Origin of the sequence: Amycolatopsis sp. DSM 110486, assembly GCF_019468465.1 — a bacterium.
Lineage (GTDB): Bacteria > Actinomycetota > Actinomycetes > Mycobacteriales > Pseudonocardiaceae > Amycolatopsis.
The window spans coordinates 561,892-619,562 of record NZ_CP080519.1; the positions used below are offsets into that span (position 1 = coordinate 561,892).

Sequence of the window (57,671 nt, forward strand, 5' to 3'; positions counted from 1 at the left end):
GCCGTGGGAGCTCGAGGAGGCCGCGCGCGTCGACGGCTGCACGAAGGCGGCGGCCTTCCGGCTGGTCATCTTGCCGCTCGCGGTGCCCGGTGTGTTCACCACCGCGATCCTCGTGTTCATCTCGGCGTGGAACGAGTTCATGATCGCGAACTCGATGTCCCAGACCCCGGCCTCCCAGCCGGTGACTGTCGCCATCGCCCAGTTTTCGGGGATCTCGCAGTACGACCAGCCCTACGGCACGCAGATGGCCGCCGGCGTGATCGTCACTGTCCCCTTGATCGTCCTGGTGCTGATCTTCCAGCGCCGGATCGTGAGCGGGCTGACCGCAGGAGGAGTCAAGTGACCGCGTTGAAAGTGTTGTTCATCGGTGGCACCGGGATCATCAGCTCCGCCTGTGCCCGGCTCGCGCTGGAGCGCGGTGTCGACCTGCACCTGCTCAAGCGCAGCGCCACGTCGGCCCGGCCGGCCCCGCCGGGTGCCGTGGTGCACCTCGGCGACATCCGCCGGCCCGACACGGTGCGCGAGGTGCTCCGGGAGCACGAGTTCGACGTGGTCGTGAACTGGGTGGCCTTCACCCGGGAACACGTGGCCGCCGACGTGAAGCTGTTCTCGGGCCGCACGAACCAATACGTCTTCATCAGTTCCGCGTCGGCCTACCAGACGCCGCCGGCCCGGCTGCCCGTCACCGAGTCCACCCCGCTGCGCAACCCGTACTGGGCCTACTCCCGGCGAAAGATCGAATGCGAGGAACTGCTGACCGCGGAGTACCGGGAGACCGGGTTCCCGGTGACCGTGGTCCGCCCTTCACACACCTACGACCCCACCATGGTGCCGTTCGACGGCGGCTGGACCGTCATCGACCGGATGCGCCGCGGCAAGGGAGTCGTCGTACCCGGCGACGGGACGTCCTTGTGGACGATCACCCACCACGCGGATTTCGCACGCGGGTTCGTCGGGCTGCTGGGCCGGCACGAGGCGATCGGCGAGGCATTCCACATCACCTCGGACGAGTCGCCGACCTGGAACCACATCTACACGGCGATGGCACGAGCGGCGGGTGTGACGCCGGACCTCGTGCACGTACCGTCCGACGCGGTCATGGCCGTGGACGAGGAGTGGGGCTCGGCACTGCTTGGCGACAAAGCCAACTCCATGGTCTTCGACAACTCGAAGATCCGCCGCCTCGTCCCCGATTTCGCCGGCTTCATCCCGTTCGATCACGGCGCGCGGGAAATCATCGACTGGTACGACAGCAACCCCGAGCACCAGGTCGTCGACGAGCGCATGGACGCGCTCATGGACAGGCTCGTCGACGCCTATCGTCCCCGGCCACTCTGAACTGCGGAGTCACGAAGAAATGAAGTACACCACGCTCGGTCGTTCCGGTGCCGTCGTATCCACCTGCTCGCTCGGCACCATGACGTTCGGTGCCGAGACCCCGTCGGAGGTGGCGCACCAACAGCTGGACACCTACTTCGAGGCGGGCGGGACGTTCGTCGAAACCGCGGACGTCTACAGCGGCGGCGAGGCGGAGCGGATCATCGGCGACTGGCTGGCCAAGCGATCTCCGGCGGTGCGGGAGAACGTGTTCCTCGCCGGCAAGGGCCGCTTCCCTGTGGGTGTCGAGCCCCGCGACGCCGGCCTTTCCCGGCGGCACTTGTCCCGGGCGCTCGACGCTTCGCTGCGACGGCTGGGCTGCGAGCACATCGACCTCTACCAGCTGCACGCGTGGGACCCGCTGACCCCGCTGAACGAAAGCCTCGGCTTCCTCGAGGACGCGGTCCGATCGGGCAAGATCTCCTACGGCGGGCTGTCGAACTTCACCGGCTGGCAAATCGCGCTGGCGGCCGCTCACGCCCAGGACCGGTTCCCGCTGATCTCGATGCAACCGCAGTACAGCCTGCTGGTGCGCGAGGTGGAATGGGAGATCGTCCCCGCCTGCCTGGCCACGGGTCTCGGCGTCCTGCCGTGGTCGCCGCTGGGCGGGGGCTGGCTGACGGGCAAGTACCGGCGTGACCAGCGCCCATCCGGCGCCACCCGGCTGGGCGAGGACCCGAACCGCGGGGTGGAGGCGTACGACCTGCGCAGCACCCAGGAGCGGACTTGGCGCACGCTGGACGCGGTAGCAGCCGTCGCGAACGGACGCGAGGCGACGATGTCCCAGGTGTCCCTCGCGTGGCTGAGCGCCCAGCCGGGAGTCACGTCGATTGTGCTCGGTGCCCGCACGGTGGAGCAACTCGAGGACAACCTCGGTGCAGCCGGGCTTGAGCTGAGCGAGGACGAGCTGGCGATCTTGTCCGAGGCCAGCGATCCGGGCGCCGCGCAGTACCCCTACGGCCCGGCCGGCCTGGCGCAGCGAAGCCGATCCCTTGACTGACCGCAGGGAGACCTGCGGGCGGGCAGACGAGAAGTTCGAGCCGGTCCGCGCCGCCTTCACCCGCGTGCTCGCCGGCAATCCGGGCGGGATGCAGCTGAGCATCTACGAACACGGCCGTGAAGTGGTCGACCTGTGGGGCGGCGAGCACTTCGCCGCGGAGTCCCTCGTCCGCACGGCATCGTGCACCAAAGGCGTCACCGCGGTTTGCGCACTCGTGCTGGCCGAACGCGGACTACTCGACCTGGATGCCCCCGTCGCCGACTACTGGCCCGAGTTCGCCGTGGGCGGCAAGGCGGGGATCCCGGTGCGCTGGCTGCTCACGCACCAGGCCGGCCTCGCGCTGTTCGACCCCGCCGCCGAGGTCCGCGCCGCCGACTTGCTCGACTGGAACGCGATCGTTTCCCTCCTGGCGGCTCAGCGTCCTTTGTGGACGCCGGGGACGCGGTGCGGCTACCACGCGCTCACGTTCGGGTTCCTCGTAGGCGAGGTGATCCGCCGCGTCAGCGGGCTGACAGTGGGCCGGTTCCTGGCCGAGAACGTGACCGGGCCGCTGGCCGCGGACTTCTGGATCGGGCTGCCGGAGCAGCACGAGCACCGGCTGCGCCCAGACGTCGCTCCTGCCGGCGGCATCGACCTCGCGAGCGTGTACCGCGATCACGGCCTGGAACCGACGACGCCCCTCGCCCGCGCGATGCTCCGCTCGCCGCAGTACGATCCGGGACCCGGCGATCCGGTGTGGCGCACCCGCGCATTCCACGCCGCCGAGATCCCGGCGGCCAACGGCGTCGGCAACGCCCGCGCGCTCGCCCGGATCTACGCCGCGTGCATCGGCGAGGTCGACGAAGTGCGGCTGCTGTCGGCGCAGACGGTCGAGTCCGCGCGCACACCGCGGACCGACGCCGTGGCGACGCCACCGGAACTGGCTGTGCTGACCACCGAGCCACCCCGGTTCGGCCTCGGGTTCCAGCTGCCGAGAACAGGAATCGACGCGATGCTCGGACCCGGCTCGTTCGGCCACACCGGCGCGGGCGGGCGGCTGAGCTTCGCCCATCCCGAAAGCGGCATCGCGTTCGCGTTCACGTGCGACACCTTTCTCTGGGACGGCCTGACCGGACCCGACCCCCGCTGGACACCCCTGCTGGGCGCTCTCATGGACTCCTTGGACTGATGACGAACACGAACTCCCCCCAGCTCATCACCTACGCCGACCGTCTCGCCGGGACGCTTCCCGGACTGCGGGCCCTGCTCGACGGCCGTCTCGCCGGGATGTTCGGCGGTGTGCACGTCCTGCCGTTCTTCCATCCGTTCGACGGCGCGGACGCGGGTTTCGACCCGGAGGACCACACCGAAATCGACGCTCGTCTGGGCACCTGGGACGACCTGAGGGACCTGTCCCGCGAGCACGCGGTCATGGCCGACGTGATCGTCAACCACGTGTCGAGCCGATCTCCGCAGTTCCGGGACGTCGTGGCGCGCGGAGCCGAATCGCCCTACGCCGGCATGTTCCTGACGATGGGCGCAGTGTTCCCCGAAGGGGCCACCGAGGACGATCTCCTGCGGATCTACCGGCCGCGTCCGGGGCTGCCGTTCACGTCCATGCGCCTGGGTGAGCAACGGCGGTTGATGTGGACCACGTTCACCGAACGGCAGGTCGACCTGGACATCAGCGATCCGGTCGCGTGGGAGTACCTCACCGCGGTCGTCGACCGGCTCACCGACGCCGGTGTCCGGCTGCTGCGGCTGGACGCGGTCGGCTACGCGGCGAAGGAAGCCGGCACCGACTGCTTCCTGACGGCCGCGTGCCTGGCGTTCATCAAACGCATCGGGGCCTACGCGCACGAACGGGGCGCCGAGATCCTCGTTGAGGTGCATGGTCACTACAGCCAGCAGATCGAGATCGCCGGGATCGCCGACTACGTCTACGACTTCGCCTTGCCGCCACTCGTACTGCACGCTCTGCACGCACGGGACCCGCTCCCCTTCCACAACTGGTTGTCCGTGCGGCCGCACAACGCCGTCACCGTGCTCGACACCCACGACGGGATCGGCATCATCGATGTCGGGCCGAACGCCCTGGTGCCTGGTGCGGACGGACTGCTCACCGGCGACCAGATCGACGAACTCGTGGAGTCGGTGCACTCCGCCAGCGGCGGAACCAGCAGGCTCGCGACCGGGACCGCCGCCTCGAACCTCGACCTGTACCAGGTCAACTGCACCTTCTACGACGCGCTCGGCGCCGACGACACCCGGTACCTGCTCGCGCGCCTGATCCAGCTGTTCGTCCCCGGCACACCACAGATCTACTACGTCGGACTGCTCGCCGGACGCAACGACCTCGCGCTGCTGAGCCGTACCGGCGTCGGCCGGGACGTCAACCGCCACCACTACACGCCCGCCGAGGTCGCGGCGGACCTGCGCCGGCCGGTGGTGCGCTCCCTCCTGGCCGCGCTGCGCTTCCGCACCGACCACCCTGCGTTCGACGGAACCTTCCACCACCAGGTCGACGGCACGGAAGTGGAACTGTCGTGGCGGCACGGCGAGCACGAAGCGACGCTGCGCGCCGACGTCGCGACCGCGGCCCACACGGTGACCGCGAGCACGCGAGGAGGTGCCCCGGCACCGCTGAACTTCTGAACCGCTTCGCAACGTCCCAGGCCCGGCGCTTCGACCACCGGCCGGTGCCGAAGGGAGCCCTCCCTGCCGGCTCCTGTCCAGCGGCGCGCGACCGTGAAGATCCCGTCGATCATGTCGGTGGACGGCGAGCACGAGGACGCGACAGCCTCGAATACGGACGCACCGGTTACCGGCTACGAATACGTTCGCATCCGGACAACCTGGCGGTTCCTCGGCGAGTGCGACACGCTTTGACCAGGTAGAACACGCAGTTGCGCAGGTTTGCAGGCTCGGGTTGCTCCCCGCTGGGGCGGAGGGACGGGGCTTCAGTCGTCAGATGGCGATGATCCGGCGATGGCCCCAGACCCGGGCCCGATCGCCCGTCGAGACCGTAAATGCGGTACCCGCGACACCAGCTTCGCCCGCTCCCCCGGATACAACACCGCCGGGGACCGCAGCCAGCGCTACTCCAGCGCTTGGAATAGATTCTTCCGCTTGTTCACCGTCCACGGTGGTCGGTGGCGCGCCCGAGCTGTGCCCGAGCTGTCGCGTTGCCGTCGGGATGATCTTGGCGGTGGCTTCAGCCGCGGCGAGTGCGGCTTCGGGTAGCACGGTCGTGTAGGTGTCAACGGTCACGATGATCGACGAATGCCTCAGAATTTCTGCACGACCTTCATGTCTGCCCCCGCCGCGAGCGCCACGCTCGCGGCGGTGGGGCGCAGATCGTGTAGCCAGATCGGCGGTAACCCTGCCCGCCACAACGGCTTTCCTGATCGTCGCGTAGCCCCCGCCCTGTGCGCGCACAGCACGAAGCCGTGCGCGCACGGTACGACTTCGGCCCGCGAGACCGGCGAAATCGCCGAAACCCGGGGCGCTCCCGCGCAGGGTCGTTCCGGATTGCGCGCTGATCGTCAGTTGTTGTCGGCGTCAGCGATCAATTCGGCCGGCACCGGGAGGCCGAGGTGCTCGAGGAGGGCGGCCAGCTCGGCGTCGAGTTCTCGCCCGACCTGGGCGATGCGCGGATCGTGAAAGCTGTCGAATCGGGTGCTGGGCTGATCGATCGTGAACCAGGTGCGGTCGTCGTGGTCCACGTAGATCGCGGTGCGCAATGGCGCATAGAGCATCACCGAGGGGTCGTGCCGGAACATGCGCTGGGCGTAGACGTGGTTGCCCATCAGGTATTCCGCGCACGGACGCGATTCGGCGGCCAGTTCCATCAGAGAGCCGACATCGGTGCCCCAGTATCGAATGAAGCTGTGCGGGGCGTTTTCCTCGGCAGCCTCCCGGACGACGTCCCAGCTGGCCCGTTCCCTCTTGAACTGCTCGATTCGAGCAGCGTCGAGCACCGGCACCGCGCGTTCGTAATCTTCTCGGAATTCCGAAAAGGTTGTCGTGACGGGGATGGTCAGGCGGAGCACCTCGTGTGCGAAAGTCTGGATGGAAGGGGAATCACTGGCGGGCATGGCGTTGCCGTCCTTCGATGGTCATGGCTGTTGCTCGACGGGGGTCGGGGGAACCGGTGAGACAAGCGAGGATGGCGGCCACGGTGCCGATCGCCGACGGCACCGTGGCGGCCTGTCAGTCGCGGAGGAAGTCCAGCACCTGCTGTACGAACAGCTCGTGGTACTGGAAGATCCCGCCATGGCCCGCGTCCGGGTAGATGCTCAATGTGGCGTTGGGAAGCAGCCGCGCGAGGTTGAACGAGCTGATCGTCGGCACCAGGATGTCGTTGTCGCCGTTGACGACCAGGACGGGCTTGTCCACGTCGGCCAGACCGGCGGGTGAGGTGCTCTGCTCCCATTTCGTGGCCGCGGTCAGCTGGGCACCGATCGTCTCGTCCGTCACGGGCGTGTCGCGGTCCTCGGTACGCTCGTCCAGGCGAGCGATGAAGGCATCCGCAGCTGCCTGGCTGCGGGGCGTCGGCGAGAAGAAGAGAAAGTGCTTGGGGTGCTTGCCTTCAGTGGCCGACTTCCCGAAAGCGCTTTGCAGCACGGCGCCCCAGCCGGCAGGCCCTTCGTCACCGGCGGGCGAGGTGCCGGCCAGGACGATCCGCCGGACCAGATCGGGTCGCTGCTGGGCGACCGCCTGGGCCACCATGCCGCCCAGGGAAAAGCCCAGCAGATCGGCCGTGTCCAGCCCGAGAGCCTCCAGGAAGGCCACCGTGTCGGCGGCCATCGCCTCGATGCTGTCGGGGGTGGTGCCGCCGGAGGCTCCGACGCCCCGGAGATCCACCACGATGACGCGTCGCTCGGCCGCGAAGCCGTCGACCACGGCGGGGTCCCAGTCGTCCAGCACTGCGGTGATGTGGTTCAGCAACACCAGCGGCACGCCTGCGGCCGGGCCCAACTCGCGGTACGCGAACGGCGTTCCGCCGACGTCCACCGTCTCGGCCGGTGCTTGCACAAAACTCGCTGCCATGTCTTGCCTAATCGGTAGTAGGAGTAGTTCTTCCGGCTCGTGATCGAGCCGGTTGGTGCTGGTCCGCCGGCGGGCGATGCCTAGGTTTTCCGGTCGTTCGACGACTTAAGAAAGAACGGCGCGTCTGCCGGTGGGCCGGTGCTTGTGGTGGTGGGATGTCGTGGCGCGAGTCCGCCGCAGGAGGTGACCTCTCGGTGTGTTCCCGAGCCGCGAGCTCTTCGGCAGAACGAGGTTCCTGCGGTGTGCTGGAGTCACGAACGGCTACTGAGATGACGGACCATCGAGTCCCGCGATTAGGGCGCTGCGTGACTCTGCCTGGACCCGTGAGCAGCCGCAATAGCGAAGGAGGCGTGACGGTTTGACACTGTTCTGCGGCATCGACTGGGCCGAATCCCACCACGATGTCGCCATCGTCAACGACACCGGAACCGTGGTCGCGAAAGCCCGCATCGGCGACGACGCGACCGGGTTCGCCCACCTGCTCGACCTGCTGGCCGAGGGCGGCGACACCGCCGGAAACCCGATCCCGGTCGGGATCGAGACCGACCACGGACTGCTCGTCTCTGCGCTGCGCGCCACCGGACGCACCATCTACGCGATCAACCCGCTCTCCGCATCGCGGTACCGGACCCGGCACCAGGTCTCGGGCGCGAAGTCCGACGCCGCGGACGCGGTGATGCTGGCCAACATCGTGCGCACCGACGCCGACGCACACCGCCCACTGCCGGCCGACACCGATCTCGCCCAGGCGGTGCGGGTGCTCGCGCGGGCCCAGCAGGACGCGGTCTGGGCCCGCCAGCAGCTGGGCAACCAGCTCCGATCGCTGCTCAAGCAGTTCTACCCCGCCGCGCTCGACGCGTTCGCCGGCCAGCCCGAGGGCGGCCTGGCCCGTCGCGACGCCCGCACCGTCCTCGCCGCCGCACCCACACCCGCGCTCGCAGCGAAACTCACCCGAGCACGTCTGCGGACACTGCTGGCCAAGGCCGGGCGCCGCCGCAACGTCGATACCGACGTTGATCGCCTCCACGGTGTGTTCCGGTCTGATCGGTTGCGGCAGCCACCGATCGTGGAGAACGCGATGGGCATCCAGTTTTCGGCTTTGCTGAGCCAATTCGAGGCCGCCTGCGCCGCCGCTGACAGTCTGGCGGAAGCGGCACGAACCCATTTTGAGCAGCACCCGGACGCCACGATCATCACCAGCTTCCCCGGCCTGGGACTGCTGGCCGGCGCCCGGGTGCTCGCCGAAATCGGAGACGACCGCACCCGCTTCACCGACCCCCGCGGCCTCAAGGCCTACGCCGGATCCGCCCCCATCACCCGCGCCAGCGGCCGAAAAACCGTGATCACGCACCGACACATCAAAAACCGGCGCCTGGCCGCGGTCGGCCCGATCTGGGCACTGGCCTCGCTGCGCGCCAGCCCCGGCGCCAGACGCCACTTCGACACCCGCCGCGCCGCCGGAGACTGGAACCACCAAGCCCAACGACACCTGTTCAACAAGTTCCTCGGACAGCTTCACCACTGCCTCCAAACAGGACAACTCTTCGACGAACATCAGGCCTTCCCACCTCCACTCACCGCTGCGGCTTGACTCTTAAGAACCTGAGATGTCTTTCTTGCGCGGTGGTCCGCGCTCTTCGATGGGAATCCGCCTCCTGGCGCTGTCCGACAGCCTCGCCGGGATCGGCGGGGAGCCGCTTCGGTCGGAAGACCACCGCCGGGCAGCGCGTCACTTCGCACCAGGCAGTCATTCCTCCGTGCCGCCGCTTTATGTGAAGGTCGGTGCAGCCAGGACGAGGTGACGAAATCAGGTTTCACGATGATCTTCACGCGCGCTGAACCGATTGAGATCCCACAGGGCCGGCGATCGACGGAAATCCCCGTGCCCGTTACCGTGCAATCGGCACTGGCTGCGCATTTCGCGTGCTCAGGGCCGGATCAATGAGCCACAGTCTCGCTGACAGTCATTCGACCTATGCGAATGGATTCCGTCATGCCGACACTGATGGGACAGCCTGGTGTGGGCTGGTGATGGCGAGCCGGCCTCCACCGTTCTAGGTCGCCGCTCCGCTTCCATGATCTGCCGAAGAGTAACGAGGAGCACCATGTCACAGATCGTCCTTGTTACCGGGGCTTCCAGTGACCTCGGAGCTGCCACCGCCAATGCGCTGGTCGGTTCAGGCCACACCGCGTACGCGGGGATCAGCCCGGCTGTCGTCCACCCAGCCGGCCGCCTTGCCGAGCCGAGCGGGCGCGGGACCCGCCTGCGCCCCATTTCGTTGGACGTAGCCGACCAGCGCTCGGTCTCAACAGCGGTCGATCACATCTTGACGGAAGCCGGAAGAATCGACGCAGTGGTCCACGCCGTCGGCCCGGTGCCCCGGGGGCCGCTCGAATCCTTCACCCCTTACCAGCTGGCGCAGATCTACGACGCGCATGTGCTGTCCACCCAGCGCGTCAACCGTTGCGTGCTGCCGCAGATGCGCGAGCGGCAGGATGGCCTGCTGGTATGGGTGGTGCCTGCGAACCACGATGCCGAGGGCGCTCCCTACCTTGCGCTGCACTCCGAAGCGGTCACGATGATCGACCATCTCGCATCGAGTTACGCCCAGGAGCTGACCGAATTCGGGGTCGAGACCACGATCGTCGTCCCGGGTTTCCTGGTCCCCGAGAGCGGCCCGCACGTACGCACCGTCCGCCCGGACGACGCCGAGACCGTTCAGGCGTACGAAGGCCGATACCCCGGCCTGGTCCACCGGGTGGACTCGAGGCTGGCCGCGCAGGCGCTCACCGGCGCGGAGGTCGCCCTCGCGGCCCAGGCCATCGCGGCTGCCGTCGGCAGCCCCAAGGGCACCCGTCCACTGAGGATCGTTCCTGGCCGGCCCGGCACCGCATCCGACCAGGGCGCCGTGTGGTAAGGCGGCGTCCACCTGGTCCGGCCGACGAGAGGTCCGGCGATGCGTCGCGCATCACTGTGGCGGTGTCATTTCTCCAGGGCCTCGAGCGCGTCGCGAAGTGCGGCTCTGGAGGTGATCCCGAGCTTGGGAAAGATCTGGTACAGGTGTGCGCCGATGGTCCGGTGCGAGAGGTACAGGCGCTCGGCGATCTGCTTGTTGCTCAAGCCGGACGCCGCGAGATCCGCGATCTCCCGCTCCTGGGGTGTGAGTACTTCTCCGCTCGCCGTGGTTCTCGGTGCGCCCCATCCGGTCGCACGCAGCTCCTTGGCCGCACGGTCCGCCCAGGGACTGGCGCCGAGCAGCGTGAAGGCGTCGTAGGCCAGACGCAGTGGCTCTCGGGAGTCGGCGTTCGCGCGGGCACGTCGCAGTCGTTCCCCATACGACAGGTGAACGCGGGCCAGGTCGAAAGGCCACCTTTCGACGCCCGGCAATTCCAGCGCCTCCTCGAACAGGCGCACCGCCTCGTCGTCGTCGGTGGCGCACAACGCCGCCGAACCCGCGGCGAGCAGGCTGAGCCGCGGGGACAGCGCGGCGATGTCGGCCTCCCGCATGGCGCGCACGTGAGCGACGGCGGCGGTCTGCCGGTCGGTCCGCACCGCGGCTTCGACGACGTCCAACGCCACCCACAATGCATGCGGCACGTGGGACGCGAACGTGCCCGCTGGGCTGATCGCCGTCGCGTTCCGGTAAGCGCTTTCGAAGTCACCGCGGCCGGATTCGGCGACTGTGCGGACGTGCCGGGCGTAGTGCAGTGCTACCCCCACTCCCCTGGGCGTGGCCCAGCGGATGATCTGGTCAGTCAGGCGGTCGACGGCTTCGTCGTCACCGCGGGCCGCGGCGACGACGGCTCGGCAGTACCAGAAGTACCAAGTGAAGAAGTGGTACCCGGAGTCCTCGCACACCTGGGCTCCTTCGTCGGCCAGTTCCAGGCATTCGTCCCACCTGCCGGTGAGGTAATCGTCCAGGCACAGGTGCATCAGCGCGCCGACGTGCCGGCGCGGCGGACCGCCGTCCCGCCCTTGGAAGACAACTCGCCACGACGGCTCGCGGACATCTGCCAGGCGATCGAGGTAGAGCGAGCCGGTGCCGGCGCGAACGATCCGGCCGGGGTCGGATTCCTTCTGCAGGTCGCTGAGAACGGATTCCAGCTGATCCAGAGCCCCGGCACCGGAACGGACTGGGTCGGAGAAGGTCTTGGCAGCCACCGACAGCAGGGCGGGCGGCTCCGGTCGCAGACGCCGGAGCGTCGCATACAAAGGTTCCCACAGTTCCGCGCGGCCACTGAAGAAACAGAGGAGCAGCAGCAGGTGGAGCGCCTCGATGAGGGCGCCGTCCGTTGCTTCGTAGCGGTGCGTGCCGGACTCGATGGCGCCGGTCAGCAGTCGGTGGGCGGTGTCGATGTCCCCGTCGCCGTTGATGATCAGGAAGACGGCGGCGGCCGCGAAGTGGAGAGAGCCGATCAGCTCCGGGTCGGCCAAGCGGGCACCTTCGAGCAGTTCCGAGGCGTTGCGGAGTTGCCCGGTCGCGTCGGCGCCGATGTAGGCGGCCTCGGCGAGCCGGCGAGCGCGATTCGAGCTGTGCGGGCTCAGATCGGCCGCCCGTACCAGCGCCGCGACCGCTCCGACGGCGTCTCCGCGGGCCGCGATGCTGCGTGCCGCCTGGTCCAACAGACCGGCCACCTGCTCATCCGGCTCGACGGAAGCCTCGCCGAGGTGCCAGGCCCGCCGCTCGGGCTGGCTCACCAGCACGTGGGCCAACGCTCGATGGGCCGCCCGGCGCTCGGCACTCGTGCAGGCATCCACCACCGCCGACCGGATCAAGGGGTGCCGGAAAACGAGCCGGCGCGTGCCTTCGTCGAAAGCCACCAGCCCATCCTGCTCGGCCGAAGCGAGGTCCTCGAGGTCGGATTCGTAGCCGGCCTCGCGCGCCGTCGCCTGCAGGACCGCGAGATTGCCGGTTCCTTCCAGCGTCGCGAGCAGCAACAGCCGCCGTGCGGCGAGGGAGAGGACGGACACCCGAGAGACGAACAACGCCTGAAGCCGTAGGCTGAGCGGAAGTATTACGGGAAGGCTCTCCAGGGCCACACGCTGCTCCCCGCTCAGCACCGTGGGCAACTCGAGCAAAGCCAGCGGGTTCCCTTCGGCCACCGACAGCAGTCGCTGACGCACTCGAGCGGCCAGCGTCGGGAATCGAGTGTTGAGCAGGAGGTGTGAGGACTCTTCGTCCAACGGCGGCACCTCGTACTCGGGCAGGCCACCGCGGTTGAAGAAGGTCTCACTACCCGAGCGCATGGCGCCGAGGAAGGTGACGCGGGTGCCGTTGAGCCTGCGGGCGACGAAGCCCAGCACGGCGGCGCTGGCCCGATCAAGCCACGGCAGGTCGTCGACGATCAGGAGCAGCGGGCCGGCTTTGGCCACGTGACGCAGGAGCATGAGAGTCGCGTTCGACACGACGAGCCGTTCCGGCGGTACTCCGCTCCCGAAGCCAAGGGCGACTTGCAACGCATCGGCGTGTGCCGTGTCGAGTTCGCCGAACGCCTCGTAGAGGGGGAAGAGGACCTGGTTCAGCCCGGAATAGCTGACGTCGGCCTCGAACTCGACGCCGGCGGCACGCAGGACCCGTGAGCCACTCGCGACCGCGGTTTCGGCAACGGCATCGAGCAGGACGGTCTTGCCCACCCCCGCCGCGCCCGACAACAGGAGCGCCCCGCCGCGATCTGTGGCGGCCAGGAAGCCGCGGATCCTCTCGAGTGCCACGCCGCGCCCCACCAGGGAATCGACACCACCGTGGTCGAAAAGGCCGTTGTCGCCCACCGGATCACGCTCCCCCGCCTGCGCGGCCCGTCGAGACTTCCCGGCCCGGGGCCCGACCTCGCGGGCCGGACTGTCCACAAGCGATTCGCCGGTGTGCACTTCTGGCTGTCAACGTCGGGATCCTTCACTCCTACCGCGCGGAGTGCTGACGTCAGCCGTTGTGCAGACGTGGCGCTAAAGCAGTGGTTCCGCGTTCGGGTGGTCAATAATTTTGGACGATGCTCCACAGCATCGCGTGAAACTTCGCGTGGTCACGGGCGGGAATCGAGGACAGGCGACGCATGATCGCCGTATCGCGGGCGATGGCGACCTGGTCTTTCACCTCGACGCCTTTCGCGGTTGCCCTCGGAATGCGCACACGCCGGTCACGGGCGGAGAGTTCGCGGACGACGAGCCCGTCGCGCTCCATCCGGTCGAGAATCGACACCAATGTGGTCTTGTCGACACCGAGTTCCGTGGCGATCTCCAACTGCGTCCGCTCCGGACCGTTGCTGATCAGCTCGAGAACGAGCCAGTCGCGCAGATCGGCCAGCCCCGCATCCCGCGAGACCTCGTTGAACGCGTCGCCGAGCGCTGCCGCCGCGCGGTGAGCCAGCCAGGTCAGGTCGCCGATCGCCGAGGCGGCGTCGGGTGGCGGCAACTCGTCGCGACGCCCGCTCTTCGGAGACACTGCGCGACCGTATCATCCGCAGCTGGATCATCCGACCTCGGATCGATTTTCCTCAGATGATCCGATGACATACGGTCCACTTGGCAGACATGATGGGGTGCCTCCTCCGTCGGGAGCGCCGGGTCCGTTCGGGCGGAACCACTCGCGCACTCAGCGTCGCAGCCTAAAAGGAGGACGGAGCGAAAACATGGCTCAAGATCCGGAAGACTTTGCCGATTCACCACAGCCGCCGGCTTACGGCGAGCACGATGCGCTCTCGGACGTGTTGCAGGCGATTCACCTGCAGGGTGGCGAGGTGCGCCGCCGATCGAGCCCGCGTGAGCGGCATCCGGCCGGGGCCAGGGTGCTGCACCTCGTCGAGGAGGGCGGGATCAGCGTCGAGGTGGCGGGCGAAGACACGGTGGAGCTGGGTACAGGAGACCTGGTGCTGCTCGCGCGAGGTGATGCCCACATCGTCCGAGCGACGCCGCACACGACCTGGGTGACCGGGGAGTTCGTGGTCGAGACGGTTGTCGCCGCGCCACTGCTCGGCGTTCTGCCTGCGGCGATCGTGATCCGCGGCGACGCGCGATCGGCGGCGTGGCTCCTGCCCATCAGGGAGCTCCTCGTGTTCGAGGTGACGAACTCGGCACCCGGCACCCGCGTGATGGTTTCGAGAGCGCTCGATCTGCTCTTCATCTGGTCGCTGCGGTCGTGGGCCTCAGCCGGCGATGTGCGCAACGCCGGCTGGCTGACGGCAGCGCTGGACCCGGTGCTCGCACCGGTCCTCACCGCGATCCACCGGGACCCCGGCCGTGACTGGCCCGTCGACGAGCTGGCGCGGCTCACGTCGCTGTCGCGTTCGGCGTTCGCGACGCGGTTCGCCGAGTCGGTCGGGGAAACGCCCGGTTCGTACGTATTGCGGTGCCGGCTGGGCCACGCGGCGCACCTGCTGCGCGGCACGGCCGACCCGGTCGGCCGGATCGCGGCCCGCGTGGGCTACATCTCGGAAGCCGCCTTCAGCCGGGCGTTTTCTCGTGCCTACGGCAGTTCGCCGCGGGCGTGGCGGGGCGGGACTGGTTCTGCTTCCTTCGAAGGAACGACGGAATAAATCGGCCGATACCGGACGACACCGCCGGGTTGGCCGGCGGTGTCGTCCGGTTCACGTCACCGGGTGCCCGCGACGGCCCGCTCGATGAGGTTGACAACGATCCCCGGGTTGGTCACCTGTGCGGCGTGGGGAGTGTTGGCCTCGACGATGTGGGAGTGGGCGCGGGTGGCCATGAAGCGCTCGGCGGCCGGGGGGATCAGGTGGTCGGCGTTGGAGACGAGGGTCCACGAGGGGATCGTCTTCCAGCCCGGCTCGCCGGCGAGGTTCTCGCCCAGGGCCGTCGAGGCGACGGGGTTCTGCGTAGCGGCGAGTTCCGCGGCGGTGGCCGCGGAGACTTGGTTGCTGAAGAACAGGTCCCGGTACTGGGCCGCCTTGGCGTACAGCTCGATCTCGGGATCGCCGGCGGGGTTGGTGTAGGGGACGGGGACGGCGCTGAGGGCGGTGGGAGGCACCGCGGTGGGATCGGTGCTGAGGTGGCTGCCCGGGAATTGCCCAGCGAGGGCCGTGACGTTTTCATGCGTGTCCGGCTCGAAGGCCGAGATGTAGACCAGAGCCTTGACGTTGGCGTTGCCCGTGGCGGCACTGGTGATGACGGCTCCGCCGTAGGACTGCCCGACCAGGACGATCGGGCCCTGGATGGTGTTGAGGTAGGAAGCCAGCAAGGCGGAATCGCCGGAGAGGCTGCGCAGGGCCGTCGGCGGGGCGACGACCGGGTAGCCGGCCGCCTGCAGGGACCTGGTCACATCGCCCCAGCTCTGGGAGTTCGACCAGGCTCCGTCGACGAGGACGATCGTCGGCTTGGGAGCCGCGGCCGGGTGCGAGAGCGCGACAGGCGCGGTCTGGGGGGCCGGTGCGGCCGATGCCAGCGTGGTCACGCCGGCGACGAGGGCGATCCCGGTCGCGCCGAGGACGGCGGAGCGGAAAACACGACGTTTACGCACGGTTTCTCCTTGTTCGAAACAATTGTCATTGCTGTCCGCAGACGTGTCCGCCTGCGGGGGTTCGTGGTGGTGGGTCCGGAGGCGTCGACGCTCAGACACGGGCGGCGGCGTGTTCCTCGGCCCAGTTCAGGGCGTAGTCGGCGACTTCCTGCCAGCCGTCCTGGCCGATGATGAAGTGCGAGCGCCCGGGGAATTCCTTGTACTCGGTGACGGCCGCGGACTTGCTGGAGAGTCGCCAGTTGGCCTTGTTGACCTTGGGCGGCACGAGGTGGTCGGCCTCCCCCGCGATGAACAGGAGCGGGGCCTGGCGCTTGCGGAAATCGACGCGGGTCACGGCGCGGGGGTTGAAGTTGCCGAACGCCCCCTGGAAGAGCACGCGTGCCGAGCCAGGGACGGCGTACCGCTCGTAGCGCGTAGCGGACTCGCTCTCGGTGAGAGTGTTGGTGACGGCGTAGTGGAACTGCTCCGGCGTCAGCGCGACCGCTTTGTTCTTGTTGGCCGGGTTCCCGAGGACCGGGAAGGTCGACTTGAGGGTCGACAGCGGTAGGGGAAGGACGCCCTTGACGGCTGCCGAGTCGATGGCGATGCCGACCCTGCCCAGCCCGCGGTCGAGCAGGAGCTGTACGACGGTGCCGCCGAACGAGTGGCCCATGATGATCGGCGGTCGATCCAGCGAGCGGATGACGCTCTGGTAGTGGTCGACCACCTCGCGAAGGCCGACGCCCGCGATACCCGCGGGATCGCGCCGGAGCTCCTCCACCTCGCGGTCGAGCCCCGGCCAGGCCGGGGTGAACACCCGGTATCCCCGGGCCTCGTAATGGTGTTTCCACCCCTCCCAGCTGCGCGGGTTCACCCAGAGGCCGTGAACGAGCACAATGGTGTCGGCCTCGTCGGCGGAGAAATCATTCATGCGAATCTTCCCTTTGAATAGGACGCTGTCTTCACTGGAGCAGGCCTGACCGGCGCTCCTCGAAAGCCGCCTCGATGCGGGCCGAGCGCGCATCCCCGGCGGTTCTCAGGATCCAGTCCCGCTCTGCCCGCCCGCTTCCGTCGGATGGCCACAGGGAATCGGCGCCGTCGCGCCGCCTCGGACAGTCGTTCGACAGGTGTCGGTGTCACGCAGGTCGGCCGCGCGTGGCGGCGCGCGTTACCCGGCTCCCGCGCCGGGGCCCCGGTCCGCATCCGCCGGGCTTCGCGGCCGGCGTGGTCACCACGAGCCGCGGTCCGAATCACCCGCGACATACCCGGACAGCAGGAACCCCAGCATCGGTCGCAGGTGGACAGTGCGCCGGGACCGAAGCCCACGGACGAAGGCAAAACCAGTCAAATGACAGTGACCGCGACAGTCGCGAATCCGCTACCTTCCGGCGGAATGCCCGCGTGACCCCTGCGTCGAGAATGAGGATTCATGTCGAACGAGCCGGTCGTTCTACTGCACGGCTTCTACCACGGAGCGTGGGCTTGGACGGAGGTGATCGCCGAGCTGGGAGGGCGGGGCCGCACCGCCGTCGCGGTCGACATGGCGGCGCACGGTCTCCACGCGACGTCTCCGGCATCCGCCGCCCGGCGTCCGTTCGACCCGGTCGCCTACGCCACGGAGCCGTCGCCGGTCTCGGGGGTCGGGCTGGACGCTGCCGCCGACCTTCTGGTGGCGCAACTGGACAGCGTCGGCGGGGGAAAGCCGGTCTGCGTGGTGGCGCACAGCATGGGTGGTGCGGTGCTGAGCAGAGCAGCGGAACGGCGGCCCGAGCTCGTCGCGCACATGGTGTATCTGGCTGCGTACATGCCGGCCTCGAACACGCCGTGCCTCGACTACCCGTCGCTGCCCGAGGGCCGTGACAACCGGTTCATGCAGTTGCTGGTCGGCGACCCGGCCACCATCGGCGCGCTGCGGATCGACCACCGCAGTCCGGATCCCGAGGCTCAGGCGGCCATCCGCGCAGCCTTCTACGGAGACGTCGAACCTTCCCAGGCGGCGGCCGCGACCGCGCTGCTCAGCTGCGACGCGCCGCTGGCCATGGTGGCCGAGAGCACCACGTTGACCGAACAAGGCTGGGGATCGATTCCCCGTACGTACGTGGTGTGCACGGAGGACCGCACCATTCCGGCCGGGCTGCAGCGGCTCTTCGTCGCTCAAGCGGACACGGCGTTCCCCACGAACCCCACGACGGTCGTCGAGCTGCCCACGGCACATTCAGCATTCCTGTCGGCGCCGGCGCGCGTCGCGGACATCATCGCGGACCGCGCGGCTGCGACCCGTCAGCGGTGACCGGGTAACCACGGCCACGACAGTCCGCTCCCGCATCGACAGCCGGCCGGCCGGATCCGGCCACGTCCTCGGCAAAGCCGGCGGCCGGGCTATTTCCGGCGGCTCCCGCGGCCGACGAGAGCGAGGAAATCGATCGTGATGACGCCCGCGGCCGCGCAGATCGTCCAGGCGAGAACGTAGGCCCCTTCGCCGGCGATTCTCGTGCCGGGCAGCGTCATGCTGGACAGGACGAAGGCGAAGACCGCGCCGCCCAGGCTGCCGCCGATCGCCCGCGTTGTGTTGTACATCCCGGTGGCCATCGCGATCTCGTCGGAAGGGCTGTGCTCGGCGATCATCGCCGGGAGCGCGGCGAATGCCAGCGACGTGCCCAGGGTCGACAGCGGAGTCATGACCACGAAAAGCACAACGGAATCGTGCTGCACGTTGGTGCGCAAATAGGGGAAACACGCGCGCATGAACAGGAAGCTGCCGAAGGGACCGACGCGGAAGGGCAGCTCGAAATCCGCGGGATCCAGCTCGTGGAGGGGGATGGGCTTTTGTGCCATGGCGTTGTTGACGAGCACGTCGACGGAACCGAATCGCCGCACCACCGCGGCGACGGCCGAGTCCACCTGATCGACGTCGCTCACGTCACAGGTGATCGCCAGGCCGCCGACCTCCTTCGCGGTCGCCGCCGCTCGGGCTCCGTCGAGATCGACCACCGCCACGGAGGCGGCTTCGTGGGCCAAGGCGCGGGCAATGCCTGCACCGATGCCCTGGCCCGCTCCGGTGACGATGGCCGTCTTTCCGGCGAGGAGGGACCGGGTCATCCGATCATCTGGTAGGTGAAGGTGGACGGGCCATAGTGGACGGTCACGGTTCCGGCGGGCGAGTCCGAGTCGATCACGCCTTCGTCACGGCTGGCGACGCGGATCCGCAGCCGGTGCCCCGCCTTGAACCGGTGGTGCGTCGCCCACAGGGGTACGCGCAGGTCGTAGGAAGCTCCCGGTTCCACCGGTACTCGCTGTTCGTTGCCATCGCGGTGGCTGGCGCGCAGGAAGCCGTGGGTGACTCTGGAGGCCGCGTCGTCGGGGCCGAGGTCTTCCAGCACCACCGCGATGTATCCCTCGTCCGCGGTGAAGGAGACTCGCAGATCGACGAACGGGGTGCCGGCCAGCACCAGATCCGCCGGAAGGAATTCCGTCTCGGCGAGCAGCGCACCGGTCTCCACGTCGAACGCGTCGGTGGTCTTCTCGACCGAGCCGGCCACCAGCTTGCCGCCGGACGCGAAGGTCAAGTGGTCTTCCCGCGACTCGGACGGCGGCCAGGTCGAGTACTGCTTCCATCCCGCGTCGGGCATCTCGTAGGAGGTCACCTTGGTTTCGGGCAGGAGGCCGGGGACGTCGTCGGAGAGCCAGCGGTCCCACCACGCCAGGTACGCCGCGGTGGCGATGTCCTCGAACTGGCCCGGGAGCATGCCATGACTCCACGGGCCCGCGACCATCCACACGTTCTCGGGGCGGGCTCGGAAGTTCTTCACCATGGCGTTGCGGTATTGGTCCAGCCAGCCACCGACGTCGAGAACCGGAACGTCCAGCCTGTCCCAGCGCGCCCGCACGCTGCGCTCGCGCCAGAAGTCGTCGTAGAGCGGGTGCTGGGGGTAAGTTTCGAGGGTCGCCGGGGCGGTGTCCTTCTGCCAGCCGCGGATCCGGTTGTTGTAGATCCCGCCGCCGAGGTAGATCGTGTCCTCGTACCAGTCGCTCAGCGCCTGGGTCGCGATCACCGCGGTGAGGTGTTCCGGCTGGTGCACGGCGGCCAGGATGGTGGTGTGCCCGCCGTAGCTCACGCCCATCTGGCCGACCTTGCCCGTCGAGAACGGCTGCGTCCCGAGCCACGCGATCAGGTCGACGTTGTCACGCTGCTCTTGCGGGCCGAACGGGTCGATCTCACCCGGTGAGTCGCCACTGCCTCGCACGCTGCACACCAGGGCCACGTACCCACGGGTCACAAACGAGCGGGCACCGGCCCCCATGAACGACACCGCGTTGTACCCGTTGAACTCGTACACAATGCCCGGAAACCGCCCGGACGCAGGGGTGCCGTCCGGGTTCGCGGGGCGATGGAGCTCGCCGGCCAGGAGCACGCCGTCTCGCATCTCCACCTGGACCTTGCTCACGTGCACGCCGTGTGTCTCCGGTCTCGCATACGTGAAGAACGGGTCCGTCGACGAGGTCGAGGGAGCCACGGGCTTCGAGAGGTCGAGTCCTGCGAAGTGCACGGACAGATCGGCAGGTGACAACGGTTCCGACATGTCCGGAGCGTAACCACGGCATCCCGACCGATGGCTCCGAGTCGACGAAGTCCTCATCAGTTCCGCCTTGTGCCGTAGAAACACCCATTTCGATCGTCAATCGAGCGGCTCGCGATCGGATCGAGCAGTCCGAGGACGACCTCGCACTCATCCATGCGCTGCAGCTGTGGCCACGAGCCAGCTGGAGTTCCCTCGCGACCGTCCTGGGCGCGTCGGCCCCGGCACTCGCGAACCGATGGATCCGGCTGCGCGAGAACGAGATCGCGTGGGTTTACGCCTATCCTCTCGGCGGCGTGGCCGCGCGCAACCGGCAGCTGGCCATCGTCGACTTCGACTGCGCGCCGGGCAGGCTCGACGACGTGGTCAGAACACTCGAGGGGCTGGGCCACGTGCGCGCCATCGAGTACGCGGCCCGCGGCCGCGACCTGATGACGATCGTCGCGGCGCCGACCTTCGAGAAACTGTCCTCGTTGATCCTGGACGAGCTCTCACGGATCCCGGGCGTGATGTCGACGAGGACGCACCTCGGCACCGAGATGCACATCGAAGGCAGGCAGTGGCGGCTCGACGCGCTCGACGCCGGCGAACAGGCCGCCGTCGAGAAGGCCGCGAAGGCCTCCGCTCCCAGCGGGCGAGGAGCGCCGGTCGACATCGCCGCGCCCACCTACGCGCCGCTGATGTCGGTCCTGAGCAAAGACGGCAGGGCGACGGCGATCGACATCGCCGACCAGGTCGGCCGACCGGCGTCGACGGTGCGGCGGCAGCTGGGGCGGCTGCTCAACGCAGGTGCGCTGGCGATGCGGTGCGAACTGTCGCAACTGCATACCCGATGGCCGGTGAGCGTCATCTGGTGGTGCCGCGTGCCGAAGCCGCTCCTGCTGTCCGTGGTCGCCAGGATGCGAGCCGAGCCGCGTGTGCGGATGTGCATGTCGATGACCGGACCCGCGAACTTCGTCGTCTTCGCCTGGACGGCGGGGCTCACCGACCTGATGCAGCTGCAGGGCGTGCTCGAGGACCTGTTGCCGCCCGGGGCTCTCATCGACAGCTCGGTGACCCTGCGCACGCGCAAGCGTGCGGGCTGGCTGCTGCGCCCGGACGGCCGGCTCGACACGGACACGCCCCAGCCGGTCCGATAAGCGGTCGTCACAAGTGTCCCGCCCGCGTTACCTGGACCTAGTGCAGAGCGCGGCACCCGAGAAGATCCTGGTCGACGCGGTGCACTCCGAGGACGGTGAGTCCACTGAGCGGTCACCGTAGTGTTCTTCGACCGTGAACCCACAGGTGAACCGATCCGGGACGGCGGAGCCGAAACGACCCCGTGCACCACAGTGGACTGTCGCATGTGGTCAGTTACGACAGGCCTGGAGCTCCTTCGGATCGACCCTGCCGACCCGTCGAACTCATCGTCAGCCACCCTGCCGGCGCGAGTCATCCCGGACCATCGGGATAGGCGAGGTCGTAGGCGTGGGAGACCTTCTGCGGACCACCATCCGCCACTCGCGCCGGCCAGCGGGGCGAGGGCTTCGGCAAGGATCGCCCAGGCGCTCTCTAACAAGCATCTCCGTTGTTCTTAGACTGGCTGCGTGGAGGACATCGAAGCGATCGCCATGCTGCAGGACCCCATCCGGCGGCGGTTGTATGACTACGTGGCAGCCCAGGACCACGAGGTGAGCCGGAACGAGGCTGCGGAGAGCGCCGGGATCCAGCGCACGCTTGCCGCGTTCCATCTGGACAAGCTCGTGGATGCGGGGCTGCTGGAGACCGAAAGCAGGCGACTGAGCGGGCGCGCTGGCCCCGGCGCCGGGCGGCCGGCCAAGCTCTACCGCAGGTCCGGTGCCGAGCGCCAGTTCTCGGTTCCCCCACGCGATTACCGCACCCCCGCCGATCTGCTGGCCGAGGTCGCCGAGGCCGCCCGCCTGGACACCGAGTTGCAGGCCGCCGCTCGTCGGGAGGGGCGGGCCGCTCGTGCCGCCGCGCCGGTCGACGGTCTCGACGCAGCGAAGGCTCTGCTGACCGCTCGCGGCTATGAGCCTCGCTTGGACGACGACGGGGACGCCCTGCGCCTGGCCAACTGCCCCTTCCACGTCCTCTCCGAGCGGCATCCGGTGTTGGTGTGCGGCATGAACCTGGCGCTATTGGAAGGGTTGTTGGAGGGCGCCAAAGGGCTGCGGGCCCGCATGGACCCGCGACCTGGGATGTGCTGCGTCGTCGTCGAGCTTTCTAAAAATAATGTGAGTTGACATAGAAAGCCCGCGGTGATGAGGTGAGGGCATGACGGGACACCACCTCGCCCAGCTCAACGTGGGCACGTTGAAATTCCCCCTCGACGACGGCCGCGCGGACAGCTTCACGTCCATGCTCGACACACTGAACGAGGTCGCCGACAACGCGCCCGGCTTCATCTGGCGACTGGTTGAGGACGGCGGCGCCGACGCCACCGCGATCCGGACGTCGCTGGGCGACGACGTTTTGGTGAACATGTCCGTCTGGGAGAGCCGGGACGCCCTGTGGGACTACGTCTACCGCAGCGGCCACCTGGACGTGCTGCGCCGTCGTGCGGAGTGGTTCGAACCTCCGAAGGCGCCGTTCCAGGTGATGTGGTGGATCCCCGCCGGGCACATTCCCACCGTCGAGGAGGCCGTCGAGCGCCTGGAACTGTTACGCGAGCAGGGCTCCACGCCTTGCGCCTTCGGTTTCAGGGACAGCTACCAGCCCGCGGACGCCGAGTCGGCGCCGTGGCGACCAGTGGCCGCCACAGTCAGGACGTAGGCATACCACCGTCCGGGCACCACCCCACGGAGGAAATCCGCGCACCCCGTCCTTCTCGTTCACGTTGCCGATACGCCTGCGGACGGCGTCTTCGGGTCCGCACTGGGTTCGGTCCTCTCGACCTTCAGCACGTACGGGAGCGTTCGTTTTCCTTCAGCTTCGAAGATTTCGGCTGCTTGCTCGCGTAGCTCAGCCGATGCCTCACCTCACGTGGGAGTGACGCCTCAGCTGATGCTTCGATGCAGTGCGACTTGTCGAGCACAACACCAACCGAAGCCCCCAGCGTTCGCCCACCTCTCCGAGTTCACCGTTGCTGCGAAGAACAAGGAGCGCCGCGTAACCGGCCTCAGCGCGAGAATCCATCGCGCCGGCATCAACCCGTTCCCGGACGGTTCCGCCGACTCAGTGCCATCGTGCGCCATTCGGCGTAATTCCGGAACATCTGCCGCACGCCGGTCCGATTTCGATGGTTTCCTCGTACCCGGCTCGGCGATGGGGGTGAACAACCGGATGAGCGACCCAATATCGGACAAAGCGGAGAATGCGGAAGCCCGCGTCGACCAATTAGTCGCGCAAGCGAAGCAGAAAGCGCAGCGCTACCGCGCGATGCAGCAGGCCGTTGAGCAGGTCGTGGTGTCGGCAGCCAGCAAAGACGGCACCGCCACGGTCACCGTCGACTCCGCCGGCAACGTCACCGACCTGCGGATCACCGACCGCGTCCGGGAGATGTCCGGCGATCAGGTCGCGAAAGCGGTGCTGTCCGCGCTGCGCACCGCGCAGTCGAAGCTGCCGGACCGGCTCAGCGAGGTCATGGCGGACACCATCGGCGACGATCCGCAGACCCGCGACACCATCGTCGGCAGCTACCGGGCGAAGTTCCCGGAGCCGGAACCCGAGCGGGACGAAACTCCGCCGGCGCCGACCAGCCGGATCGGGCGGCTCGCCGACGAACCCGAGGCCGCGCCGCCGCCATCGCCGCTGCGCCCGCCGGCCCCGCCGCTGCGCCCGCCGGCCCCGCCGCTGCGCCCGCCGGCCCCGCCCGACGATGACGACGACGGCTGGGGCGGCCCGGTCATGATCCGCGAATAGCCGGGACGAGAGGTGACCATGCCGGACGGTGCGACCAATGGCGGCGGCTACCAAGTCCGCCCGGACGAACTGCTCGCCCACGCGAAAGCGGTCGAGCAGGTCGGGCAGACATTGGGCCAGGCGCTCGCCGCGGCCGAGCAGGTCACCATGGGCGTGCAGGCGTACGGCCTGATCTGCGGCCCGCTCTTCGTGCCGATGGTGCTCGCGGTCAGCACTCCCGGCCTGATCACCCTCGGCGCCGCGCAGCAGGCCATGGGCACGCTGTCGCAGTCGATCCAGCAGGCGGCGAAGACCTACCAGGACACCGAACAGGCGCACTCGCAGCGGATCACCAGCCTCGGCAAGGACCTGCCGTGAGCAATCCGCTGGTCGCCGCCAAACAGGACTCGACGACCTGGCACACCGGCATCAACGTCCTCGACGACGCGATCGGCGCCTACGACGGCATCAAGTCCGGTTCGTGGATCGAGGGCGGCATCGCCGCGCTCGGCACCGCGATGGACCTGCTGACCATCGCGATGAACCCCGTCGGCACGCTCATCTCCTACGGCCTCAACTGGCTGATCGAGCACGTCCAGCCGTTGCAGGACGCGCTGAACCAGCTGGCCGGCGACGCCGACCAGATCACCGCCTACTCGCAAACCTGGGGCAACATCGCGAAGGCCGTGGAAAAAGCGGCCAAAGACCTCGGCGACAGCGTGCAGAAGGACACCGCGCACTGGATCGGCCAGGCCGCGGACGCCTACCGCGCGAACGTCAAGAACAAGATCGACCACCTCAACGCGGCCGCGACCTGCGCGAGCGGGATCAGCATCGTGGTTCAGATCGTCGGGGTGATCACCGCCGCGGTGCGCGCCATGGTCCGCGACATGATCACCCAGGCGGTCGGCGATTTCATCCAGGACGCACTGGAGGAGGTCTGCTCGCTCGGGCTCGGCACGCCGGTCGTGGTGGCGCAGGTGGTCGAGCAGGTTTCGGCGTGGATCGAGAAGATCGGCGCGCTGATCAAGAAGCTGATCAACTCGGTCGAGAAGCTGCGGCCGCTGATGTCGAAGCTCGAAGAGATCTTCGCCGCGGTCAAGAAGGTGATGTCCGAGCTGCACGGACGTCCCGGCGAAGACGGCACGCACGTCTCGTCGGCCGAACCCGGCCATTCCGGCCCGCACGAACCCGGCGCCCCGCACGACGGCACCCCGCACGATGACACCTCGCCTTCGTCCACGCCGGAGCCGGACGGCAGCGTCCCCGACGGCACGCCGCCCGGAAACCACGGCGCCGACCCGAACGCGCCCGGTAGCCACGATCCGGAGGCGGCCGGCGGGCAGAAGTCCGAGGGAACCGGCGGCTGCGACGGCAAGGGCGGCGACCCGGTCGACGCGGTGTCCGGCCAGATGATCACCGCGGGTACCGACGTCGAGCTACCCGGGTTGCTGCCGCTGGTGCTGAACCGCGCGTACGCCTCCGGCTACGCCGACGGCCGTTCCTTCGGCCCCGGCTGGGCGTCCACATTGGACGAACGCCTGGTGCTGACCGACGACTTCGTCCGGTACTACGGCACGGACGCGGAAGTGCTCAGCTACATCCACCCCGCCCGCGACGGCTCTCCGGTGCTGCCGAGCTTCGGCGCCCGCTGGCCGTTGAGCTGGGATGCCGCGGCGGAAACCTACCTGCTCGTCGACCAGGAATCCGGCTGGACCCGCCGGTTCGCCGCGCACCCCACGGCGCCGAGGGAGTGGCAGATCAGCTCGCTGTCGGACCGCAGCGGGCACCGCGTCGACTACCTGCGCGACGAAACCGGCCGTCCGCTCACGGTCACGCATTCCGGCGGCTACCGGGTCGGCGTCGACACCGTCGACGGCGCGGACGGCCTCCGCATCGCCGGATACCGCCTGCTCGGCGGCGCCGAACACGGCGAAGACGTGCCGATCGTGTCGTTCCGCTACGACCGGCGCGGCCGGCTGTCCGGCATCGTGAACTCGACCGGCGCGCCTTACCAGTACGACTACGACGACGCGGACCGGATCGTCGCCTGGACCGACCGAACCGGCTACCGCTACGAGTACGAATACGGCCCGGACGGACGCGTCGTCCGCGGCGCCGGCCTCGACGGCTACCTCGACGCGACCTTCGACTACGACCTGGCCGGCCGGGTCACCGTCGTCACCGACAGCCTCGGCCGGCGCACCGAGTACCACTACGACGAGCACAACCACATCACCGCGGTGGTCGACCCGAACGGCGGGGTCGAACGCCCTGAGTTCGACCGGTTCCACCGTCTGCTGTCGCTCACGGACAAAAACGGTGCGGTCACCCGCTACGAACGTGACGAGAACGGCGACCCGACGCGGATCGGCTACCCCGACGGCACCGCGCTCGCCATCGAGTACGACCCGCGCTGGCGGCTGCCGGTCACCGTGACTCAGCCGAACGGCGCGGTCTGGCGGCACACCTACGACGACGCCGGCCGCATCGTGTCCACAGTGGATCCGCTAGGCGCGGTTGCGACCAGCGAACTGGACGAGCGAGGCCACCTGGCCGCCACCGTCGAACCGGACGGCGCCCGCTGGACGTACACCAGCAACGACGTCGGCCGCCCGCTGTCGATCACCTCGCCGGACGGCGAAACCACCACGTTCCGGCTCGACGGCTTCGGCCGGGCGATCGAAGCGACCGACCCGCGAGGTCGCAGCACCCGGTACGGCTGGACCCGCGAAGGCGCGCTGGCCTGGCGCGTCGCCGCCAACGGCGACCGCGAGGAACGGTTCTACGACCTCGAAGGCAGCTTGGTCCGAGCTCGCTCGGCCACCGGCGCGACCACGGTTTTCGAACGCGGCCCGTTCGGCCTGCTCGCCGCGCGCACCGGCCAGGACGGCATCAGGCACACCTTCACCCACGACACCGAACTGCGGCTCACCGGCGTCCGCAACCCGGCCGGGCAAACCTGGTCCTACCGCTACGATCCGGCCGGAAACCTGATCGGTGAACAGGATTTCACCGGCCGCGCGCTCGAATACCGGGTCGACGCGATGGGCGCGATGATCTCGCGCGCCGAAGCGGGCGGCGCGGTGACCGAACTGACCCGCGACGTCCGCGGCCGGGTGTCCCGGGAGACCTTCGGCGAAACGACCATCGCCTACGAGTACGACGAAGGCGGCCGGCTGCGCCGGGTCGCCGACGGCGCTGTCGAAGTGACCTACGAACGCGACCTGCTCGGCCGCCCGGTCGCCGAATCCGTCAACGGCCGCGTGCTGCGCAACGAATACGACTCGACCGGCCGCCGCGTCCGCCGGATCACCCCGTCCGGGGTCGAAGCACGGTGGCAGTACGACGAAATGCGCCGGGAAACCGCGATGGCCGGGACCGCCGGAACGGTCGCGTTGGAGTACCGGGACGGCCGGGAAGTACTCCGCCGCCTCGGCGAAAACGCGAGCCTGGCCCAGACGCACGACGAACTGGGCCGCCTCACCGGTCAAACGCTCGTGTCCGCCGGGGGACCGAATCGCGCGCTCCAGGAACGCAGTTTCCGCTACCGCGCCGACGGTCAGGTGCTCGCGATCGACGACCGGGTGCACGGCGCCCGCGTCTTCCAGCTCACCCCGGGCGGGCGCGTCACCGGCGTGCAGGCCGCCACCTGGACCGAGCAGTACGCCTACGACACACTGGGAAACCTGGTCTCCGCGCAACCAGGTCCGTCCACGGAGGATGCTTCCGACGTGGCCGGCCCCCGCGCGGTCGAAGGAATGCTGCTGCGCAGCGCGGGCCGGACTTCCTACTCCTACGACGCTTCCGGCCGGCTCGTCCGCGAAATCCGCCGCGGCCTCTCCGGTCAACGCCGAATCCGCGAGTACGCGTGGAACGACCGCGACCAGCTGATCGGCGTCACCACCCCGGACGGCACCCGCTGGCGCTACCGCTACGACCCGTTCGGCCGCCGGATCGCCAAACAGCGCCTCGCGCCCGACGGCAGCATCGCCGAAGAAACCACGTTCTCCTGGGACGGCACCGTCCTGGCCGAAGCCGCCCACACCGTCGACCGCCGCACCACCGTCACGTCCTGGGACTACCGCGGAGGCTCGGCCGAACCCATCGCGCAAACCACCCGCTCCTGGCTGGCCGACGCACCCACCGCGGTCATCGACACCCGCTTCCACGCCATCGTCGCCGACCTGATCGGCGCGCCGACCGAACTGGTCGACGCGACCGGCCGGGTCGCCTGGTACCGGACAAGCGGCCTGTGGGGCAACACCATCGCGATGTCCACTTCGGACGGAACCGGCTGCCCGCTCCGCTTCCCAGGCCAGTACTACGACGACGAAACCGGACTGCACTACAACGTCCACCGCTACTACGACCCGCACACCGCGCGGTACCTGTCGCCGGACCCGATCGGACTGGCCCCGTCCGCGAACCACTACACCTACGTCCCGAACCCGCTGGCGGTAGCCGACCCGCTGGGCCTGGCCGGCTACAAGGACCCGGCGAACGGCCAGTGGGCACACGACCCCGCGCTGCCGCCCGCCGACCACATTCACAACCGTGGCACCGAATACCCCGGCGACTACTTGCAGTCCACCCACGACGCGATGGCGACGAAGTGGACCGTGGAGGGCCGTGCCCTCGGCGACGTCCCGCGGGATGCGAGCAACGCCCGCATTCCACACGACCAGCTCAATTGGGTGGACCGCGCCGGTCAACCGATCCCCTACTACGACGCCAACGGCAAGCGAAATCTGACCTACGAGCACGTTCCGCCGGTAGTGGAGCACTGGCGCGACGAGGGCCACAACATGACCGCCGCGGAACGCAAGGCCTGGTACAACAACACCGACGACATGGAAGCCATGGGCAAATCGCAGAACTCGTCCGAAGGCGGGAAGCTCACCGAGCGCTACGCGGCCACGGAGCCGGGACCTCGGCATCCGTGTACCTTGCACTGAGCAGAGCGATGCCGGGAGGCGAGCAGTGGACCCACGCGAAACCTACGCAGCGATGCCCAACGTCGCCGATCTCGGCGATCTGCCCGACGCCTGGCACTGGGCGAGCGCCCCCGGCTTCGACTACAGCGCCGCCCTGTACGCCGACGGCAAGCGCGCCTTCCAAGCATTCGCACTGGATTCGTACGACGAAGAGCTGGCTGTCGCGCTGCTGTCCTTCGCCCGCTCGCACGGTGCCGAACTGGCGACCGACGCCCCGCTGTCCCTGGCCGAAGGCTTCGCCCCCGCGGGCTACGGCTTCGACGCGGTCGCCGCGGCCGGCCCGCTCGTGCACCGCCTCTACCCGGACGACGCCGAGATGCACGACGCCGTCCGGGCCGTCATCCCGATCTTCCGCTGCGAAGCCGCCGGCGACGAGCCTCTCCCGGAAGCCGAATACCGCTACAGTCGCGGCAACGGTATCCGCGGCACCAGCTGGGACCGCCCGCCGTCCCCGTACCTGAAATACCGCTACCGCGGCGCCACTGGTTCCGTACAAGCAAAGCGCGGTTTCGCCGGGCTCAAATCCCTGGTCAGCACGATGACCCGGGGCGAGGGCCGGGACGACCTGTTCGTGGAGTTCGAGAACTATCGACACGAGGTGTACACGGTCACCTGGACCGACACCTGGACCCTCACCGGGCCGGACGGGGTTGCCACTCCGGTCGGCCTCGAGGAACTGCTGGAAGCGGTCAAGGTCGCGCTGTACGGACCGAACATCGAGTACGCGGACTTCCCCGGCTGAAGTGGACAGCAGTAGCCACACTGCTAGCGCGGTCGCCACCGCTGCGGAGCATCGCGCAGTCGGGCCAGCGCTGCCGACCTCGAGCGCCACATTGCTACCCGAGGTCTCGTTTTTCGCTCGACTCGGCTAGTTTCCGCCTTGGCTTCTTGTCATGCCGCTGACCGCGCCGCGCGACGCACGCTCGGTAGCTCGTTCAGTCATGGGAGACCAGGGAACCACGTACGCGGCGTTCATACAGAGCGAGCTCAAGCTGGAGGGCGATCCTGGTGCTGCGGCTGGGAGGACCTTGGTCATGAACGGCCGTGCTGCGTTTCAGGTTTTGGTGCTGCCCTACCGGCAGACGGGCCAGGGCACGGAGTTCGCGTTGTTCCGGCGGGCTGATGCCGACTATTGGCAGGGTGTGGCCGGCGGTGGCGAAGCGGGCGAGTCCCCGCTGCAGGCGGCGCGGCGGGAAACCGCCGAGGAAGCCGGCTTGGTCGGTGACTGCGAGTTCGTCGGGCTGGATGCGCGCGCCACGATCCCAGTTGTCTACGTGACCGGGGAGTTCACCTGGGGACCGGACGTGCTGGTGATCCCGGAGTACGCGTTCGGTGTCCGAGTGGAGGACACCGAGGTGATCTTGTCGCACGAGCACACCGATTACGGCTGGTTCAGCCTCGACAAGGCAGCGAAGGCCGTGCAGTGGGATTCCAACCGCACCGCGCTGTGGGAACTGGACCACCGGCTGCGCCACGGCCTCGTTCACCGCGTCGCCTGAGCCACGGGCCACGGAGGACTGCCAACGGCTGGCCTCGGCGTGTACGTGTTGTCCGGCCTGCATGGCAGTTGTTGCTCTCCGTACTGCATAACTCTCCATGATCGTCACGTTCGGAATATGTGGCGACGGAGGAACCTTGGGACGCAGGCGGATCATGGGCACGCCGCGAATGCCGGGAGGTCCGGCTTGGCAGCGGTCGCCAAGTGGCCGCTTTGTCGCTGCCCATACTTGAATGGGCCAATCAGGTTACTTTAGCCGGATCCTCCCCGAATTAGCCCTTACTAAGCAAAAATGCAGGTATGTCCCCACGTGCCAGGGGACATTTCAGCGAACAGGGGAGGATTCTGTTGAGGAACATCGGAAAGGTCCTTGCTCGGACCTCGGTCGCCGTCGGGGCCAGCGTCGTTCTCGCGGCCACGACAGTCAGCACGGCTCATGCAGCGGCTCGTGACGGACACTGTGACGCGGGGGAATTCTGCCTCTACTGGGGGAATGAGCGGACGGAGTCGTTGTCGGACTTCACCGGCTCGATCTCAAACTACGGCGACTCCCAGCCGACCTGCTACGAGTTCAAGGGAGCCGGCCGGGGGATCAACACCTGCGTCAAGAACAACGCCATCTCCGCGTGGAACCGCACCAAATACAAGGTCACGGTGTACTACAACAGCGGTTACGGCGGCGCCGAAATGACCTACTACCCCGGCACTTGGGGCAACTTCGTTCCCGAGCTGCTGAACAACAACGCCAGCCACCTGTTCCGGTCGCTGTAAACCGCAGAGACAGCTCAGCCTTGCCAGGAAGAGAAGGAACCGGCAGGGCTGAGCGGTCACGACCGATGCGCACACGCCTCGGTGACGAAATCGATGTCGATCGTCACCACGTCGACCCCACGCCCGACGGCGACCTTCTCTGGCAGGCCGTCGAGATCCGGGACCGCGCAACACGACCGAGGCAGAGACACCGACGGCCTCATAGCGATCCTGAACACGACAGAACCCCGGCAACACACCGTTGCCGGGGTTCTGCCCGATACAAGAAGGTTTCGTACCCGGCAAACTCGGCCGGACTTCGGCGACCGTCCGGACGAGGCTGCCCCGGAGCGCCAGGGCCCGAGGGAGTTGTCGCGACACCGGCCCCCGTGACGCTCCGACGATCCGGGCCAAAGGCCAAACACGAAGACCTCGTCGCCGACATGCAGAGCATGCGCGATCCTCAGCCGGGTCGGATCACCCAGCGCCCACCGGCACACGGCGCGTCCGGCGGTCTGCTCTGCCTGCGGCTGCGCAGCACACAACGACTCAACATGGTCGAACTCGATGCACCGCAGGTCACAGCGGAGGTCGCCGCACCCCGAACGGTTGTATTCGTGAGGACACACATATAAGTTTGGGAGTCCGAAATAGTCCGGTTGGGGTCGCCTGGAAGAGCGAACGGTGACCGATCGGACACGCAGCGTCGATCTGGAGGCCGCATCCGAGCCGTATGCGGCACGGTGGCGGCCCCCGAAGGAGGTGCGTGATGGCCGCGACGCGACGCCGGTTCCTGCTGGGAGGTGCCCTGGCCGGCACCGCCGGCCTCGCGCTTGGTGCGCGCGCCCTGCCCCCATCGTCCGAGGAGCCGGTCACTCCGGCCGGCCCGCATGCGGGCGGGCATGCGGGCGGGCACGGCGGCGGCGTGAACGGTCCGATGTTCCGCCAGGGCAGCACCGTCGACCATCGGGCGAACGGCTTCTACCCCAGCGAGGTCCTGCGCGACTTCGACTACGGCCGCGTCTCGCGGACCGACCGGGGCCGCCCGCTGCGGGAGTGGGAGATCTTCGCCAGTGACGAGGACGTGGAGGTCGCGCCCGGTGTCCGGTTCCCGGCCTGGACGTTCAACGCACGGGTGCCCGGTCCGACGTTGCGCTGCCAGCAGGGCGATCTGCTGCGGGTGCGGTTCACCAACGGCTCGGCCCACCCCCACACGATGCACTTCCACGGTATCCACCCGGCCGAGATGGACGGGGTCCCCAACATCGGGCCCGGGGTCATCGAGCCCGGGCACAGCGTGGTGTACGAGTTCGACGCTCAGCCGTTCGGGCTGCACCTCTACCACTGTCACGTGGGTCCGCTGGCCGAGCACATCGCCCGCGGCATGTACGGCACCTTCATCGTCGACCCGCCCCAGCCGCGTCCGCCGGCCGATGAGCTGGTCATGGTGATGCACGGCTACAACACGACCTTCGACGGGCAGGGCAATCAGCTCTACGCGGTAAACGGCATCCCGTTCCACTACATGCACGAGCCGATCCGGGTCCGGCGCGGCGAGCTGGTCCGGATCTACCTGGTCAACATCCTCGAATACGACCCGATCAACAGCTTCCACCTGCACGGCAACTTCTTCGACTACTACCCGACCGGCACCCGCCTCGAACCCTCCGAGTACACCGACACCGTCGTTCAGGCCCAGGGCCAGCGCGGAATCTGTGAGCTGCGATTCCCCCACACCGGGAAGTTCATGTTCCACGCGCACAAAACGGAGTTCGCCGAACTCGGCTGGATGGGTTTCTTCGAGGTGACCGAATGACCGACGGCCGCACGGCGGGACTGCGGGCATGGCTGCCCGCGATCGCCGGTGTCGTCCTCGTCGGGATCGCCTTGGCAGCACTCGCCGTACTCGGCGGCCGGTCGCTGCCCGAACGCACCGGACCACCGATCGAGCAGCTCATCGTCGAACACACGCAGCTGACCCCGGGCGCGATCGAACTGACCCTGCGCAACACCGGCCCGGATCCGGTGCAGGTCGCGCAGGTGTTCGTCAACGACACCTACGTCGACTTCACCGGCGGGACGGGGCCTATCCAACGGCTCGGCACCGACACACTACGGCTGACCTACCCGTGGCAGAACGGACAGCCGTACACGGTCGCGATGCTGACCTCCACCGGTCTGGCGATCGAACACGAGATCCCGGCCGCGGTGAGCACCCCGCCCGCAAACGGCGGCTTCTTCGCCGTGATGGCCCTGCTGGGTACCTACGTCGGAATCATTCCCGTCGTGCTCGGCATGCTGTTCCTGCCCGTGCTGCGCCGGATCGGCGCCCGGGGAATGCGCTTGCTGCTGGCCCTGACCGTCGGGCTGCTTGCGTTTCTCGCCGTGGACGCGACGCTCGAAGGTGTCGAGCTCGCCGGGCGCGGCGGAGGCGCGTTCGGCGGTCCGGCCCTCGTCGTGCTCGGCGCCGTGCTGGCGTTCCTCGCCCTCACCGCAGTCGACCACCGACTGAAAGCCGGCCGCCGCGAAGAGGAGCCGGCACGGGCGACCGGAACCCGCCTGGCCGTCATGATCGCGATCGGAGTCGGCCTGCACAATCTCGGCGAAGGCCTCGCGATCGGCGCCGCCTACACCGTCGGCGAACTCGCCCTCGGCACCGCTCTGGTCGTCGGGTTCACCATCCAGAACACCACCGAAGGTCTCGCGATCGTCGCACCCCTGACCGAGCAACGTCCCCCGCTGCTCCGCCTGCTGGGCCTCGGCATCCTCGCCGGCGCACCAGCGATCGCCGGAACACTTGTCGGCGCCACCGTGAGAAACGCGGAACTCTCCGCGTTCCTGCTCGGCATCGGCGTCGGCGCGATCGCACAGGTCATCATCCAGATCGCCCCATCCCTGAGAGACCGACACGCCCGGATGCTCGACCCCACCACCATCGGCGGTGCCGCCGCCGGCCTGCTCGCGATGTACCTCACCGGGCTCCTCGTCACCGTCTGACCCAAACCGCCCACGGACACCGTTGCCGAGCTCGGCGCCGTACCCATCCCGCGCTCGCGGCGTCGAGGGCATCGGCGACTACTTCGTGCGCCGAGGGCTCAAGCGGAGACCCGCGAGTCTTGGGCTCGGATCTCGCTGGCCGGGTTGCCGCCCCACCAGGCGTGGGGTGGTACTTCCTCGCCCTTCATGAGGAAGGAGTCGGCGGTGAGCGACGCGCCGTCGCCCATCGACGCTCCATAGTGGACCAGGGCCCCGACCCCGATCGTGCAGCCGGACCCGACGGCGATGCGGTCGGCCTTGAAGGTGCCGTCCTCCTGGGAATGGCACTGCAGTTTGCTGGCGGGGTTGAACGTGACGTCGTCGCCGATCGTCACGAGGGTCTTTTCCGGTAACCCGCAGCCGTCGTCGAAAAGCCGGCGGCCGATGCGGGCCCCGAGCATCCGCCAGATCACGCCTTTGAACGGTGTGCCGTTGAAGGCTTGCACGTAGGCCATCGCGGCCGCCTTCCAGAACCGTTCGTGCCGCCAGAAGCGGATGTCGTAGATCGAGCAGTACAGCGGCTGCAGGGGGTGGATCACTTGGGAGGCGCGTTCGACCAGGGTGAAGTAACAGACGCTGAACAGCATCCCGACGAGCGACGCCAGCGCGATCGCCGACAGCCCGAGCACGGGGTAGACGTCCGTGGTGGCCCAGCCGAGCAGAACGAGGCCCAGGAAATAGATCCAGCGCACCAGCAGGAACATCACGATAGTGACGGAGTTGTGCCGGTTCTTCGCGGCGAGGCCCCGGCGCAGCGCGTCGCCGCTCCTGAGATGGTCGAACTGCCGGTCCCGCGCCACCGTGCGCGGGATCTCGAAGCTCGGCGAACCGAGCAACCCCACGTTCTCGCGAACCGGGCCGTCGACCGGCACCAGCACCTTGGTGCCCAGCAGGCAGTTCTCGCCCGCCCGGCTCTGCGCGGGATACGCGACGTTGTTGCCGAGGAAGTTGTGCCCGCCGATCTTCGTTCGGGCCACCCGGAACGACGTGCTGGAGAAGTCTGCGTTGATGATCGACAGGCCGTCCGCGATCATCGTGCCGCTGCCGACGGTGCTCAGCTGCGGGGTTTCGTGCTTGACCACGGACCCGAAGTTCGACCCCGTCTGCTGGAGGTCGGGCATCCGGTACCCGAGGTACCGCAGGTAGTGCACGATGGCCGAGCTGTCGCCGAAGAGCGTGATGAAGAACTTCAGGTTGGAGACCACGCGGATCGCCCGGTGCAGCGAGTAGCGGAAACCGTACAGGCGATAGACCCTGTCCGGTTTCAGGACGACGCCGAGCACACGCGGGACGGCCGCGACGAGCAGCAGGGTGATGAGCGATCCGCCGAAGAAGATCACGAACGACACGGCGAGCGCGTCGAGGTAGAAGGCCCAGCTGGTGAACTGCAGCGGCTCCGAGCTCAGGAACGTCGCGAGCTGCGGGGCGGTGGCGAGCAGTAGGTCCACGCCGCCGATGGCCAACGGCAGGTACACCAGCAGCAGGGCCAGCAGCTGCGAGACGCCGTAGCAGAACCGGCGCACCATGCCGCATCCCGCGGGACCGACACCGCGGTAGTCGGTCTCGGTCCGCCACGCCGGTGACCCGTGCCAATGCTCACCCGCCGGCACCGCCTGGCGGGGATGCAGTGACGACGCGTGTCCCAGCTGCGCCCCGTCGCCGATCGAGGTGTCGATGTCGATCACCGACAACTCCCCCACGAACACGTCCTTCCCGAGGGTCACCGAACCGGTCTGGATCTCGCCGGCCTCGGCCCGGTAACCGAGGAGGAAGGAGTCCTTGCGGATCACCGAACCCTCGCCGATCGTGAGCAGGTCGGTGCACACGGGCACGTTGCGGGAGAAGATCGCGACTCCCCGGCCGATCTTCGCCCCGAGTGCTTTCAGGTACAGCACGTACAGCGGTGAGCCCAGGGCCAGCAGCGCCACCAGGTTGCGCTGCACCAGCGTCTTGACCAGCCAGAACCGGAAGTAGTCGAGGGTCCACACTCGGATCCGCCGCGGCTTCCACCGGCCGATCAGCACCCACTTCGCCACGATCGGCAGCACACACAGCCCGACGAACGCAGCGGAGGTGAACAGCACCAGCCGCAGGTAGATGTGGAGCAGGTTCGTTCCGGCGGCAGATACCCAGGTCACGCCGCGTACGACGAGCAACGCCGCCAAGTACGCGTAACCCACGAACGCCAGGAACTGAAGTAGTCCACAAAGGACATACTGTGCCGTGCCGCCACGAGGAGGTGCATTGGCCTGCTTCGCAGCCGCAGGCTCAGCCAACGCGGGTGCAGCGCCTCCGACTGATGCCGCCAGGCTTCTGATCGTCGGGTTGGCGTAAACGTCCTTCATCGACACCGACGGTACCTCCGCGCGCTTACGCACCCGCGCACAGAAATGCGCCATGACCAGCGAATTGGCGCCGAGATCTTCGAAGAAATCACTGTCAACCGACACCCGATCGACACGCACGACGTCCGCCAGCACCGTGGCGAACACGCGCTCGGCGCTGCCTGCCACCTCTACGTTGCCACCCTGGCCGCAGACAGATTCACGTTGCTTTTCTGGCGGGACGTTGAATGACTCACTCACCGCATGAACCCCATTGATCGGAAATCTGTGCCGAACTGATGACCACACTCAAGGCGGGTTGAGCACGCACCGAATCCGGCAGTGAAAGGCGTGGTGAACGTTCTCGCGCATTGCGACGAGGATCTGCTCGCGAACACCCTTGAACGCACAGCAACCCAGTTCCGTCACCGTGACACACCAGACGCCGCACCCGCAAGGACGTGCGTGCAAGATTCCAACACCTTCACGACTGATCAGGTGAAACTGATCCTTTTGGCTGCACGAATACCAGCGCTGAGCACGGCGGAACAATGCCACCTCACACAGATTTGACCCGCGTCACCGTGAAGTCACGATTTGATCTGGTGGATCACATTCGACATTCGTCGCGCGGGCGCAAAGACAGTGATCGGGCGTCGTTTTCGTCGACGGCGTGGAGACATATCTGGCGGGTGCCGCTGATGGACCGCGTCCTCCCGGCGGACCTGCTCCAGGAACACCTCGGCCGGTCGACCGCCAGATGCCTGCTGAACGACCTCAGACGGCCCAGGCTCCTTGGGACCGACGTCGAACCGAGCCGCAGTTCCTATCGGCCCAGCCGATCAAGAGGAACGGCCCGACGGCGTCGAAAGCGGGTTTGCCGTATTCGCCGGCGATCAGCGGTCCCGCGACGTTCAACGCCAAGGTCACCACGCTCGCGAAGAGCAGAAGGCGGCGGGCATGCCGCAGCGTTTCTACAGAAGCGCCGCCGAGCCATACCCGACAGCCGTGGCGGTTCGCTCCAGGCTGAGCTCGCCGGCGCGCAGGTGAACCCGGGCTTGGGTCGTCCGGCAGTCGGTCAGATATTGCATCGGTGATTGCCCCAACGCGTCACGGCCCGAGCGAACACCGGCCGCGACAGACCGCTTACGGCGGCCAGGTCGGCAACGATCCACGCCTTCTCCGCCTCACCTTGCATGACCTGCAACGCGGCGTTCAGCCGCGGATCGGCCGAGGCAGTGAACCAGCGTGGCCACGGTCGGGCTGGTGCGGAAGTCACTGCGGATCGCCGGCACGAGCAGCTCCGGATCGAGGCATTCGGCGCTTGGCTCGTGGCCGATGTAGTGATCAGGCCCACCCCGGACCAGCGTGACATCGCCGGGCACCAGCTCGACTGCGCTTCCCGCCGCGTCCGGCGAAAGCCAGCCACGACTTCGAACGACCGTGTGCACCGCGAGCCGGATCGAACCACCCAGCCGGTCGAGATCGTCTTCGCCGCCGAGCGAAGCGTCACTGGTCAGTTACCTGAACCGTTCGCCGACGGCCCTGACTGCGTGAAGCGCAGCCCGGGCCCGCCGCGAACTCAGGGGTTTGTAGCCCCCAAAACGCCCCTACCCGCAGGCAACAAAAAAGCCCAGGTCAGCGACCTAGGCTTGGATGCTCCCCCGCTTGGACTCGAACCAAGAACCCTCCGGTTAACAGCCGAATGCTCTGCCAGTTGAGCTACAGGGGATCGTATTCAGTTGTGCGCCGGATGTCCGGCGCGATGGAAAGAACTTTAGCGCACCGCCTGCGCCACCCGAACAGGGGGCCCCTCTTCGCGGATCACACCCAGGGGGCGCCGGATTGCTGGACAATGGAGAGTCGGGAGTCCGACGAACGAGAGGCGTGGCCGCTGATGAAGAAGTTCCTGCTGGGCGTGGGTCTGGGATACGTGCTGGGGACCAAGGCCGGCCGGGGACGGTACGAGCAGATCGTGCGCACCTACCGCAAGGTGATCGACCACCCGATGGTCCAGGGCGCCGCGGGAGTGGCGCGCGCCAAGGTCGGCGAGAAGTTCGGCCGGGGGCACTGAGCCGCACGCGTACCGCTGAGGGGGTCTGTGAGCGCGCCCGGAAACGGCGGGGTCAGGGGATCCGCGCGATGAAGAAGATGCGACGGAACTCGAACCACGTCGTGCCGTCCGCGCGGGGCGGGTAGGCCTCGTCGAGGAGCGGGGCCAGCTCGGCGCGGAAGGACGCCCAGTCGTCGTCCGGGAGGGCGGCGCGGATGGGGCGCAGGGCGGTGCCGGTGATCCACTCCAGCACGGCGTTCTCGCCGGCCAGGCGCTGCATGTACGTCGTCTCCCAGGCGTCGACGAGGCAGCCCGCGTCGGCCAGCAGGGAGGCGTACTCCAGGGGCGACGACACCGCCTCGTTCTCCCGCAGAACGAGGGAAGCCAGGCGCGAGGACCACGCCGGGGAGGCCGCCAGCTCGCGCGTGATGCGGTGCGACGGGGCACCGAAGTTGCCCGGCACCTGCACGGCCAGCACGGCACCCGAGGGCAGCTGCGAGACCCAGCGGCGCAGCAGGTCGTCGTGGCCCGGCACCCACTGGAGCACCGCGTTGGAGACCACCACGTCCGTGTCCGAGCGCGGCGCCCACTCGCGTACATCGGCGACGTGCGCGTCCACTCCGCGAGAGCGGGCGGCGTCCACCATCTCCGGTGAGCTGTCCAGGGCCTCCAGCGTAGCGCCGGGCCAGCGGCGGCCCAGGTCGAGCGTGAGGTTGCCCGGGCCGCAGCCCAGGTCGACGACGCGGCGGGGCGCGTCGGACGAGATTCGCCCGATCAGGTCGTAGAAGGGGCGGGCCCGGAGGTCCGCGTAGTCGAGGTACTTGGCCGGATCCCACATGGCGAACCTCCCGAAAGATAAACCGTACGCCCGTACTGAGTACGAGCGTACTGCTTACTCCCCCGAGTTGGCCAGCTTCTCGGCGACTTCCCCGGCGATCGCCTCCACCAACGCCGGATCGGTGCTCGGGTCGGGTCGCACCTGGAGCACCGTGCCGTCGCGGCCGGGGACCTTGCGCTGCACGAACCACGCGCCGCCGCCGGTGCCGAAGTCGTGGCGGTGGCGTGAGCGCACGGAGCCGTCGACGCGCAGGCGCACCTGCGGCGGCACCTTGCCCGGCGCCGGCAGCCGGAACCGCACGGGCGGGCGGTCGACGACCACCATCACGACGCCGGCCTCCCCGGTCTCCTCGGACTCCGTGAGTTCGAAGACGCCCTCGGCCCACGCGGCCTTGGCCACGAGGTGCCAGTAGACCCGCCGGGGGCCGCCCTCGGTCGGAATCCACAGGCCCAGGCTGGTCACCACGAGCTCGCCGCCGCCTTCGACGCCCGCGACCGCGATCACGTTCTCGCCCGCAGCGAGCTCGCCCGGGAAGTCCGCGGGGAGTCCCCCGCCCATCAGACGGTTCAGCCAGCCCATGTCAGTCCCATCCGGACGCGGCCTGCTCGCGCAGCGACTTGCGGTACTGCTCCAGCGCGACGAGGTCGCCGAACAGCGCGCGGTAGTCGTCGGGCGCCTCGACCGGCGAAAGCCGTTGCAGCTTCGACTTGATCTCGCCGATCTGGCGGCCGACGAGGCTCTCCTGCACTCCCGCGAGCACACCGGAGATGTAGCGCGAGTCCACTTCTCCCAAGGCGCGCAACGGTTCCACCGCCAGCTCGCTCAGCACGCGCCGCACCGTCCCTTCCGGACAGTGCTGCGTCGCGGCGTCGAGCAGGGCCGAGCCGGTGAGCCCCGACGCCGCGCCGCCGGCCTTCAGCAACGCCAGGTGCACGGCCACGTACGCGGGGTGCGTGAACGCCTCTTCGGGCAGCGAGTCGTACTCCGGCCCGGCGATCGCGGGCTGCTGCAGCGCGGCCTTGAGCGCCTCGCGCTGGCCCATGAACCGCGGGTCGCCGGGTGCGGGCCGCGGCAGGTCCTGCTTCTCCGGAGTCGGCTCCGGCGCGGCAGCCTGCCGGGAGGCGGGCTGACGCAGCTGCGGCGTCTGGCCGCCACGCTTGGCCGCGGTCCCGGCGGCGCCGCGCACGCGGTTCACGACCTGCGCCACGTCCTGCCAGCCGACCCACCACGCGAGCTTGGAGGCGTAGCCGTCGCGGCTCGCGCGGTCCTTGATGGCCGCGACCATCGGCACGGTCTTCTGCAGCGCCGAGACCTGGCCGTCGACCGCGTCGAGGTCGAACTGCTTGAGCGTGCTCTTGATCACGAACTCGAACAGCGGCGTCCGGCGCGCGACGAGGTCCTTCACGGCCGCGTCGCCCTTCGCGATGCGCAGCTCGCACGGGTCCATGCCGTCGGGCGCCACCGCGATGTAGGTCTGCCCGGCGAAGGTCTGGTCGCCCTCGAACGCCTTCAGCGCGGCCTTCTGGCCCGCCGCGTCGCCGTCGAAGGTGAAGACGATCTCGCCGCGGAAGGCGTCGTCGTCCATCATCAGCCGGCGCAGCACCTTCATGTGGTCCTCGCCGAACGCGGTGCCCGACGACGCGACGGCCGTCGGCACGCCGGCCGCGTGCATCGCCATCACGTCGGTGTAGCCCTCGACAACCACCACCTGGTGGCGCTTCGCGATCTCGCGCTTGGCCTGGTCGAGGCCGAACATGACCTGCGACTTCTTGTAGATCTGCGTCTCGGAGGTGTTGAGGTACTTCGCCTCGATGCGGTCGTCGTCGAACAGCCGCCGCGCGCCGAAGCCCACCACGTCGTTGCCGACGTCGCGGATCGGCCACACCAGCCGCCGGTGGAAGCGGTCCATCGGGCCGCGCTGGCCCTCCTTGGACAGCCCTGCCGCAAGCAGCTCCTTGACTTCGAACCCGCGGTTGAGCAGGTTCTTCGTCAGCTTGTCCCAGCCGCCCGGGGCGTAGCCGCAGCCGAACTGCTTGGCCGCGGCGGCGTCGAACCCGCGCTCGGAGAGGAAGTCGCGCGCGGCGCGGGCCTCGTCGGTCACCAGCTGCTCGATGTAGAACTCGCTCGCCGCGCGGTGCGCCTCGATGAGTCGCGAACGCGTGCCGCGGTCGCGCTGCACGCTCCCGCCGCCGCCCTCGTAGTTCAACCGGATGCCGACGCGGTCCGCCAGCCGCTCGACCGCCTCGACGAACGAGACGAGATCGATCTTCTGGATGAACTTGATGACGTCGCCGCCCTCGCCACAGCCGAAGCAGTGGAACGTGCCGTGAGTGGGGCGCACGTTGAACGACGGGGTCTTCTCGTTGTGGAACGGGCACAGCCCCTTCAGGCTGCCACCCCCGGCGCGCCGAAGCGCGACATACTCCCCGACGACCTCGTCAATCCGGTTGCGCTCACGCACCTCCGCGATGTCGCTCTCCCGAATCCGTCCTGCCACGGTATCCACAATAGTTCTCCCTCCCCGGTGGCTTTGCGGCACACTCGGCCTCATGCGCACACCGACGGCACTCGACGACCTCGCTGCGGAGTTCGCCGGCCACCGCGGCCACCTGATCGGGGTGGCCTACCGGCTCACGAGCACCCGCTCGGACGCGGAGGACGCCGTGCAGGAAGCGTGGCTGCGCCTGGCCGCGCTCGACGACGCCGGGCGCGCCGGCATCCGCGACCTGCGGGCCTGGCTGACCACCGTCGTGGGCCGCATCTGCCTCGACCGGCTGCGTTCGGCGCCCGCGCGGCGCGAGCAGTACGTGGGCCAGTGGCTGCCCGAGCCGATCGTGACGCCGTTCGGCGCGCCGGTGAGCGAGGATCCGCTCGAAGCCGCCGTGCGCGACGACGGCATCCGCATGGCCGCGCTCGTGGTGCTCGACAAGCTCACGCCCGAACAGCGCGTGGCGTTCGTGCTGCACGACGCGTTCTCCGTGCCGTTCGCGGAGGTCGCCGGGATCCTCGGCTGTTCGCCCGACGCCGCCCGCCAGCACGGCTCCCGGGCCCGGCGCGCGCTCGAGAGCGCCGACCCGCCGCCGCGCGCCGAGCTCACGGAGCAGCAGCAGGTGCTGGAGAAGTTCGTGACCGCGCTGCTGGCCGGCGACATCCGGGCGATGGCGAAGGTGCTGCACCCGGACGTCGTGCTCATCGGCGACTCCGATGGCAAGGGCCGCACCACGCGCCAGATCATGGTGGGCGCCGACAAGCTGTCGCGCTTCTTCCTGGGCCTGATCCAGAAGTACGAGCCCGGCGTGATCAGCCGCGGCGCCCCGATCCTCGTCAACGGCGACCTCGGCCTCTGGCTCCCGCCGATGCCCGGGCACGACGGGTTCCTCTCCGTCGACGAGCACGTGCAGTCCATGAGCCTGCGCGACGGCCGCATCGTGGCCATCTACGACATCGTGAACCCCGACAAGCTCACGCACATCACGCGTCCCGAGTCGGCGGACTCGAGCGACTGAGCGTCATCAGGCTTCAGGCGTCTCGCGTCCGGTCCAGCCGCTCGGGAAGGCGCCGGAAACCGGCCGACTCGTAGGTGGCGACGGCGGCGCCACGGGAGCTCGGGGTGCAGACCAGCGCGCTCGACGAACCCAGCTTCTTGAGCTCGGCCGCCGCGGCGACGCAGATCATCCGGCCGTAGCCGCGCCCGCGATGGTCGGCGTGGACGCCCATCGGTTCGAGCAACCCCGGCTTCCCCGGACCGGCCGACCAGACCGTCACCCCCGCCACCCGAACGCCTTCGCCGTCGCGAGCGAGCAGGCACCGCGCGTCGGTGTACGGCAACCCGGCCGTCATCGCGCGCCACAGCTCGTCGGTGAACCGCGGGCGGCCCCACGCCGACCGGTGGACGGCGGTGAACTCGGACCCCTGCCCCGGGCCGACGACCTCGACGCGCAAACCCGGTTGGTCCACCGGCCCCGTGAGGTCGCGGCGCAACGGCGTCCACGGCTCGCCGGCGCTCCAGCCGGCCTCGGACAGCAACTCTTGCACCCGGGTGCCGTCCGGTGCCTCGACGGAGGCCTTTCCCGCCGGCAGGACGCCACGTCGTGGTTCGGACACGTCCGCGACGACCTGGTGAGCCAGCTCCTCCTCGCGCCAGGCCGAGGGCGCGACAGTCATCCGCACCACGTCGGGACTGTCCAGGAACCCGATGGCCAGAAGCTGTCCGTCCCGGCTCCAGGTCCGCAGGGCTGCCGCCATCGCGTCGGCGCCGAACTGCCAGTACCAGCCCAGGTCGCCAGGGTGCAGCTGGATCGGCGCGGCGTCGCTCTGCCAGTCGCGAAGGGCGCGGACGACGTCGCCGAGCCGGCCGGCGTCCGGTGTGCTCAGTTCGATGGCCACGGTGGTGATGAAACACCTTCAGCCCGGAGCGGGCACTCGAATTGTCGGGCCGGGCACCTCGCTGTCACGGCATCGGCACCCGGCACGCGTCGCCCGAGGTGAAGCCCTGGTCGACGATGCCGAGCGCGCTGTTCATCCGCGCGCGGGAGTTCTCGAGCGCGATCTGATAGGTCAGCTCCAGCACGCCGGCGCGGCCGAACTCGGCTTCGAGCTCGGCCACCTGCTCGTCGGTCACGCTCACCTGCGCGCCCGACATCGCGTCGGCGTAGGCCACGGCCAGCCGCTCGGCGCGCGAGAACGCGGGCGAGGTCGCGTAGTCGTCGATGTGGCGCAGCCGCTCGATGTCGAGGCCTTCGTGGCGCTGCAGCATCCTGCCGAAGTCCACGCACCACGAGCACCCGATCCGCGTGGCGACGCGGTACACCGCCAGCTCGCGCACGTTGGCGGGCAGCCGCTTCGACGCCTTCTCGGCCATCAGCTCGTGGACCACGGTCGCGCGCAGCAGCCCCGGGTTGTGGGCGATCACGGCCATCGGCTCGGGCACGGCGCCGAAGCGCTTTCCGGCGAACCGGTAGAGCAGCTTCAGCAGCGGGCCGGCCTCGGTGGTGCGCTTCGCCGGGATGCGGGGCATGGTCGTCTCCTCTTCGTCGGTGCTGACGGAGGAACGAGACGGGCCGCGCGGATGTGACAGTGGACCGTCAGCGTCAACGCCAGTAGTCCGGCCGCCACCAGTACAGCGAGGTGCGATCGGCCGGCCACGGCTCATCGCTGACATCCCGAGGCCCCCCACAGCACGGGCACGGGTACTGGGCCATCGGCTAGCGGCGGGCCGTGACCGCACGCACGTCCCAGATCCACACCCCGTCGACGAACTGCGCGGGTTTGCGCAGCAGCAGCTCGACGGTGGCGCGGTACGCGTCGGCGTGCTCGCGCGGGATGAGGACAAGGACGCTGGCGTTCCAGTAGCGCAGGTCCTTGATCGTCTGGTCGCGGTCGGCGTCGGTGACGGGCTGGACCTCGCCGGAGTCGCGGACGCGGTCGAGGAGGGTGGACGTGGGGACCTGGTAGGAGCCGTAGCGGCCGCGTTTGTCGTCGGGGCCGCTCGGCCCGACGAAGTAGCCCTCGGGCATCGCGTAGCCCAGGCCGGCGTCCATCTGCCAGTGCAGCGGCTCCGACTCGCCCGAGCCGGGCAGCGGGACGGGCACCACGGTGCCGCCGGGGGCGACGTAGGTGCGCCAAGTGCCGTCGGCGAAGAAGGCCGGCGTGGGCGGGCGGTCCTTGACCAGCAGCTGCGTCGGCGCGATCGGGAGGAGCACGGCGATCACCGCGCCCACCCAGAGCAGGCGCAGGGGCAGCCGGTGCTTGCCCTCTTCCGGATCCGGCAGGGTCTCGGCCGTCGCGAACACGCGCTCGGTGGCGATCGCCAGCAGCGCGCCGATCGCGGGCACGCATGCCATCGCCAGGCGCGACTCCAGCAGCGACTCGAACAGCGGCAGGTCCGCCAGCAGCTTCCACGGCCCGGCCACGCCGGTGTCCACGTGCACCGCCATGAGCTCGACGCCCATCGACAGCCACGCCATGAGGAACATCGCGATCGCGAGCGAGCGCGCGACGGCCTCGCGCCACAGCCAGATCGTGACCACGACCATGAGCGCGATGAGCGGCCAGCCGAAGAACGCGTTCTCCTCGGTGCGGTTGATCGACACGTCGGCCGCGGCGTCGGGCTGGCCGGCGATCGACTGCGTGGCGAACCGCGTGAACGCGGCGAGGTCGTTGCCGACCGGGCCGTGCTCCAGGCCGGAGTAGCTCTGCGGGCCGAAGAACTGCCACCACAGCGGGAAAACCACCAGCACACCGGTGATCACCACGGCCAGCCCGCCGCCGAGCAGCAGCGGCCGCACCATCGCCTTGATCTCCCGCGGGCGCGACGCGAGGTACGCGACGGCGAAGATCACGAAGCCCAGCGCGAAGATCAGCAGCGGCTCTTCGCCGAGGAAGATCTGGTACGCGGTGAGCACGCCGAGCCAGATCCCGTTGCGCACGAGCTTGCGGCCCTGCGCCAGGTGGATCACCTTGAGCGCCAGGAACGGCAGCACGAACCACGCGACGAAGTTCGGGTGCGCGTTGCCGTGCGAGATCATCGACGGCGCGAACCCGGCCACCGCGCCGCCGATCGCCGCCGCCGCGCGGTGGCGCACGAGGTGGCGCGAGAACACCCAGTACCAGGCAGCCGCGGTGCCGGCGAGGCTGCCGGTGAGCGCGATGGCCCACGTGACCGTGGGGCCGAAGGCTAGCGTGATCGGCGTGAGCGGGATCCCGACGCCGAGCATGGCCGTGTTGGCCATCATGTTCACGCCGAGCGGGTAGTTCTGCAGGTCCGAGTTGAGCGGGTTCTGCAGGTGCAGCACGGACTTCGCGGTGACGTCGAAGAACCACTCCCACAGGTTCTGGTCCGACGCGCTGTTCCACAGGTAGCCCGTGCCCAGGTCGTCCCAGAGGCCGCCGTACAGGATGAACGCGAACGCGACGAAGGCCGCCATGATGCCGGCGTCGGCCCAAGACGGGCGCAGCTTCGGCGTGGCGGCGGGCGCGGACGGCCCGGGAACGGCGGGGATCAGTTCGGTCCTCGCTTCCGGTTGGAAAAGACTCACTACGGGCGCACCACCCGCGCGAAGAAGTACACCGCGCCGGTGCCGGCGTGCCGGACGAGCAGGAGGAACGGCCGGTCCACCGCGACTTCGAGCGGCTCGGCCGTGGACAGGGACAACGTGCGCATCTGGATCGCCGTGGCGGCCGCGCCTTCGAGGCCCTGCTCGTCGAGGCGCAGCACGGCCTGGTGCACCACGCTGTCGACCCACAGCGGGCGCGCGGCGGTGAGCCCGGTGAGATCGGCGTCGGTGGTGAACACCTCGTGCACGCCGAGCGCGTGCAGGGCGCCGTCGAGGTCGGTGCGGACGTCGAGCTTGATCTTGGGCAGCGAGAGACGCACCTTGCGGCGTTTCGGGCCGTCGAGGAGCTGCTTGAGGTTCCGCGTGTCGAGCGCGGCTTCGGCGGGTGCGAGGTCGCCGTCCGGGAGCAGGACGACGGCTTCGACGCCGCCTTGCGCGGGGAGGCTCACGACCTGCCAGCCGCCGGCGTGGTGGTAGCCGACGGTCTCTTCGAGGTGCATGGTCGGCACTCGGCGGGTCGCCCCTGGGCTGTGGAAGTCGGCGCGGGCGGTGGCGCCGTCGGGGAACGGGTGGCGCCAGGCGGTCTTGAGGTAGAGCGCGTTGACGAGGCTGGCGCGGGTGTCGGCGCTGATCGTGCCCGAGGGCAGCAGCTCCGGGATCAGGCCGTGGGTGATCCGGTCGACATCGGTGTTGATCAGCCCGCGCGCGGCTTCGGGGTCGGTGGTGAAGGGCGCGGTCTCGGCTTTGCCGCCGGGCCACGTGACGAGCTGGTCGAGGAAGGCGCTCTCGACGGTGATGGCGTCGGACGCCCACAGCGTGTTGGCCACGGCCAGCTGGGCTTCGTCGCCGAGCGCCGCGGCGTCGCGCAGCACCGTGGCGTGCGCGTCCAGGTCGGCGTCGCTGGTGGCCAGGAGCTTGCGCAGCTCCTCGGCGGTCCGCCCCCGCGCCGCCCGGGCCGCCAGGCCCAGCGCGCTGGCCACTGAGTACGGCGAAAAACACGCGTCACCCCCACCCGCCGCGGCGGTGCGTCCCAGGGCGAGCGTGAAGTCCAAGTGGCTGTCCACGGCCATGCGGCGACCGTACCCGACCGGGTGGTTCCGGCGGCACGGAACCGATCAGCCGAAGCCTCGCCTCCCCCACTCGGGCTCCGCTTCTCCCCTCCGACCGGCCGCAGCACCCCAATGTGGCGTTCGGTGCGTTGAGCGCAACCAACGCCACATTGGGGGTGGGGTTGGCAGGACTGCGAAGGCCGTCGGCAAGCGGAGCGCAGAGGGCAGGGCGGTGGTCAAGAAGGCGGTGGTCAAGAAGGCGGATGGTCGAGACAGCGGCAGGTCAGACGTGCCGGCCCACGTGCCAGCGGTGCCATTCGTGGGCTTGCGCGTCGGTGAGCGAGGCGACCTGGTCGACGACCACCCGCAGGCGCGCGGCGTCGTCGGCGGCCGCGTGCCACGGGGGCACGAAAAGCGGGTCCAGGGACTCCGGTGCGCGGCGCAGGAGAGCGGCGACCAGCTGCGCGATCAGCTCGCGCTGGCCGTCCTGCATGGCGAGGCGGCGGCGGTCGCTCATGACGTAGCGCAGAGCCAGCGCCTTGAGCAGCGCGACCTCCGCCGCGACCTGGTCCGGGACGGCGAGACGGGCGGCGTAGCGCAGCAGGGGGCCCTCGCCGTAGACGCTGCGGGTGCCGGTGACCGCGGCGGAGGCGAAGCGACCCACGAGCTCGCTCGTCAGCTGCTTCAGCGCCACCTGGGCGCGCAGCGAGCCGTCCGGAGCCGTGCGGACGAGGGCGGCCACCACGGGCAGGTCGAGCAGCTCCTTGGCCGCGCCCTCCAAAGTGGACGCCGACAGCGTGGAGAAGTGCCGTGCCGCGGCCTCCGCGACGGCCGCGCGTTCGTCCGGATCCGCCAGCACGCTCAGCGAGATTCGCCCCGCCAGCACGCCGTCCTCGACGTCGTGGACGGAGTAGGCCACGTCGTCGGACCAGTCCATGATCTGGGCCTCGAGGCACCGCCGCTCGCCCGGCGCGCGGGAGCGCACCCACTCGAACACGGGCACGTCGTCGGCATACACGCCGTACTTCTGCTGCCCCGGCCGGCGCCGCCAGGGGTACTTCGTGGTCGCGTCGAGGCACGCGCGCGTGAGGTTGAGGCCCGCCGCCGCGCCGGCGTCGTCGAGGGACTTCGGTTCCAGGCGCGTGAGGATGCGCAACGTCTGCGCGTTGCCCTCGAACCCGCCGCACGCCTGGGCGACGTCGTCGAGCGCCTGCTCGCCGTTGTGCCCGAACGGCGGGTGCCCGATGTCGTGCGCGAGCCCGGCCGTGTCGACGAGGTCCGGGTCGGCGCCCAGCTCCTCGGCGATGCCGCGCCCGATCTGCGCGACCTCCAGCGAATGCGTGAGCCGCGTGCGCGGCACCCCGCTGACCTCGGCCCCTTCGCCGGGACCGACCACCTGCGTCTTGCCCGCCAGCCGCCGCAGCGCGGCCGAATGCAGCACGCGGGCGCGGTCGCGCGCGAAGCCGCTGCGCCCGTCGGGCCGCGCGCCGGCCAGCGCCGCGCCCTTGGGTGCCTCGGCCAGCACCCGGGCGCGGTCGTACTCGGAGTACCCGTCGCTCACCCGGTCAGCTTAAGCGCGGCCACCGACAATTCCCCGGGGAAGTTCAGCCCATGAAGGTGTCGAACAGCTCGTCGGCCGGCGATTTCGTGAGCTCGTAGAACAACAGTGCGCCCGTCTCGCGGAAGATGTAGCGGACCTGCGTCACGCGCTCCTGCACGATCGGGCCGCTGTGCGTCGGCGCGGTCCACGCGTCGAGACCGAGGTCCGACGCCATCGTCCGCGCGCGGTAGGAGTGCCACGGGTCGCTCACGAGCACTGCCGTGTGCCAGCCGCGCGCCTGCACCTGGTCGGCCACGGCCCGCAGGCTCCGCAGCGTGTCGCTGCCCTCGCCGACCGCCAGCGTCGCCGACGCGGGCACGCCGTGCTGGTTCAGCCACCGCGCGCCGGCCGCGGCCTCGGTGAAGTTGTCGGCCGCCTTCTTGCCGCCGGCAGTCACCACGGTCTTCGCGACACCCGCGTCGTAGAGCTGGCGCGCCTTTTCCAGCCGCGCCATGAAGATGTCCGACGGCTTGCCGTTGTACTGCGCGGCCCCCAGCACCACGATCACGTCGGCCGGCGTGCGGTCGTTCTCGCGCGCGACCTGCCACACGCGAAACGCCGTGCCGCCGACGACGGCGAGCACCACGAGCACCCCGCCGAACGCGATGCGGCGCAGCCAGCTCACAGGCGTGGGTGGTGTTCTCATGCCCGCCATCTTTTCAGAGCCGCACGCGATTCCGGCGCAGGCACCCCGGGCGTCAGAGCCAGCCGCGTTCCTCCGCCAGCCGCACGGCCTCGGCGCGCGTGCGGGCGCCCGTCTTGCCGATCGCGGCCGAAAGGTGGTTGCGCACAGTGCCTTCCGAGAGGAACAGCGCCTTCGCGATGTCCGCGACCGTGCTGCCGTCGCGCGCGGTCGAGAGCACGTCGCACTCCCGCCCGGTGAGCGGACTCGCCCCGGTCGCCAGCGATTCGGCCGCCAGCGCGGGATCCACCACGCGCAGTCCACTGTGGACCCGCCGGACGGCCTCCACGAGCTGCTCCGGCGGCGCGTCCTTCACCACGAACCCCGCGGCGCCCGCGGCCATCGCGCGCGCCAGGTACCCGGGCCGGCCGAAGGTGGTGCAGATGATCACGCGGCACGAGGGCAGCGCGGTGTGCAGCTCCGCGGCCGCCGCGAGGCCGTCCTTCCCGGGCATCTGCACGTCGAGCAGCGCGACGTCCGGCCCCGACTCCTTCGCCGCGGCCAGCACCTCGTCCCCCGACCCGACCTGCGCCACGACCTCGATGTCGGCCTCCAACCCGAGCACCGTGGCCAGGGCTCCCCGCACCATCGCCTGGTCGTCGGCCAGCAGAACGCGGATCACGCAAGTCCTCCCGCGGGTTCGGCGCGCACGACCTGGACGGCCGGCGGCTCCGGTTCCGGAACCTCCGCCCGGACCACCCATCCTCCCCCGGGCCGCGGCCCGCTGCGCAGCGTCCCCCCGACGCCGCCGACGCGCTCGGTCAGCCCGCGCAGCCCGTTGCCCTGCGCCGCGTCCGCCCCGGCCCCGTCGTCCTCCACCTCGAGCCAGTCGCGCCCGAACCGCACGCTGACGCGGTTGGCTCCGGAGTGGCGCAGCACGTTGGTGATCGCTTCGCGCAGCACGTAGCCGAAGGTGCTCTGCAGCTGCGGCAGCACGTTGTCCACGGCGTAGGGCAGGTCCGCCTCGATCTCCGCCGCCCGCAGCGCCGCGCGCGCCCCGGCGAGTTCCGCGGCCAGCGACACCTCGCGGTACTCCGACACGGTCAGCCGCACGTCCGACAGCGCGCTGCGGGTGAGGCCCTCGACCTCGCGGATCTCCTCGACCGCGCGCCCGATGTCGCCGGAGCTCTCCAGCACCCGCCGCGCCAGGCCGGCCTTCACGGTGATCGTGGTGAGGCTGTGGCCCAGCAGATCGTGCAGGTCGCGGGCCACGCGCTGGCGTTCGTTGGCCACGGCGAGGGTCGCGATCTCCTCATTGGCCCGCTCCAGGCGGCGGATGGCGCGGATGAGGTTGGCCATGAAGAACATCGCCAGCGTGATCGAGGCGACGGAGATCAGGTCGCCGCCGTCGGCGTCGATCTTGCCGCCGGCCAGCAGCACGATCGCCACGGAACCCAGCGCCAGCGTGTCGAGGATCGCCGCCCAGCCGGCAGGGAAGAGGAACGCGAGTGTGGCGGTGGCGTAGAGCAGGATGTACGGGCTGACGTCGGTGAGCAGCGTCGAGAACAGGCCCAGCGCCAGCATCACACAACCGAAGACGAGCTTGACCCTCGTCGGCTTGCCGAACACCACCGGGAAAACCGCGTAGCAGGCGCCGTAGCCGTAGAACAGCACACCCATCAGCACCCGTGCCCACATCGGGTCGGAGTTCTCGAGCAGCCCGTGCGTGGCCGGAATCAGGAACGGAAGCAGGAACAGCACCGCGAAGATCGGCCAGCCGATCTTGTTGGGCCCGCCCCGGTGGCCGACCATCGGATCGTCCCACCAGGAGGCCCGGTCGTTCAGCGCGAACCGGAACCGGGTGACCGCGATCGACGCGGGCTCTTCCTTCGTGCGCTGCACCGTCGTTCCCTCCCGTCCCGGTCAGACCCGGGCGCTGTCCTTACGGTATCGCCTGATCACGAGCGCCCCGAGGATCACGGCCCAGCCCGCCAGCACCGCGAGCGCGGTCGGGAAGCTCACGAGCAGCTCGTTGGTCACGGCCGGGCGCACCAGCCCGATCAGCCAGTAGGTGGGCAGCAGCTGCGACACGTCCTGCATCCACGCCGGCATGCCTTCCAGCGGGATCCACAGGCCGCCGAGGAAGCCCATGCCGAGCATCACGATCATGGAGATGGGCTGCATCGACTCCGGCGTCGCGATCTGGCCGATCAGCAGGCCGAGCAGCACGAGCGGGATGGTGCCGAGCCACAGGCCCATGATCACGCGCAGCCAGCCGGCCCCGTCGAGGTGCACGCCCTCGACGAAGATCGCCACGAGCGGCACCAGCAGCAGCGCGGGCAGACCCACGAGCATGCCCGCCACGGCCTTGCCGCCGAGGTAGGACGTACCCGACAGTGGGGTCAGCCGCAGCTGCCGCTGCCAGCCGCTGGCGCGTTCGAGGGCCAGGCGCGTGCCGTTGGTGGTCGCCGCGGCGAAGAGGCCGAACGCCATCATGTTGACCATCACCACGGCCACCACCGCGGCGTGGTCCGGGTCGGTCGCCTTCGTGAAGACGTTGGCCTGCAACAGGAACATCACCACGGGGAAGGCGACGACGAAGATGAGGAACCGCATGGAGCGGAACAGCCGCCGGATCTCGACGGCGAGGTAGGACGGGTTCATCGGGCTGCTTCTTCCTGGTTTTCGTCGCTGGTCAGGGAAAGGAACGCGCCTTCGAGGCCGACGGCGCCGATCTCGATGTCGTGCACGGCCGGCACTGCGGCCATCAGCGCGCGCAGCGTGGCGTCCGACTCGCTGCTGGAGATCGCGACGCGCTCGCCGCGCAGCTCGAAGTCGGTCACCGCGGGCAGCGTCGCCACGAGCCGCTCGGTCTCCTCGCCGGCGCCGGGCAGCACGGCCCGGATCGTGCGCCCGCCGGCCAGCGCGCGCACCTGCGCGACGGACCCGTCGGCGACCACGCGCCCGGCCCGCATGAGCACCACGCGGTCGGCGAACTCCTCGGCCTCTTCCAGGTAGTGCGTCGCGAACAGGACCGTGCGGCCGCTGTCGGTGAAGGAGTACATGGACTTCCAGAACTCGCGCCGCGTGCCCACGTCCATGGCGGCCGTCGGCTCGTCGAGCACCAGCAGGTCGGGGTCCGAAACCAGCGCGACGGCGAAGCGCACGCGCTGCTTCTGCCCACCGGAGAGCTTGTTGGCCCGCCGGTCGGCGATGTCCTCGATACCGGCGCGCTGCAGCGCTTGGTCGAGCGGCATCGGCGTGCGGTGCAGCTTCGCGACCATGCGCACGGTCTCGCGCACGGTCAGGTCCTCCAGCAGCGCCCCGCCCTGCAGCATCGCCCCGATCATCCCGGCGCGCACCGCGTCGGCCGGCGTCTTGCCGAACACCGTGACGTCGCCCGCGTCGGGCTTGCTGAGCCCCAGGATCATGTCGACGGTCGTGGACTTGCCGGCCCCGTTGGGCCCGAGCAGCGCCACCACCTCACCCGGCGCGATCGTCAACTCGACCCCGTCGACGGCCCGCACCTCGCCGTAGTGCTTCTTCAACCCGCTCAACCGGACGGCGGCCCCCGCCGCGACGTCCCGCGCCCCGCGCGTGGCCTGTGTGGTTTCCATGCCCTGAAGACTGCCGGCGTCTCGGCGTCGGCCAGCAGGCCGAGCGTCACGTCGTTGCCGTGACAGGTGTCAGGGGTCAGGGGTGGCGCTCCGTCGATGCTGACGAAGCACCTGCGACATCCAAGCCGCCCGTAGGCTCCCCTCCGTGCCCTTCGTCGACGAGCTGACCGCACGACTGCGCGACGGCTTGGCGTTGATCGCGTCGGCCCGCGCAGCACTGGCGACGAGCCACGGCCTGGCCGTCGAGGCGGCCGCATCGTGGGGGCAAGCACTGGCGAGCACGAACGACGCCGAGGCCGCCCAGTTGCCCGCGCTGGCCGAAACAATGGCGACCGGTATCGGAGCGTGTCTCGCCGGCACGGGAGAGGCGGAAACACTGCTGACCAGGTATCTGGACAGCCTCGGAGTGGATCCGCCGGCCCCGACGCCGGCGGCACGGGAGGCGCCGGCACAGGCCGAACCCCAGCCGGCACCAGTACCCGCGCGCCGAGCGGATCGAACAAGCTCGTGAACGGGCCGGCCGGGCCGAGAGGCTCCGAAGTGAAGCTTCCGGGGAGTGGGTGCGCAGCGACGGCGCGGCGGTGCCGATGGCCAGCGGCAAGGGCGACGAGTTCTACGGCAAGGTGGAAAACTTCGTCCGGCTCAACGGTCTGTCGCGCCGAGTGAGCCGTCTGGCCACCCACGTCGAGATAAAGGTCGCGGTCGCGATGCGGGAACAAACCTGCGCAACGAAACCGTGGGTGCTGGACGTCGCCATTCGCGACGGCTGGGGTTACCTGCAATACGCCGATGACGCGACATTCGTCGTCACCGACGGCGACCCGGCGTCGCCTGCCGCGCCAGGCGACGCCGACTTCTCCGCCGGGACAGGACTGCCCATCGCCCAGGTGGTCGCAGCCGTCCAGCAATTCGTGCGCACCGGAAAGCTGCCGGAAACCGTGCCATGGCGGGAAGTCTGACACCGGATTCTTCGGGGCCTCAGGCCCAGCGTCACGTCGTGACCGTGACAGGTGTCAGGGGCAGCCACAACGCACAACGGCCCTCCCCCGAGAAACCGGGGAAGGGCCGCGTACGAAAAGCTTCAGCAGCCGAGCAGGCGAGGCGCCAGGTAGTCCACGACCTTGTCGATCGCGATGCGTTCCTGGGTCATGCTGTCGCGTTCGCGGACCGTGACGGCCTGGTCCTCGAGCGAGTCGAAGTCCACGGTGACGCAGTACGGGGTGCCGATCTCGTCCTGGCGGCGGTAGCGGCGGCCGATGGCCTGGGCGTCGTCGAAGTCGACGTTCCAGTGCTTGCGCAGGGTCGCGGCGAGGTCGCGCGCCTTGGGCGAGAGGTCGGCGTTGCGCGAGAGCGGCAGCACCGCGGCCTTGAACGGCGCGAGCCGCGGGTCGAGGTGCAGCACGGTGCGCTTGTCGGTGCCGCCCTTGGCGTTGGGCACCTCTTCCTCGTCGTAGGAGTCGACGAGGAACGCCATCATCGAGCGGCCGACACCGGCCGCCGGCTCGATCACGAACGGGCGGTAGCGCTGGCCGGAGGCCTGGTCGAAGAACGACAGGTCCACGCCCGAGTGGTTCGAGTGCGTGGTGAGGTCGAAGTCGGTGCGGTTGGCGATGCCCTCGAGCTCGCCCCACTCCTGGCCCGCGTTGAAGTCGAACCGGTACTCGATGTCCACGGTGCGCTTCGCGTAGTGCGAGAGCTTTTCCTTGGGGTGCTCGAAGTGGCGCAGGTTCTCCGGCTTGATGCCGAGGTCCGTGTACCACTTGGTGCGCTCGTCGATCCAGTACTGGTGCCAGCACTCGTCCTCGCCCGGCTCGACGAAGAACTCCATCTCCATCTGCTCGAACTCGCGCGTGCGGAAGATGAAGTTGCCCGGCGTGATCTCGTTGCGGAAGGACTTGCCGACCTGGCCGATGCCGAACGGCGGCTTCTTGCGCGAAGCCGTCTGCACGTTGAGGAAGTTCACGAAGATGCCCTGCGCGGTCTCCGGGCGGAGGTAGTGCAGGCCTTCTTCGGATTCGACCGGGCCGAGGTAGGTCTTGAGCATCATGTTGAAGTCGCGCGGCGCGGTGTACTTGCCGCGCGTGCCGCAGTTGGGGCACGGCACGTCGGACAGGTCGTCCTCCGACGTCGCCTTGCCGGTGCGGCCTTCGTAGTCCTCGGCGAGCTGGTCGGCGCGGAAGCGCTTGTGGCAGTGGAGGCACTCGATCAGCGGGTCGGTGAACACGTTCACGTGACCCGAGGCGACCCAGACCTGGCGCGGAAGGATCACGGACGAGTCGAGACCGACGACGTCTTCGCGGCCCTGCACCATGGTCTTCCACCACTGGCGCTTGATGTTGTCCTTCAGCTCCACGCCGAGAGGCCCGTAGTCCCACGCCGACCTGGTGCCGCCGTAGATCTCTCCCGACGGGAAGACGAAGCCACGGCGCTTGCACAGACTGACGACGGTTTCGATGGTGTTGGCGGGCACTCCACGCTCCGGACGCATGCGGGGACGGTTGGACTAGGAGGTTCAGCGTATCCGGCCACCCCCGCGGTGCTTCCGGCGAGGTGAGCAGGGCTCAGGGCCGGCCTGTCAGCGACGCTGTGACGACCCGGTTGTCGTCGTAGCCCTCGGTGCCGCCGACGTAGTCGCCACCGCACGTCACGAGCACCAGTTTGTGGGGCCCGTCCGGGGAAAACAGCTTCGCGGACTCCGCGGCGAGCCCGGACTTGTGGATCGTGCGGACCTCGTCGACGCGGTAGTTCCACTTGCCCCCCGCGGTGTCGGTGACCGTCACCGTCTGGCCCTGCTCGACCTGCCACAGCTGGTCGAACGGCCCGGTGCGGCCCTTCCAGTTCACGTGGCCGGAGAAGAGCGTGACGCCTTGATCGGCCCCCAGTCCCGAGCCCCACCACGCGGCCTCGGCGAGGCTCTGCGGGATCACCAGCGCGCCGTCGTCACCCACGGGTTCCTGCACGAGCTTCGCCGTTCCCCCACCGGGCAGCAGCACGGTGCCAGGCGTCTGCCCCGGGTCGGCCTGCTTCTGCGCCGACTGCTGCGCAGCCCCCGCGCCCGCCGCCGGTACCGGTACCGGTACCGAGGCCGCGCCGCTGGCGAGACCGGGTTCATTCTTTCCCGTGAAAATCAGGAGGGCGGCGACGAGCGCCGCCACCACCACGGCCCCGACGGCGGCCAGTACCCACTTGGTCCTCGCGGGCCGTTCCTGTGTCCCTTGCATCGTGCTCCCTGCTCCGGTGTGTCGTGCGCAGGAAGACATGCCGCGGGACGCGGCCGGGGTTGCACCCGATCGTGCTCAGTCCGGACGCGAAACCAGGTTCGCCGTGACGATGCGGTTCTCGTCGTAGCCCTCGGTGCCGCCGATGTAGTCGCCACCGCACGTCACGAGCACCAGCCGGTGCGGCCCGGTCTGCGCGAACCACTGCGGCGCCTGCTCCGGGAGCTGCTCCTTGCGCAGGGTTGCCGCACCGGTCACGCGGTAGAGCCAGCGCCCGCCCGAGGAGTCGACGATGCTCACGTTGTCGCCCGTGCGCACTCGCCACAGGTCGTCGAACGGTCCCTTCGTGCCGGCCCAGTTCACGTGACCGGACAGCACGGCCGCACCCTGCTTCGCGCCGAGGCGCGCGCCCCACCAGGCGGCGTCGCCGAGGCCTCGCGGGATCGGCAGGATCCCGTCGCGCGTCACCTCGGTGCGCACGAGCCGGGCCTCGGACCCGTCGGGCAGCCGGATACTGCCGGGGCGCTGCACGCCGACCGCGGCGCCGTCCGCGGGCAGCTCGGCGGGCGCGCCGTCTTCACCCGGCAGCGAGCCGGGTGGGGGTTCCGCCGCGGCGGCGGGCACAGGCGCGGGCCCCCAGGTCAGCACGACCACGCCCGCGGCCAGCGCGAGCACGGCAACCACTGCCGACACGACGGTCAGCGCGGTGCGCAGCACGCGGACCTACTCGCCGCGCGAG

General features: G+C 69.2%; 52 protein-coding genes and 1 tRNA gene (2 of these 53 only partly in view). 25 read left to right on the forward strand and 28 right to left on the reverse strand.

What is annotated here, in order from left to right; all coding sequences use genetic code 11:
* The 6 genes from K1T34_RS02785 to K1T34_RS02810 form a co-directional block, all read left to right on the forward strand.
* Positions 1 to 343, forward strand: partial view of a carbohydrate ABC transporter permease gene (locus K1T34_RS02785; RefSeq protein ID WP_220242728.1) — the end only. It extends 539 nt beyond the left edge of the window; only the last 343 of its 882 coding nucleotides appear in the window; its start codon lies beyond the left edge, outside the window; the stop codon is at positions 341 to 343.
* Positions 340 to 1,338: an NAD-dependent epimerase/dehydratase family protein gene (locus tag K1T34_RS02790; RefSeq protein WP_220242729.1), complete on the forward strand. Its 999-nt coding sequence runs from the start codon at positions 340 to 342 to the stop codon at positions 1,336 to 1,338. The genes K1T34_RS02785 and K1T34_RS02790 overlap by 4 nt, the downstream gene beginning before the upstream one ends.
* Before the next feature lie 19 nt (positions 1,339 to 1,357).
* Positions 1,358 to 2,377, forward strand: a complete 1,020-nt coding sequence (locus tag K1T34_RS02795) for an aldo/keto reductase (protein WP_220242730.1) — start codon at positions 1,358 to 1,360, stop codon at positions 2,375 to 2,377.
* Entirely contained in the window at positions 2,370 to 3,545 is a 1,176-nt protein-coding gene (locus K1T34_RS02800) for a serine hydrolase (RefSeq protein ID WP_220242731.1), read from the forward strand. Before K1T34_RS02795 ends, K1T34_RS02800 begins: the two co-directional genes overlap by 8 nt.
* Complete coding sequence (gtfA, locus tag K1T34_RS02805; protein WP_220242732.1) at positions 3,545 to 5,011, forward strand: sucrose phosphorylase; 1,467 nt, start codon at positions 3,545 to 3,547, stop codon at positions 5,009 to 5,011. Before K1T34_RS02800 ends, gtfA begins: the two co-directional genes overlap by 1 nt.
* A 93-nt stretch (positions 5,012 to 5,104) precedes the next feature.
* Positions 5,105 to 5,245, forward strand: a complete 141-nt coding sequence (locus K1T34_RS02810) for a hypothetical protein (RefSeq protein WP_220242733.1) — start codon at positions 5,105 to 5,107, stop codon at positions 5,243 to 5,245.
* Between the two features lie 656 nt (positions 5,246 to 5,901).
* On the opposite strand, the gene K1T34_RS02815 is transcribed toward K1T34_RS02810, so the two are convergent.
* Both K1T34_RS02815 and K1T34_RS02820 read right to left on the reverse strand, forming a co-directional pair.
* Complete coding sequence (locus K1T34_RS02815) at positions 5,902 to 6,453, reverse strand: DUF302 domain-containing protein (RefSeq protein ID WP_220242734.1); 552 nt, start codon at positions 6,451 to 6,453, stop codon at positions 5,902 to 5,904.
* A 115-nt stretch (positions 6,454 to 6,568) separates the two neighbouring features.
* A complete protein-coding gene (locus K1T34_RS02820; RefSeq protein WP_220242735.1) occupies positions 6,569 to 7,408 on the reverse strand; it encodes an alpha/beta fold hydrolase in 840 nt (279 codons plus the stop codon).
* Positions 7,409 to 7,766: 358 nt separating this feature from the next.
* Between K1T34_RS02820 and K1T34_RS02825 the strand changes: the two genes are divergently transcribed.
* Both K1T34_RS02825 and K1T34_RS02830 read left to right on the forward strand, forming a co-directional pair.
* Positions 7,767 to 8,999 (forward strand): IS110 family transposase, encoded by a 1,233-nt coding sequence (locus K1T34_RS02825; RefSeq protein ID WP_220242736.1) that lies wholly within the window; start codon positions 7,767 to 7,769, stop codon positions 8,997 to 8,999.
* A 514-nt stretch (positions 9,000 to 9,513) separates the two neighbouring features.
* Positions 9,514 to 10,326, forward strand: a complete 813-nt coding sequence (locus tag K1T34_RS02830; RefSeq protein ID WP_220242737.1) for an SDR family NAD(P)-dependent oxidoreductase — start codon at positions 9,514 to 9,516, stop codon at positions 10,324 to 10,326.
* A gap of 65 nt (positions 10,327 to 10,391) precedes the next feature.
* Here the strand turns inward: K1T34_RS02830 and K1T34_RS02835 are convergent, their stop codons facing one another.
* Both K1T34_RS02835 and K1T34_RS02840 read right to left on the reverse strand, forming a co-directional pair.
* A complete protein-coding gene (locus tag K1T34_RS02835) occupies positions 10,392 to 13,178 on the reverse strand; it encodes an AAA family ATPase (RefSeq protein ID WP_220242738.1) in 2,787 nt (928 codons plus the stop codon).
* Between the two features lie 202 nt (positions 13,179 to 13,380).
* Complete coding sequence (locus K1T34_RS02840) at positions 13,381 to 13,848, reverse strand: MarR family winged helix-turn-helix transcriptional regulator (RefSeq protein ID WP_220242739.1); 468 nt, start codon at positions 13,846 to 13,848, stop codon at positions 13,381 to 13,383.
* Between the two features lie 187 nt (positions 13,849 to 14,035).
* Between K1T34_RS02840 and K1T34_RS02845 the strand changes: the two genes are divergently transcribed.
* Positions 14,036 to 14,938, forward strand: a complete 903-nt coding sequence (locus tag K1T34_RS02845) for an AraC family transcriptional regulator (RefSeq protein ID WP_220242740.1) — start codon at positions 14,036 to 14,038, stop codon at positions 14,936 to 14,938.
* A gap of 56 nt (positions 14,939 to 14,994) precedes the next feature.
* On the opposite strand, the gene K1T34_RS02850 is transcribed toward K1T34_RS02845, so the two are convergent.
* Positions 14,995 to 15,879: an alpha/beta fold hydrolase gene (locus K1T34_RS02850; RefSeq protein ID WP_220242741.1), complete on the reverse strand. Its 885-nt coding sequence runs from the start codon at positions 15,877 to 15,879 to the stop codon at positions 14,995 to 14,997.
* A 91-nt stretch (positions 15,880 to 15,970) separates the two neighbouring features.
* Positions 15,971 to 16,789, reverse strand: coding sequence for an alpha/beta hydrolase (locus tag K1T34_RS02855; RefSeq protein WP_220242742.1), 819 nt, complete (start codon positions 16,787 to 16,789; stop codon positions 15,971 to 15,973).
* 498 nt (positions 16,790 to 17,287) lie between these two features.
* On the opposite strand from K1T34_RS02855, the gene K1T34_RS02860 reads away from it, so the two are divergent.
* Positions 17,288 to 18,148, forward strand: a complete 861-nt coding sequence (locus K1T34_RS02860) for an alpha/beta fold hydrolase (RefSeq protein ID WP_220242743.1) — start codon at positions 17,288 to 17,290, stop codon at positions 18,146 to 18,148.
* 89 nt (positions 18,149 to 18,237) lie between these two features.
* On the opposite strand, the gene K1T34_RS02865 is transcribed toward K1T34_RS02860, so the two are convergent.
* The gene (locus tag K1T34_RS02865) at positions 18,238 to 18,957 is read right to left on the reverse strand and encodes an SDR family NAD(P)-dependent oxidoreductase (protein ID WP_220242744.1); all 720 of its coding nucleotides are present in this window, start codon (positions 18,955 to 18,957) and stop codon (positions 18,238 to 18,240) included.
* Complete coding sequence (locus K1T34_RS02870; RefSeq protein WP_220242745.1) at positions 18,954 to 20,438, reverse strand: CocE/NonD family hydrolase; 1,485 nt, start codon at positions 20,436 to 20,438, stop codon at positions 18,954 to 18,956. Before K1T34_RS02870 ends, K1T34_RS02865 begins: the two co-directional genes overlap by 4 nt.
* Here K1T34_RS02870 and K1T34_RS02875 point away from each other — a divergent pair.
* The 11 genes from K1T34_RS02875 to K1T34_RS02925 all read left to right on the forward strand — a co-directional run bounded on the left by K1T34_RS02875 (position 20,420) and on the right by K1T34_RS02925 (position 34,517).
* Positions 20,420 to 21,574, forward strand: coding sequence for an Lrp/AsnC family transcriptional regulator (locus K1T34_RS02875; RefSeq protein ID WP_255638270.1), 1,155 nt, complete (start codon positions 20,420 to 20,422; stop codon positions 21,572 to 21,574). The two genes, K1T34_RS02870 and K1T34_RS02875, sit on opposite strands and share 19 nt — an antisense overlap.
* A 447-nt stretch (positions 21,575 to 22,021) precedes the next feature.
* Positions 22,022 to 22,678: a metalloregulator ArsR/SmtB family transcription factor gene (locus tag K1T34_RS02880; RefSeq protein WP_220242746.1), complete on the forward strand. Its 657-nt coding sequence runs from the start codon at positions 22,022 to 22,024 to the stop codon at positions 22,676 to 22,678.
* Between the two features lie 31 nt (positions 22,679 to 22,709).
* Positions 22,710 to 23,207: a DUF3291 domain-containing protein gene (locus K1T34_RS02885; RefSeq protein ID WP_220242747.1), complete on the forward strand. Its 498-nt coding sequence runs from the start codon at positions 22,710 to 22,712 to the stop codon at positions 23,205 to 23,207.
* Positions 23,208 to 23,699: 492 nt separating this feature from the next.
* Positions 23,700 to 24,296 carry a YbaB/EbfC family nucleoid-associated protein gene (locus K1T34_RS02890; protein ID WP_255638271.1) on the forward strand — a complete coding sequence of 199 codons (597 nt, stop codon included), beginning with the start codon at positions 23,700 to 23,702 and terminating at the stop codon, positions 24,294 to 24,296.
* Positions 24,297 to 24,314: 18 nt separating this feature from the next.
* Positions 24,315 to 24,653 carry a type VII secretion target gene (locus tag K1T34_RS02895; protein ID WP_220242748.1) on the forward strand — a complete coding sequence of 113 codons (339 nt, stop codon included), beginning with the start codon at positions 24,315 to 24,317 and terminating at the stop codon, positions 24,651 to 24,653.
* Positions 24,650 to 29,233, forward strand: coding sequence for an RHS repeat-associated core domain-containing protein (locus K1T34_RS02900; protein WP_220242749.1), 4,584 nt, complete (start codon positions 24,650 to 24,652; stop codon positions 29,231 to 29,233). Before K1T34_RS02895 ends, K1T34_RS02900 begins: the two co-directional genes overlap by 4 nt.
* Positions 29,234 to 29,258: 25 nt before the next feature.
* Positions 29,259 to 30,014 (forward strand): hypothetical protein, encoded by a 756-nt coding sequence (locus K1T34_RS02905; RefSeq protein ID WP_220242750.1) that lies wholly within the window; start codon positions 29,259 to 29,261, stop codon positions 30,012 to 30,014.
* Between the two features lie 151 nt (positions 30,015 to 30,165).
* Positions 30,166 to 30,771, forward strand: coding sequence for an NUDIX pyrophosphatase (locus K1T34_RS02910; protein ID WP_220242751.1), 606 nt, complete (start codon positions 30,166 to 30,168; stop codon positions 30,769 to 30,771).
* 299 nt (positions 30,772 to 31,070) lie between these two features.
* Entirely contained in the window at positions 31,071 to 31,541 is a 471-nt protein-coding gene (locus tag K1T34_RS02915) for a peptidase inhibitor family I36 protein (RefSeq protein ID WP_220242752.1), read from the forward strand.
* Between the two features lie 748 nt (positions 31,542 to 32,289).
* Positions 32,290 to 33,336: a multicopper oxidase domain-containing protein gene (locus K1T34_RS02920; RefSeq protein WP_220242753.1), complete on the forward strand. Its 1,047-nt coding sequence runs from the start codon at positions 32,290 to 32,292 to the stop codon at positions 33,334 to 33,336.
* Positions 33,333 to 34,517 carry a ZIP family metal transporter gene (locus K1T34_RS02925; RefSeq protein WP_220242754.1) on the forward strand — a complete coding sequence of 395 codons (1,185 nt, stop codon included), beginning with the start codon at positions 33,333 to 33,335 and terminating at the stop codon, positions 34,515 to 34,517. Before K1T34_RS02920 ends, K1T34_RS02925 begins: the two co-directional genes overlap by 4 nt.
* A 98-nt stretch (positions 34,518 to 34,615) precedes the next feature.
* On the opposite strand, the gene K1T34_RS02930 is transcribed toward K1T34_RS02925, so the two are convergent.
* The 3 genes from K1T34_RS02930 to K1T34_RS02940 form a co-directional block, all read right to left on the reverse strand.
* Complete coding sequence (locus K1T34_RS02930) at positions 34,616 to 37,141, reverse strand: Pls/PosA family non-ribosomal peptide synthetase (RefSeq protein WP_220242755.1); 2,526 nt, start codon at positions 37,139 to 37,141, stop codon at positions 34,616 to 34,618.
* 926 nt (positions 37,142 to 38,067) lie between these two features.
* Complete coding sequence (locus K1T34_RS02935; protein ID WP_360585391.1) at positions 38,068 to 38,400, reverse strand: cupin domain-containing protein; 333 nt, start codon at positions 38,398 to 38,400, stop codon at positions 38,068 to 38,070.
* 139 nt (positions 38,401 to 38,539) lie between these two features.
* Positions 38,540 to 38,612 (reverse strand) — tRNA-Asn (locus K1T34_RS02940).
* Between the two features lie 123 nt (positions 38,613 to 38,735).
* Here K1T34_RS02940 and K1T34_RS02945 point away from each other — a divergent pair.
* The gene (locus tag K1T34_RS02945) at positions 38,736 to 38,954 is read left to right on the forward strand and encodes a hypothetical protein (protein ID WP_220242757.1); all 219 of its coding nucleotides are present in this window, start codon (positions 38,736 to 38,738) and stop codon (positions 38,952 to 38,954) included.
* 52 nt (positions 38,955 to 39,006) lie between these two features.
* On the opposite strand, the gene K1T34_RS02950 is transcribed toward K1T34_RS02945, so the two are convergent.
* From K1T34_RS02950 to dnaG, 3 genes are read right to left on the reverse strand one after another with little or no spacing between them, the layout of a single operon-like run.
* Complete coding sequence (locus tag K1T34_RS02950) at positions 39,007 to 39,771, reverse strand: trans-aconitate 2-methyltransferase (protein WP_220242758.1); 765 nt, start codon at positions 39,769 to 39,771, stop codon at positions 39,007 to 39,009.
* A gap of 54 nt (positions 39,772 to 39,825) precedes the next feature.
* On the reverse strand, positions 39,826 to 40,350 hold the full coding sequence (locus K1T34_RS02955) for a hypothetical protein (protein ID WP_220242759.1): 525 nt from the start codon (positions 40,348 to 40,350) through the stop codon (positions 39,826 to 39,828).
* Position 40,351: 1 nt separating this feature from the next.
* Positions 40,352 to 42,268, reverse strand: a complete 1,917-nt coding sequence (gene dnaG, locus K1T34_RS02960) for a DNA primase (RefSeq protein WP_370643611.1) — start codon at positions 42,266 to 42,268, stop codon at positions 40,352 to 40,354.
* A gap of 52 nt (positions 42,269 to 42,320) precedes the next feature.
* Between dnaG and K1T34_RS02965 the strand changes: the two genes are divergently transcribed.
* Positions 42,321 to 43,277, forward strand: a complete 957-nt coding sequence (locus tag K1T34_RS02965; protein WP_220242761.1) for a sigma-70 family RNA polymerase sigma factor — start codon at positions 42,321 to 42,323, stop codon at positions 43,275 to 43,277.
* A 13-nt stretch (positions 43,278 to 43,290) separates the two neighbouring features.
* On the opposite strand, the gene K1T34_RS02970 is transcribed toward K1T34_RS02965, so the two are convergent.
* The 10 genes from K1T34_RS02970 to K1T34_RS03015 form a co-directional block, all read right to left on the reverse strand.
* Positions 43,291 to 44,157, reverse strand: coding sequence for an N-acetyltransferase (locus K1T34_RS02970; RefSeq protein WP_255638272.1), 867 nt, complete (start codon positions 44,155 to 44,157; stop codon positions 43,291 to 43,293).
* Between the two features lie 64 nt (positions 44,158 to 44,221).
* Entirely contained in the window at positions 44,222 to 44,788 is a 567-nt protein-coding gene (locus K1T34_RS02975; protein ID WP_220242762.1) for a carboxymuconolactone decarboxylase family protein, read from the reverse strand.
* A 187-nt stretch (positions 44,789 to 44,975) separates the two neighbouring features.
* A complete protein-coding gene (locus K1T34_RS02980) occupies positions 44,976 to 46,808 on the reverse strand; it encodes a glycosyl transferase (protein WP_220242763.1) in 1,833 nt (610 codons plus the stop codon).
* Positions 46,808 to 47,896 (reverse strand): serpin family protein, encoded by a 1,089-nt coding sequence (locus K1T34_RS02985; RefSeq protein WP_220242764.1) that lies wholly within the window; start codon positions 47,894 to 47,896, stop codon positions 46,808 to 46,810. Before K1T34_RS02985 ends, K1T34_RS02980 begins: the two co-directional genes overlap by 1 nt.
* Before the next feature lie 262 nt (positions 47,897 to 48,158).
* Entirely contained in the window at positions 48,159 to 49,436 is a 1,278-nt protein-coding gene (locus K1T34_RS02990; protein WP_220242765.1) for a deoxyguanosinetriphosphate triphosphohydrolase, read from the reverse strand.
* A 43-nt stretch (positions 49,437 to 49,479) separates the two neighbouring features.
* Positions 49,480 to 50,121 carry a YdcF family protein gene (locus K1T34_RS02995; RefSeq protein WP_255638273.1) on the reverse strand — a complete coding sequence of 214 codons (642 nt, stop codon included), beginning with the start codon at positions 50,119 to 50,121 and terminating at the stop codon, positions 49,480 to 49,482.
* A gap of 52 nt (positions 50,122 to 50,173) precedes the next feature.
* Positions 50,174 to 50,779, reverse strand: coding sequence for a response regulator transcription factor (locus K1T34_RS03000; RefSeq protein ID WP_220242767.1), 606 nt, complete (start codon positions 50,777 to 50,779; stop codon positions 50,174 to 50,176).
* The gene (locus K1T34_RS03005; protein WP_220246967.1) at positions 50,776 to 51,909 is read right to left on the reverse strand and encodes a sensor histidine kinase; all 1,134 of its coding nucleotides are present in this window, start codon (positions 51,907 to 51,909) and stop codon (positions 50,776 to 50,778) included. The genes K1T34_RS03000 and K1T34_RS03005 overlap by 4 nt, the downstream gene beginning before the upstream one ends.
* Before the next feature lie 111 nt (positions 51,910 to 52,020).
* Positions 52,021 to 52,761, reverse strand: a complete 741-nt coding sequence (locus tag K1T34_RS03010; protein ID WP_220242768.1) for an ABC transporter permease — start codon at positions 52,759 to 52,761, stop codon at positions 52,021 to 52,023.
* A complete protein-coding gene (locus K1T34_RS03015) occupies positions 52,758 to 53,714 on the reverse strand; it encodes an ABC transporter ATP-binding protein (RefSeq protein WP_220242769.1) in 957 nt (318 codons plus the stop codon). The genes K1T34_RS03010 and K1T34_RS03015 overlap by 4 nt, the downstream gene beginning before the upstream one ends.
* Positions 53,715 to 53,859: 145 nt before the next feature.
* Here K1T34_RS03015 and K1T34_RS03020 point away from each other — a divergent pair, with 145 nt between their 5' ends.
* On the forward strand, positions 53,860 to 54,225 hold the full coding sequence (locus K1T34_RS03020) for a hypothetical protein (RefSeq protein WP_220242770.1): 366 nt from the start codon (positions 53,860 to 53,862) through the stop codon (positions 54,223 to 54,225).
* Positions 54,226 to 54,274: 49 nt separating this feature from the next.
* On the forward strand, positions 54,275 to 54,673 hold the full coding sequence (locus K1T34_RS03025; protein WP_220242771.1) for an Imm1 family immunity protein: 399 nt from the start codon (positions 54,275 to 54,277) through the stop codon (positions 54,671 to 54,673).
* Between the two features lie 122 nt (positions 54,674 to 54,795).
* On the opposite strand, the gene K1T34_RS03030 is transcribed toward K1T34_RS03025, so the two are convergent.
* The 4 genes from K1T34_RS03030 to K1T34_RS03045 all read right to left on the reverse strand — a co-directional run.
* Complete coding sequence (locus tag K1T34_RS03030) at positions 54,796 to 56,184, reverse strand: glycine--tRNA ligase (RefSeq protein WP_220246968.1); 1,389 nt, start codon at positions 56,182 to 56,184, stop codon at positions 54,796 to 54,798.
* A 91-nt stretch (positions 56,185 to 56,275) separates the two neighbouring features.
* Entirely contained in the window at positions 56,276 to 56,935 is a 660-nt protein-coding gene (locus tag K1T34_RS03035; protein WP_220242772.1) for a class F sortase, read from the reverse strand.
* Between the two features lie 75 nt (positions 56,936 to 57,010).
* Positions 57,011 to 57,649: a class F sortase gene (locus K1T34_RS03040; protein ID WP_220242773.1), complete on the reverse strand. Its 639-nt coding sequence runs from the start codon at positions 57,647 to 57,649 to the stop codon at positions 57,011 to 57,013.
* A gap of 6 nt (positions 57,650 to 57,655) precedes the next feature.
* Positions 57,656 to 57,671, reverse strand: the end of a protein-coding gene (locus K1T34_RS03045) for a hypothetical protein (protein ID WP_220242774.1). The gene runs 1,094 nt beyond the window's last position; only the last 16 of its 1,110 coding nucleotides appear in the window; the start codon falls outside the window, past its right edge; it ends in the stop codon at positions 57,656 to 57,658.

Coding starts and splice junctions, on each gene's coding strand:
- K1T34_RS02795 (WP_220242730.1), top strand. CDS start 1,358: ATGAAGTACACCACGCTCGGTCGTTCCGGTGCCGTCGTATCCACCTGC.
- gtfA (WP_220242732.1), top strand. CDS start 3,545: ATGACGAACACGAACTCCCCCCAGCTCATCACCTACGCCGACCGTCTC.
- K1T34_RS02815 (WP_220242734.1), bottom strand. CDS start 6,453: ATGCCCGCCAGTGATTCCCCTTCCATCCAGACTTTCGCACACGAGGTG.
- K1T34_RS02820 (WP_220242735.1), bottom strand. CDS start 7,408: ATGGCAGCGAGTTTTGTGCAAGCACCGGCCGAGACGGTGGACGTCGGC.
- K1T34_RS02830 (WP_220242737.1), top strand. CDS start 9,514: ATGTCACAGATCGTCCTTGTTACCGGGGCTTCCAGTGACCTCGGAGCT.
- K1T34_RS02845 (WP_220242740.1), top strand. CDS start 14,036: ATGGCTCAAGATCCGGAAGACTTTGCCGATTCACCACAGCCGCCGGCT.
- K1T34_RS02855 (WP_220242742.1), bottom strand. CDS start 16,789: ATGAATGATTTCTCCGCCGACGAGGCCGACACCATTGTGCTCGTTCAC.
- K1T34_RS02860 (WP_220242743.1), top strand. CDS start 17,288: ATGTCGAACGAGCCGGTCGTTCTACTGCACGGCTTCTACCACGGAGCG.
- K1T34_RS02865 (WP_220242744.1), bottom strand. CDS start 18,957: ATGACCCGGTCCCTCCTCGCCGGAAAGACGGCCATCGTCACCGGAGCG.
- K1T34_RS02870 (WP_220242745.1), bottom strand. CDS start 20,438: ATGTCGGAACCGTTGTCACCTGCCGATCTGTCCGTGCACTTCGCAGGA.
- K1T34_RS02885 (WP_220242747.1), top strand. CDS start 22,710: ATGACGGGACACCACCTCGCCCAGCTCAACGTGGGCACGTTGAAATTC.
- K1T34_RS02890 (WP_255638271.1), top strand. CDS start 23,700: ATGGGGGTGAACAACCGGATGAGCGACCCAATATCGGACAAAGCGGAG.
- K1T34_RS02895 (WP_220242748.1), top strand. CDS start 24,315: ATGCCGGACGGTGCGACCAATGGCGGCGGCTACCAAGTCCGCCCGGAC.
- K1T34_RS02910 (WP_220242751.1), top strand. CDS start 30,166: ATGCCGCTGACCGCGCCGCGCGACGCACGCTCGGTAGCTCGTTCAGTC.
- K1T34_RS02915 (WP_220242752.1), top strand. CDS start 31,071: ATGTCCCCACGTGCCAGGGGACATTTCAGCGAACAGGGGAGGATTCTG.
- K1T34_RS02920 (WP_220242753.1), top strand. CDS start 32,290: ATGGCCGCGACGCGACGCCGGTTCCTGCTGGGAGGTGCCCTGGCCGGC.
- K1T34_RS02925 (WP_220242754.1), top strand. CDS start 33,333: ATGACCGACGGCCGCACGGCGGGACTGCGGGCATGGCTGCCCGCGATC.
- K1T34_RS02945 (WP_220242757.1), top strand. CDS start 38,736: ATGGAGAGTCGGGAGTCCGACGAACGAGAGGCGTGGCCGCTGATGAAG.
- K1T34_RS02950 (WP_220242758.1), bottom strand. CDS start 39,771: ATGTGGGATCCGGCCAAGTACCTCGACTACGCGGACCTCCGGGCCCGC.
- K1T34_RS02955 (WP_220242759.1), bottom strand. CDS start 40,350: ATGGGCTGGCTGAACCGTCTGATGGGCGGGGGACTCCCCGCGGACTTC.
- K1T34_RS02965 (WP_220242761.1), top strand. CDS start 42,321: ATGCGCACACCGACGGCACTCGACGACCTCGCTGCGGAGTTCGCCGGC.
- K1T34_RS02975 (WP_220242762.1), bottom strand. CDS start 44,788: ATGCCCCGCATCCCGGCGAAGCGCACCACCGAGGCCGGCCCGCTGCTG.
- K1T34_RS02985 (WP_220242764.1), bottom strand. CDS start 47,896: ATGGCCGTGGACAGCCACTTGGACTTCACGCTCGCCCTGGGACGCACC.
- K1T34_RS02995 (WP_255638273.1), bottom strand. CDS start 50,121: ATGAGAACACCACCCACGCCTGTGAGCTGGCTGCGCCGCATCGCGTTC.
- K1T34_RS03005 (WP_220246967.1), bottom strand. CDS start 51,909: ATGGTCGGCCACCGGGGCGGGCCCAACAAGATCGGCTGGCCGATCTTC.
- K1T34_RS03010 (WP_220242768.1), bottom strand. CDS start 52,761: ATGAACCCGTCCTACCTCGCCGTCGAGATCCGGCGGCTGTTCCGCTCC.
- K1T34_RS03015 (WP_220242769.1), bottom strand. CDS start 53,714: ATGGAAACCACACAGGCCACGCGCGGGGCGCGGGACGTCGCGGCGGGG.
- K1T34_RS03035 (WP_220242772.1), bottom strand. CDS start 56,935: ATGCAAGGGACACAGGAACGGCCCGCGAGGACCAAGTGGGTACTGGCC.